Below are 52572 nucleotides of genomic sequence, written 5' to 3'. Positions count from 1 at the left end.
AAGTTTTTGACCATCCTGAATGCGATGATCCGGAATGGTCAGGAGTGGTCTTATGAATAATTATTTAGCTACGGTTGAACCACAGTCGCTTGTTAAGCCTTTCTTCAAGACGTTTTTTTGTTGTAATGTTATATAACCCAGAATCCTTCAGGGTGTAGGATTTATTCTTAGACTTGATTCGCGGCTTTGGTCTTTTAGGCTTTGGCGTCGTGGCGCGCACTAATCCACTCCATGGCTTTAATGATTTTACTAGCGCACTTCAATCTCAACCTGTCTGACTTCTTGGCAGCATCCATATTCTCTGAAAACATCATGAGGGACGATGCAGGTACAGAAAAGTATTCTGCGTACTTTTCTAATAAGTCCATAGAAACCGGTTTTTTGTTAGATTCAATTTCCGACAGGTATGATTTTGAGATACCGAGTTTATCGGCTAACTCCACCTGCTTGATCTGGTGGAAAACACGTATCTGTTTTAAGGCTTCATTCAACATTGCTAGATACCATCGTTTTTCACACTAGGGACCACTTAGTCTTCATCAGACTCACCACTAAAAAGGTCAATCAGCTTACAAACTAAGCGTAGAATCAGTAACGCCAGTTTGATGAGCCAAAAGTGCCTTGGACTGCGCGGCTTGTCCTGCTTCAGTCTAAGTGTCCGTCGATAGTTGTTTGTCTTAAATTTCATGAGAACGTTCTCCGTGTATAGGACTACCCCAATGGCAATCCATATCGCCAAACACGGAAAAGAGAGTTATCGACGGCAAACCCTGCGCAAATTAAACCTTGCTTTCGCCAGCAAGGTTTCCACATCGGTAAACACAGTATCGGTATCACAGTGATACATGGATAACAGTTGCACCCGTGGAAATGTTAGGAGCAAGCTCCCACGGAGTAATTTCATACTCCAATGCACTTAGGCGAATATCATCTCACTCAAACAACAACGCCATGATAAATCTCGGGTTCGCGGTTTGTCAAACAAAATTCGCTATTAGCGAACTTTTTATGTCCAAGCGTAGAGGAGTTGCTAACTGGTACATAGGGAACTTGAAGTAATTTTTCCGCATCTTAGCTGTTTGGAGTGTCTGCACCATAATGAGGCGCTGCCTGATTGGTGCGTCGTCGTTTGAGATGACGGAGGGGCAGCTCATGAAAGCTGGAACCTAACCTTTGTATATACTCGTTAGCTAAACTAGAAATATGTAAGCTGAATGTCTGTTCTGTATATGGCGTTGTTTTTGCGTGTTTTGCACGTTCTCAGCTTCAATGCGCGTTTGTATGATAGGACTCTGATAGTTGCATCGGGGGCTATAGAGTCACTTAGGTGAGGCTTGATAAGGGGAGGTGCCCAAAAGCCAGCTGAACGCTCATTGGTAACTGGTATGGGTCAAAACTGTTGATCTGGTTGTCTGGTACATACAAAAGTACATACAATAGTGAGACAAAACCCATAGGCACTAGGTTAAACCGGGGCTGAAAGCTGATGTATGGCTTGATGAGTAGGATGGCGATGAGTCCCTCCCTCACCGCCACTAATTCTGAAAAAACCGTGTTCTTGCAGAAGTTCGCGGTTTTTTTATGCCCAAACGTTATAGCTAGAGGCGGCGGTAGGAGGGTGAGAATCCTCGCAGGTTCGAGTCGAACGTAGTGAGACAACGTCGGAGCCTGCGACGACGGCCCGAAGGGCGCATGTAATCCCTCCTTCCACTTTCTCGGCCCGGCCACTAATTCGAAGAACCCGGTCAATTGGCCGGGTTTTTAATTGCCCTTCGATCAGGCTCAATCCGGCCAGTCATTTGAGATCACATTCGAGTTATACGACGTCATTGCTGAATTTTCAGCGTTTCTGGTAGGAAGTTTTTCGGTTAATTGTGGTCACTACGGTCAAAAAAGGCCTTATGCGCATTGCTGCCAATTCAGCGCGAGGTGTATCCTGTTTGCTCAATTTGCGCGACATAAAATAACAACAGCGCGGTGCGAGCTATGGATCTAGACACTAAGTGTATACCTTTGGGTCACATACAGACCTATTTCAATCTGAAGAAATCGATCGAGGTTGATGCTGACTGGCTGATGAAACGCACTATGCTTTCGCCAGACAATCCTGATGAACTCATGGAGTCCATCACTGGACTGGAGCCGCCTTTGATGTACGCGCGTGCGGGCATCGATCTTGGCGAAGAAGACGGTGTCGGTATGTTCGTGTCTGCTCGGCAGGTTCTGAATCTCGTTGAGCAGATAATGGACGCTTTGAAGATGCCCTATATCGGTCTGGCGATGGGTAATCTGATGACAGTGTCACACCATGGTATGGCCGGCCTGGCTGCTGTAACTCAGCCTACGCTGTGGGATTGCGGGCAAGCGGTGGTGCGGTTTTGCCGTGAATTATTTCCGCCTCTGGAAATGAGTGTCACTATTGATGGTGAGGAAGGGTGGTTTGCCATCGACGAGAACATTCCGCTGCATCCTTATTCGCACTTCTTTGTTGAGCTGAATCTGGTGAGCTTTTACAACATCTTCCGTGATCTTGTGGCTAATGATCCGGACCTGATGCCGGTCCGCGTGGAGATCGGTTACCCGGAGCCGGGGTGGGGTCACATTTACCGACGTTACTTTAAATGCCCGGTTGTTTTCGGTTGTCATCAGTCTCGTATCATCGGTAAGTCGATGTTGGCAAACCATGAGTTGCCTCTTGCGAATCGTCTGATGGCAATGACGGCTGAGAAGTCGCTATTCGAAAATATCCCGACAAAGGCAATGAAGTACCTGCCGTTACGGTTGAGGCGATTACTTATTCGTTATTACGGTGCTTTCCCATCCCTGGAAAATGCGGCCAGCGAATTGGGCATGAGTGGCCGTACTATGCGACGTAAGTTAAAAGATGACGGTACGTCTTATCAGCAAGAGCTGGATTTTGTACGACAGAAATTTGCCCGTGAGTATTTTGCTCGTGGTGGCGACTCTGTAACCGAGCTCGCCCATTTGCTTGGTTTTGCTGATTCTTCTGCTTTTGCAAAGGCCTTTCGCCGTTGGACAAACATGTCTCCCAAAGAGTACATGGCGTCAATTATGGCCAGGACCTGACGTTAAGTGGCCATCGGTTCAAGGTGGCCGAAAACACCGTCTGGCAGTGGCCATTTCAGACCGATCACTGTCCGACAATTGCGAGCACAGTCACATAGTTGGGGCGTAAGGTAGATCACAGGTTCGGAAACATCCGTCCGTTATAAAAATAACGAAACAATAAAGGTGATCTACCATGTCTGACTTCAAACTGAAGGCCGGCGCCCTTGCTCTGAGCGCAGCTCTGCTAACTCCGGTCGCCGCACATGCGGCAGTAGAAGGCCCGTCCGGAATGGACTTCTACGATATTCCATCAATCAATACCAACCAGAACGGTGACCTGATCTGGTATCGCGACGCTAGCGTAAATCTCGGTGCTGGGGCCGCGCTGGCTAAAGCATACAACGTTATGTACCGCTCTACAGACTCTCTCGGTGCCGAGAACGCAGTTACTGGTACTGTTTTAATTTCAAGCAATGAGTGGACTGGTGCGGGTGAGCGCCCAACGCTGAGTTATGCCGTGGGTACACATGGTCTGGATCAGTCTTGCGCTCCGTCCATGCAACTACAGGCCGGTAGCGATTACGAGATCCGTAACATTCGTGCCGCTCTTGAAAAGGGCTATGCGGTACTGGTAACTGACTATCAGGGCTATACCACGGGTGCTACACCTACCTATCTGGCCGGTGAGTCGCAGGCGCACGCCGCACTGGATATTTTCCGTGCCGCCTCTCAGATTCCTCGTGCAGGGATAGATGCTGAAGCGCCTGCTGCTGTCTGGGGTTTCTCTCAGGGTGGTCAGACTGCTGCGTGGGTCGGTCAGATTGCAGACGATTATGCACCCGACCTTGATCTGGTAGGTGTGGCATCAGGTGGTACTCCGGCTGACTTCCCTGTGGTTGCTGATTATCTGAATGGCAGTACAGGTGCATCCTTCCTTCTGGGGGGCATCATTGGTCTATCCGAGCAATATCCGGATGATATCCCTGTCGATCAGCTTGCCAGTGCGAACGGTAAAGCGGCCATCGCTGACTATAAAAACAAGTGTACTTTTGAGTTCCTGTTCGACTACATGAACCAATCTCTCAGCTCTTACACCGTTGGCAACAAAGATCTGGATGAACTTTTGATGGTGCCTTCAATCGGTCAGCGCATCAATGAGCAGAATCTGGGTGGTGCAGGTGCGGATGTTCCTGTTCTGCTTTATCACGGTACTGCGGATGAGTTCATTCCAATTGAGCAAAGCGTTGAACTGAAAAAAGACTACTGCCGACGCTTCGATAAAGTCACTTACGACGTCTATCCAAGTGAGCACATCGTGACGCTCTTCCAGGCGGCCCCAACCGTTCTGACCTGGCTTGACGAGCGTTTTGCTGGCCAGAATCCGCGTAACAGCTGCTACAGCTTTGCTGCTGATCCTGTATCAAATGCTAATCCGGGCGGTGGCGATTTCATCGTGACTCTTGATGAGTGGAACCTGGATGCAGAGCTGCACCTGGCGACACTGAATCAGACGGTTGAGCTTCCTGAAGATACCTCAATCACTGCAGATGCAAACATCACCGATGAAACCCTGGTCGGCGACCTGTACGTTCCAGACTTTGATACAGAGCTGAATATCCTGGTGAACCTTGATGTCGCGTTGTCGGTTGAGCCTGTTGGTCAGATCGAAGCGACTAACCGCCTGAGCCGCGACGGCATACTGGCAATCAATGGTTCGACTCAGGCCAACGTTCTGATTAATGCTGCCGGTTTCGGTTGGCTGAAGCTGCCGTTTAACTGTAAAACCATTGAGCCTGCGAACTTCGATCTCAACTGGGAAGGTCCAATTGCTGACTTCGGTGCAGGCGGTATCGTGTTTGAGGGTGAAACTGAATTTTCAGAGCTTGAGTGTGGTTGGATGACCGCGCTGTTCAACAGCCTCGTGGCTGGCCCTGGTCAGGAATACAACTTCCGCCTGGTTCCACCAGCACCAGAGCGCCTGTAAAACTCTGATGGTCTCCTTGGCCAGGAATCGAACGGACTCGATTCCTGGCATTTTTCACTGAAGTAACAGAAGTACAAGAGGTAAAGAGTATGTTGAAAATAGCTATCGCTGCTGGCGTTATCACTATTGGCGGGCTCGTTTACTACACAGGATTCGGTGGTATGCAGAGTCTGAAAGCTTCCGTTGAACCTACTCACGCTACGCAGACAATGCCAGCCCCCGAGTACACGACAGAAGAACTCGCAGCAATGTCACCAGATCAACTCATTCAGATGCAGAAAGATGCTCTGGCCTCGGCCAAGGCTTCAGCGTCGGACGTTGAAGAGCTCGAACGAATTGAACGCCGCCCTGATTTCGTATCTCCAGCAGAATGGATGATGCTTCAGGCCGTAGCTGCCAAAAAGGCGAACCCGCAAACCGAGCTTTTGCGTCTTGTTAATTTATTGCGATTTAATAAACAGCTCGAAGCGCTAGATAAAACATCAGATTCTGATGAGCGAAACGTTCTCATAGAAGCGGTACTTGCTCAGTTGCCAAAGCGCATCGAAAATCAGGAAATGTCGGTAGAAAAGGCTCAGTCAATCCAATTGAAACTGATTTCTCAGATATATTCTGACGATGACGACGTTCGCGCCCGAGCCGCAAAAGAAGCCAGACGTATAGGTGCGGAGTTCACTATTAAGGCCTCCTGATTGGCCCGAAGTGCGTATCTGCCCCACGCAAGATTGATCTGCCTACCGGCTATTGGTAATTTCAGGTTCAAAATCCTCTTCAGGAATATTTATGAACCTGGATACCCCCTGCATTCCACTCGGGCACATTCTTACGTATTTCAATATCGCTCAGAAGCCTGATCTGGGACTTGACTCGATCGAAGGTGATGAAGACTCTCGTGCTGTTCAGCTGAATAAGTTGATGCAGGTGTCGATGGGGCTGGATCACAACGACATGTTCTTACATGTTGGCGTTGATCTCAGGGAGGGCAATATCGCCGGTCGTTATATATCGACGCGTCAGGTGCTTGGTCTGGTAGAGCAGTCCATTGAACATATGCGCATGCCGTATCTGGGGCTTTTCATCGGAAATATCATGACGGTGTCCCATCATGGATACGCGGGCCTGATGAGCATTACCCAGCCGACTCTGAAAGAATGCAGTCAGACAACAGCGCGCTTATGCCGGGAGCTGTTCCCAGCCCTGGATATGTCAGTTCACGAGGCTGACGGATTGGTCTGGCTGGCAATCGATGAGAACGTCTCCCTCGCTCCCTATACCCATTACTTTATGGAGCTGAACAGTATCAGCTTTTACAACATCGTCTGTGACCTTGTCGGGCGCAATCCCGAACTTGAGCCAGTAGCTATTGAGTTCAGTTACCCGGAGCCAGCCTGGGGGCATATTTATCGTCGCTATTTTCGTTGCCCTGTGCGTTTTTCCTGCGCTCAGACCAGAATCATCCGTAAGGCGAGCAGTGCCGACTTTGAGTTGCCTCTGGCCAATCGATTGTTGGCGATGACGGCAGAAAAAACTCTCTTTCAGCGGATTCCAACGAAAGCGATGCAGTTTCTGCCCCTGCGCTTGAGGCACTTTCTTGTGCGCTCGTACGGAGCATTACCTTCGCTTGAGCGCGCCGCGGGTGAGTTGGGTATGAGTAGTCGTACCTTCAGAAGGCGTCTGGCAGAAAATGGTACTACCTATCAAAGAGAGCTGGATGTAATCCGGGAGCGCTTTGCACGAGGTTACTTTGCGCGTGGAGGTCAGTCTGTGGGCGAGTTGTCTGAGTTGCTCGGTTTCAGTACAACCCAGGCGTTCAGTCGGGCTTTTAAGCGTTGGACAGGGCAGACCCCCTCGGCCTTCATAAAAACGTTGTAACCGGTAACCACTGAGTTCATTGAACGTGTCAGGCTGGCCGATACTGTACGTTTTCTTTATTAGCGGTATGGGGCGACGTCGTCTGAAGAAATTGTTGCCAATGGTAGTAAAGAAAACTGTAGCAATTGAGGTGGCACGGTATCGTCCCGCATAAACGTAGTTGGTGAGGTGATCATAAACCTGACTGAAATTGAGAAAGCTGTAGCTCGCTGACCGCTAGTGGAGCGAGTGTAGACTGGCAATGCATTCGTCATGCAATCGACCTGGTATTTCTCTATAATCGCGGCAGTTTTGAGTTAACCGAGAATCACCATGACTGTCCGCACACGCGTTGCGCCGTCTCCTACCGGCGACCCCCATGTAGGTACCGCTTATATTGCTCTGTTTAACCTCGCATTTGCCCGCCAGCACGGCGGTCAATTTCTCCTGCGGATTGAAGATACCGATCAGGTACGCAGCACCCCTGAATCTGAGCAGGCGATTCTCGACAGTTTGCGTTGGCTTGGCATGGACTGGGATGAAGGTCCTGATGTTGGTGGCGATTACGGCCCTTACCGTCAGAGTGAGCGCCGTGCGATTTATGAAGAACACGTACAGAAGCTGCTTGATAGCGGCAAGGCCTTCAAGTGCTATCGCACCGCCGAAGAGCTGGATGCGCTGCGCCAGCTGAAACAGGAAAGCGGTAACCAGACTGCTCTGAAAGTATCTGACCTCGCTTTACCTGAAGACGAGGTTAACGAGCGTGAAGCAGCAGGGGCGCCGTACGTTGTGCGCATGAATGTCCCGGAAGAGGGCGTTTGTGTCGTTAAAGACATGCTGCGCGGTGAGATTGAACTGGACTGGGCTCAAGTTGACGCTCAGATTCTGATGAAATCCGACGGTATGCCAACCTACCACCTGGCCAACGTCGTTGATGACCATCTGATGGCCATTACTCACGTGATCCGTGGTGAAGAATGGATCAGCTCAGCGCCTAAGCATAAGCTGCTTTACGAGTACTTTGGTTGGGATATGCCAGAGCTGTGTCATATGCCGCTGCTGCGTAACCCGGATAAGAGCAAGCTCAGTAAGCGTAAGAACCCAACGTCGATCATGTTCTATGAGCGAATGGGCTTTATGCCAGAAGCCGTATTGAACTACCTCGGCCGTATGGGCTGGTCTATGCCGGACGAGAGTGAGAAATTCAGCCGTGATGAAATGTTCGGTAACTTCGACATTAATCGTGTGTCCCTGGGTGGCCCGGTATTCGATGTAGAGAAGTTACGATGGCTGAACAGCCTCTGGCTGCGTGAGCTGTCTCCTGAGCAGTTCGTTGAAAAGTTCGCACAGTGGGGTTTCCGCCCAGAGAACGTGTTGCCACTTGTTCCACATGTGCAGCCGCGCGTTGAGGTGTTCTCCGATGTTGCACCATTGGCAGGGCACTTCCTGTCAGGTATGACGCCTCTGACGCCCGAAAGCTTCGAGCACAAAGTGCTGGATGCTGAAGCAACAACCAACATCCTGCAGATGGGCTTATGGCAGCTGGAAGCTATCCGTCACTGGGAAAAGGAGAACATCGAGCAGGCGCTGTTCGGGCTGGCGAAGCAGATGGATGTCAAAATCCGCGACTTCCTGTACCCATTCTTTATCGCGATTGCCGGGACATCTTCGACCATCTCGGTGCTCGATACCATGGCCTTGCTAGGCCCGGATATGAGTCGTGCGCGTGTTCGTCATGCAGTCGATACCTTGGGTGCTCCGGGTAAGAAGAAGCTGAAAAAGCTTGAGAAAGAGTACACCTCGCTGCTTATCGCGATGGAAAATGCTCAGCAAGCTGATTGATCAGTTCAGCAGTACTGATTAACCAAATGAGCGGCTTCTATGCCGCTCTTTTTGTTTGAGCTGGCGTTGTAAGTTGTTGTTTATGTGAATTTTTTTCGCAAAAGAGTTGACAGCCCAGAGGGGCGCCATTAATATTCGCCCACGTTTTGAGACGGGGCCTTAGCTCAGCTGGGAGAGCGCAACACTGGCAGTGTTGAGGTCAGCGGTTCGATCCCGCTAGGCTCCACCAAAACCTTCTTGCTTGTCCTTGTGTCCCCATCGTCTAGAGGCCTAGGACACCGCCCTTTCACGGCGGTAACAGGGGTTCGAATCCCCTTGGGGATGCCACTTATTTTTCATATCTGCATTTACACCTCCAGTTTTTAAGAACTTATCCTTTAGTCCATTTTTTAATGCCTGTTTTTTGGTGTCATTCGTCGTGAAACGGTACAATGCCAAAAATTTTTGGTGGTTGGATATGGTTCATCTCCCTAACGCAATTAAAGAAAAAGCCCGCGCAATACGCCTTGTCGTTTTCGATGTGGACGGTGTACTAACCGATGGCACGCTCAGTTATTCCGCCTCTGGTGAAGAGGTGAAACACTTCAATGTCAAAGACGGTGTTGGTATCAAACTGCTCAATGTTTTTGATATTGATACTGCCATCATCTCCGCAAAGGACTCGGCACCGCTTGCCAAGCGAGCTGCAGATCTTGGTATCAATCGTTTTTTTCCTGGCACCAAAGAAAAGTGGCCAGTGCTGGCGAATCTGATGGATGAGCTGATGGTTGACCCGTCCGAAGTCTGTTATGTCGGTGATGATGTTATTGATCTTAAGGTAATGACCCGCGTTGGTTTAGCTATTTCCCCCGCAGACGGTTTCTGGATGGTGCGTGATCGTGCCGACCTTATTACTGAAGCATCGGGCGGGAAGGGCGTTGCCCGCGAAGTTGCCGATATTGTTCTCGGCAGTCGCATGCCCTTAGAAGAAGCCTATATTAAGGCCATGCTTCCCGAGTTTGAAAGTCTGAATGACGCGAAGGATAAGTAAGTAGTGAAAATATTAGTTACTGGCGCTGCTGGTTTTATCGGCGCTTTTACCAGCAAAAAACTGGTTGAAATGGGTCACGAAGTAATCGGTGTGGATAACCTGAACGATTACTACGATGTGGCACTTAAGCACGGCCGCCTGGGATGGCTGGAGCCGCTGAGTGGTTTTCAATTTAAACAGCTTGAACTGGCTGACCGTGATGCCGTTGCAGCGTTATTCAATGAACATAAGTTTGATCGCGTTATTCATCTGGCTGCACAGGCCGGTGTCCGTTACTCGATTACCAACCCTCATGCCTACGTTGATAGCAACCTGATTGGGTTTGTGAATGTAATGGAGGGCTGCCGTCATCATGAGGTGGAGCACTTTGTTTATGCGTCTTCCAGCTCCGTTTATGGCTTAAATACCCACTTGCCGTACAGCACTGGCGATCGCGTGGATCATCCGGTTTCACTTTACGCAGCGACGAAGAAATCCAATGAGCTGATGGCACACACCTACGCTCATCTGTACCGTTTGCCGACGACCGGTCTGCGCTTTTTTACTGTGTATGGCCCGTGGGGGCGTCCGGATATGGCGTACTTCAGCTTCACTAAGGCGATTCTTGAAGGCAAAACCATTAATGTCTTCAATCATGGCAAGATGCAGCGTGATTTCACCTACATCGATGATATCGTTGAAGGCGTGGTGCGCATTGCGATGAAAGTGCCAGAGCCGGTCGAGAACTGGACGCCGGAATCTGGTGATTGCTCACGCAGCTCAGCGCCGTACAAAATCTACAATATCGGTAATCATAATTCGGTTGAGCTCGGTACCTTCATCGAAACGATCGAAGGCGCACTGGGTGTTGAGGCTGACAAGAACTATATGGAAATGCAGCCCGGTGATGTGCTTGCCACTTATGCGAACGTGGATGATCTGGCGGCTGATGTTGATTTTGCCCCGAATACACCACTGGCAGACGGTATCAGCACCTTCGTCGACTGGTATAAAGACTTCTATAAGGTCAAATAATGTCTGGATATAAAATCGTCATTCCCGCTCGTTATGCATCAAGCCGATTACCCGGCAAGCCGCTGATTGATCTGGCCGGTAAGCCTATGATCCAGCATGTATACGAGCGTGCGCTTGAAGCAGGCGCCGAAGACGTTGTCGTTGCTACCGACGACGACCGGATCGCTGATGTTGCACGAGGTTTTGGTGCGGATGTTGTAATGACCTCTCCGGATCACGAGAACGGCACTGAACGCATTGCAGAGGTGGTCTCGGTAAAAGGCTGGCCTGCGGATACTGTCGTCGTGAACCTCCAGGGTGATGAACCACTTATCCCTAAGTCTCTGATCGAATTGACCGCGGCAGGACTGCTGCAGAACTCAGATGCTGGCATGAGCTCTGTCTGTACGCCGATTACCACCGCGCACGACGCCTTCGACCCCAATGTGGTTAAGGTTGTACTGAATGAACGCCACTTTGCGATGTATTTCAGCCGCGCACCTATTCCATGGGATCGCGACCTCTACAAAGAGAGCCAGGAGGAGGTGACAGCGCGCATGCCTGTATACCGTCACATTGGTATGTACGGGTACCGGGTTTCTTTCCTCAACGATTACCGTGAGATGGCGCCATGTCCGATTGAACTGACCGAATCGCTGGAGCAGCTGCGGGCACTCTGGTACGGCGTAAATATTCATATGTCGGTTATTGATCAGGCTCCGGGGCATGGTATTGATACACCGCATGACGTTGAGCGTGTAGCTGCTATTCTGAAAGCAGGTCATCACAACTAAGGTCTGGAGTCACTATGAACGGAATTAGCCAGAAGTTGGGTTACGCGGGGCTGATCCCGTTCGTCTTTTTTGCTTTATCTGTCCTTGCTGGCAGTACCTGGGCCCTCGATTTTTTCACCCTTTATTCCGCATTGATTCTCAGCTTCATGGCGGGTGCTTGCTGGGGTGTTATGCAGGCACACCGTGATCATGTGTCTTCGGCAGAGCTAGGATTGTCGATTGGCGTGTTCCTGTGGGGTTGGCTGATGTACTTCGTTCCTCATATTGCCGGACTGCCAGGCCTGTTACTCGGCTACTGGGTTCTGGTCTGGCTGGAGCGCCAGCCTGTCTTTCGTCAGAGCTATAAGCGGGATTATCGGACCATGAGGTGGACGCTCACGCTTGTGGTCAGTGCCTGTCATGCGGTCGCTTTCTGGGGGCTGCTGACCTGACCTCGTCTATTACAGAGATAACCGTCGCGCTTCTCGTGGACGCTGGCCTGTCTCTGTGAGGGGCTTATAGTAAGCCTCCATGCGTTTCACCCGGCTGGCGTCTCCCATAGTCGCGATCCCTTGCGTTTCGTCGGTAAGCTGCAACAGGCCCCACGGTGCAGTAATAAGCAGATCGTCCTGGACTTCAGGGGAAATTCGCAAGCTGATACGACTGCTGAGTCTCTGTTGTAATCGCAACAGCGGGTGGCGGTTCATGCCGCCCCGCTCAGAAGAAATCAGAATTTTTACCCGGCGGCGGTGTGAATCCAGAGCAAATTCCCTGACTGCGTTCAGTGCATGCTGATCCCACCATAATGGATGAGTTAAATCGGAGCAGGTGATAATAGCGTTGCGTGGACGCATGGCAAGAATCATTTCGACCCAGCCTACAAGCGAAATTAAGTCGTTCTGTGGATAGACATTTTTATCGCGACCCGGGCGAAATACGTAATTTGTTTCGGGTGCCCCGGGCGCCTTATATACATTAAGGTGGGCAATCCCTGCGTCGTCGAAAAAACCTGCTTCAATGTTGAAGCCACTCTTCTGATAAAAGGGGATGGCATGAGCCTGGGCAGCGGCACGTATGTCGCGAATCTTTAACTCATTGCGGGCATAGTCTTCAATAGCATTGATCAGTCTTGAGCCCCAGTGCTGCCCTCTGAATTCTCTCAAGACAGCCATTCTTCCGAATTTACCATTATGTAAAAGACGTGCACATCCCACTGGATTCCGCCCCTCAAGAGCCAGGAAATGGATGGCCTCAGTATCGTATTCGTCCCACTCAAGTTCAGGTGGAACGTTCTGTTCCTTAATGAACACTTCTTCGCGGATTTTTCTAATAATGTCGCGCGATGCCCGCCAGTCTGTGATGCGAATTTCCAAGTATCTTCGTCCCTGTTTTTATGTAATGAAAAGAATGGCTGCTTAATCGTAAATCATCAAGGAGTCGGGAGTTTAAATGGCAACAATCAGGTCACAAAAAATGAGGTTGTTGAGCAGTTTTTTTGTTTCTGACTCTACGAAAGAGCCGATCAACCATTCGCTGTCAAAGTAAGGGGAGTCGCAGAGCTGCTTAACAATTTGACGGGAAGATAGCGGCAACCGAATCACTTCACCCTGACAGTAGAAAGCGACAGACGAGTCATCGATGCTATATGCGAAACGAGCTTGAGGATGGCGACCCCACTGATTAGCTTCCTGCAGTGTGTTCACGGTATCTGCCCAGTCATGATCAGAGACCTCGTAAACCGGTGCCTGCTCATCATATTTGGCTTCTGTCATAAGCTGTCCCAGCGTGGCCTTGAGCAGTGCAGGGTCGTCAATTGCTTTGATCAGAAGAGACTTCAGGCGCTCAGCAGCTTGATCGTCAATTTCTCCGGGCGAGCTTTGAGCTGTGATACCAGCATCTGAGTAGCGATCATCCTGGGTCAGTGTGGGTAATACGGAATCAATCGTTCTTTCAAAAAGCTCAGCCGTCGAGGGTGCCCGGAAGCCGACCGAGTAGGTCATGCATTCGCCCTGCGAAATACCCCAGTGGGCGAGGCCGGGCGGAAGGTAGAGCATATCGCCGGGCTCCAGCACCCAACGATCTGTCTCTGCAAAGTCCGCGAGTATCTTTACGCTAGGGCCCTCAAGGATGCTGCTTTTCTCTGAGCACATCTGGCCGACTCGCCATTCTCTCTGCCCTTCGGCTTGCAGCAGGAATACGTCGTACTGATCCCAGTGCGGGCCTACGCTGCCGCCATCGGTGGCGTAACTAATCATCAGGTCGTCGATACGCCACGAGGGAATAAAGCGGAAGTGTTCCAGTAGTTCAGCAGCTTCTGGTACCCACTGATCGACCGCCTGGACTAATAAGGTCCATTTGTTTTCCGGCAGAGCGCGATAGTCGGTCTCGGTGAAGGGGCCTTTTTTCACTTCCCATGGGCCTGCCTTACCTTCTTCGATGATCAGGCGTGACTCGATGTCTTCTTCAAGGCTGAGGCCTGCAAGCTCGTCGGCCGCCAGTAAAGGTTCAAAACCTGGAATCGCCTGACGGATAAGTACCGGCTTCTTTTGCCAGTAGTTGCGCAGGAACTCTTCAATATTGAGATGGCCGAGGACGTGCATTAGGGGGGCTCCGAAAGTACAGGCGGGGTGCTGTCAGGTGAGGGTCAGAGGAGAGCGCTGAGGGATATGAGTCGCATTCAGACGCGCCGTTAACCCATCCATGGGGGCTCCCGCATGCCATCCATGGCATGCAGGGTCTTCATACGAAACATATCCCTCTATGCGAAGAGATTTTTCTATTAGACCTTCTTAGCCTGCGCCTCTGCATTACCTACGTAAGAGGCTGGCGTCATTGCATTCAGTTCGTCTTTCGCAGACTGCGGCAGTTCAAGAGACGCGATGAATTCACCCATCGCATCTTTGGTGATGGCTTTGCCGCGGGTAAATGCTTTCAGTTTTTCGTATGGCTGCTCGATACCGTAGCGACGCATAACGGTCTGAACTGGCTCTGCCAGAACTTCCCATGCGTTGTTCAGGTCTTCGGCGAGGCGGGCATCGTTTACCTGCAGTTTGCTGATGCCTTTCAGAGACGCCTGATAGGCGATCATGCTGTAGCCCATGCCTACGCCCATGTTACGCAGAACGGTGGAGTCGGTCAGGTCACGCTGCCAGCGTGAGATCGGCAGTTTCTGTGCCATGTGTGCGAGTACTGCGTTTGCCAGACCGAGGTTACCTTCGGAGTTTTCGAAGTCGATTGGGTTGACCTTGTGCGGCATCGTAGAAGAGCCTACTTCGCCGGCGATGGTCTTTTGCTTGAAGTAGCCGTTCGAGATATACGCCCAGATGTCGCGGTCGAAGTCGATCAGGATGGTGTTGAAGCGCGCGAATGCATCGAACAGTTCCGCGATGTAGTCGTGTGGTTCGATCTGAGTCGTGTATGGGTTGAAGGTCAGGCCAAGTGACGTCACGAAGGTTTCTGCGTTGGCTTCCCAATCGATATCAGGATACGCAGACAGGTGAGCGTTGTAGTTACCAACAGCACCATTGATTTTGCCCAGCAGTTCTACCGCTTTGATCTGTTTGATCTGACGCTCCAGACGAGCCACCACGTTCGCCATCTCTTTACCCAGAGTAGAAGGCGATGCAGTCTGGCCGTGTGTACGGGACAGCATTGGTAGGGCAGCCTGCTCGTGGGCCAGCTTGCGGATTTCGTCAGCGATCTGCTGCATCATTGGCAGAATGGTGTCGCGACCTTCTTTCAGCATCAGACCATGAGACAGGTTGTTAATGTCTTCTGAGGTACAAGCGAAGTGAACAAATTCGTTAACCGCTTTGAGCTCTTCGTTGTCAGCAAACTTCTCTTTGATGAAGTATTCAACGGCTTTGACATCGTGGTTGGTCGTCGCCTCGATGTCTTTTACACGTTGCGCGTCGGCTTCGCTGAAGTTGGCAACGATGGCGTCAAGTTGAGCATTGGTGTCTGCAGAGAACGCTGGAACTTCGGTGATGGCCTCGTGCTCGGCAAGACGCTGCAACCAGCGGATCTCAACTTCAACACGGGCACGGATAAGACCGAATTCAGAGAAAACAGCGCGCAGTGAAGCAGTTTTGCTGCCGTAGCGGCCGTCCAGCGGAGAAATAGCGGTAAGTGCAGACAGTTCCATGGGGTCTCTCAATCTTTGGTAATAGGTTGGGCATTCGATGCATTTTCTGGCGCGGGATTCTAACGGATTTTGAGCGAGATCTCAGTACCTGAGAGCCAATATGAAGTGAATCAGTCGTGAATTATTACCGGTAAGTCGAATATTCGGGTATTTAAAGCCAGTTACGTAGGCAATGTGGGCACTTCTGGTACAATCGCCGGTCAATTTTTACGGGTGGCTTTAGCAGGACCACGAATGCTCGACAGTTTATTTGGTTACATCGATCATCCAGCCTGGCCTGTTCTGGTCGTGGTTGTTTCTACTTTTATGCTCGAAGATTTAGCGATTATCGGTGCAGCATTGCTGGCCGCGAGTGAAAAGATGGCGCCGGGCATAGCCTTCTTTGCTGTTTGCCTCGGAATGTTTATCGGAGATACAGCGCTATATCTGTTAGGACGGGTGGCCCTTGTATGGCCAAAACTGCGACGTAAAATACGTCACCCCATCATACAGAAGCAGGTGCAACCATTAAGGGACTCACCGTGGAAACAGCTGATGCTGATTCGCTGTATGCCGGGGCTCCGTACGTTTGGGTATATTGCCTGTGGTTTGGCAAGGGTTCCTGCGACGCCTTTCTGTTTTGCTAATCTGGCGTCGATTGTTGCCTGGGCGGCGGCTCTGTTTGTTACAACTTACGTACTCGGTCGTCAGTTCGGAGAGCAGCTTCACGAATGGATGTGGTTTCTCTTGCCGTTCGCCATCATCGCGTTCATTTATACACAACGGCGCGCTCGCCAGTCGATGGAGGAGGCGGCCTGATTGATCAGGCTGCTGCGCAAGCCGCCGTATTGATCAGACTTGTACCATGGCGCCTTTGTTTACCCCCTCAAAGGCGCGAACACGAATATCTTTGCCCGGGTGGCGCTTGCTGATTTCTTTAGCGAGATGATCAGCGATCAGTTCAACTGTCGAATCGGTGCTCATCATGTAGCAATGTGCGCGGTTCAGGGTCAGTGAGAAATCACCTTGTTGTGCAGTGTAAGCGAAAGATAGTGTGTCGTTGTCGTCTGAGGCGAGATCCTCAGTGCTGCCGATGTAAATATCCCGCCAGAGGTCAGCCCAGTAGGACTCTTCCTGCTCATCACGCTGACCATCAAGCCAGATCTGGATGCGGGAACGGTGTCCGTGGGCAATTCGTTGGCAATTCCCTGCGTGCTTCTTAAGGCCGTGAGAGTAGTGGTAGAAGGCACCGTCAATCGTTTCAGTGGTGAAGTCCAGGGTTAGTTGGTCAATGGTATCCGGGAAATACATCTGGAGCTGTTTGATAGACCAGGCAGCGACGCTCGCCGCTGTAATTTCAGCCGTGTCGATCAGGGTCACTGCTTGTGCTGGAGCACTCATTTCGACGATGCCGCGCCCGGTTTGCATAGAAATATTCACGCGCTCACCGGTCTTCTTAACTTCGAGGCCAGGTGCCTCGGCAGGCACAAGAAGTCTGTGGTCGAGTTCGGTATCCAGCCACTGACGAAGTGTTTTCTTAACAATGCCGAAGTCACAGACCATGCCCTGGTCATCCAGTGCTCCTTCAAGGATGGCTGACGCCCACCAGGTCTCTCCGACGATCCCTCTGTTCGCGTCTAGGTAGCTGAAATCGACATTGGTGAGTTGTTCGACAAATAAGTGCATAAATACTCCGGTGCAGATGGGCGCGATTATAGAGCAAAGATGGCGACGACGCAGCCAGGCAGATTCGGCATGGCGAAGTGCCGGGTTTTGTCAAAAGGGCGCTGTCTCTGGTGGCATCAGAACGCGTGGCTGATATGATGGCGCACATCTACATCCCTTTTTATTTGAGGCTCGTGTGACCAGACCGCTTTTTTCTGTCAGTCGTTTAGCGTTTCCCGACAATATTTCCTTCTCCCGCTGGGTTGTTATCCCGATGGTCGCTGCGCTGGCAGCCTGCAGTGATAATGACAGCAGCTCGTCTGTAACAACCATCAATCTGGATGTGCAGGTTGGTCAGGAAGATTTCAATGAAGCCATGCTCAGGCGGGTGACTGTCGACGAGACCGGAATGCCTTCTGAGGTGCAGCCGGGCGTCCTGAACTTTGCCCGCTTCACCACGGATGACGAAGGGCAAGCGGTTGTAACTGCAGATGGTACGGAAATCGTCTATCTCGATGTCTACGGGCGCGAAAGCAATGACGGCACATCGACGACACGCCGCTGCCAGGTCGTCAGTGGCTGTGGCTCTGTTTCTTTTGGTTCTGAATACAGTATTGTCGCGGCACCGGGCTGGCGATCGGTTGCTGCTGGCATCGAGGATGGCCAGCGCATTCGAATCACGCCACTCACTGATCTGGCAGCTCAGCTCGCTTTCGATCGTGTATACAGTGAAGATTCTGGTACCCAGCAGGATGCAGGTTGGTTAGATACTGGTTTCTATTCTGTGTATTCGACACTTCAAGCCGAATCACAGGTTTCACGCTTGTTTGGTATCGATTCTATCCAGAGTCGGGAACCCGCAGACCTGACTCAAATAGAGGAGTGGCGGGGCGCTAACCAGACAGAAGCACAATATTCAATTCGCTATGGTGCTCTCTTAGCAGCGTGGCAGTCCTATGAATTGTCCTATACATCAACGACAGATCTGCCGTCTTTCGCTTCAGCGGTTGCTGCGGACCTGGTGGCAAATGACGGCCAGTTGATGCAGCGCGGTGGAGCACAGACTCTCGCTCTTTACGATCTTTATGACGCAGCCATCAGTAACCTGAATGATTTAAATGTCACGAATTCAACCGTGTCTGGTTATGTTGCCAGTGTTGTTGCTCAACTACAGACGGAGCGCGATGCGTTTGTAGATGGGGACCTGACGTCGATTACACCGGCTTCTTTGAGCTCGCTGCTGGGTGACGAGCTGGAGGATTATCAGTTAGGCCTTCAGCGCACGAAAGCCTTTGTGCAGGAACTTCGCGACTACGGCAACAGCTTTTTCGAAGACGGTTACCGGGAGCAACTGGATAGCTACGCCGATCTGTTGAGGGGTGTTGGTGAAGACAATGCTGAAAATCTCGATGAAATCACAACCGCAGTGTCGGAAATCGCTGGTTTCTACCGGGATTGCTATCTCAACAGTGGCTGCCCATCAGTCAGCCCTGAGTGGGAGTGGTATCAGAGTCATACCTACTCTGCGCCTGTACTGACGCTTAACGGCGGTGATTTTGAAGTATCACAGGCCGTTGCGGACATTAATTTGCTTGATGAAGATGATGCTCCGACCAGTTCCCGCGCAATAGATATTCTGATGGCCGGGACTTTAGTTGCCAATGGTCTGCGTCTCGAGCTGGATCACACCTACAGTGATGACGAAATCAGCAGCCCAAGTGGTTTGCGAATTTTCTATGAAAATACCGTGACGGTTCTTCAGGATGAGGTGTCTGCCCCGGCATTGGCCTACCAGATTCGTTGGACCGATTTCACCCTTTACGATGCAGGTGATGTTGGTAGCGCTAACGAAACTGAGCTTACGGGTGCATTCAGTATCCTGTACCAGGGCGTCGATGACCCTGACGGTGTCTCCGGGCGTCGTTTTAATATCTCAGAAGTGGTTCTGAATAGTCGTATCTCTGATGTTTATGAAGACGATAACGGCACGGATTCAAACATTACGACGGTATTTCTCACGGCCAATGCCAATCAGGCAGCAGATTATTACCCAGAGTCTGAGTTTGCTTCGTTCAATGCATTCTTTGAGCGGGCCCCCCTTTACCCTGAAGGGACAGTTGCTAGTGGGCTGGTTCAGTACCGTACTGGTACGCAAATCGTTAACGGGCGCGAAACTCAATACCTTGACTACTTCGTTGAGGGTGGCGATGACTATCGCTATCGCTTCTATCCTACGGTGCGACGTGAAGATGTGAGCGACGTTGATGGTGATGGCGATACAGAAGAGCTGATCGCTACACATGACTACGAGGCATGCTTACTGAGCGGTACTGCTGAGTCGCCAGTGATTGAGCGTTGCCAGCCGAAACAGCGGTTAAATGCTGAACAGGACCTTCAGAATGCGGTGAATGAGTTGTGGCAGATTGGCGTTTTCTCCCGCCCGGAAGTACCGGGGCAGGGTGTGTACTTCGTTGAATTTCCGGTTGAGGCAGCGGATTCGCAGGGGTGTCTGACACTTTCATCGCTTCCAGCATCACTGACATCTCTGGATGGTACTTTGTTCAGAAGCGCTCAACTCGGCCTGTCGAGTGCGCGCTTTACCAGTGAAGTCGTGCTCGATTACTCAACGGCGACTGAACCGAAAACGCTTGTCGATATCCAGGTAACAGCCCCATACAGTGAACAGGTTGATGTGTCGCTTTCAGTGTCACATGACTATACGAGCGTCAATACTACGGGTCTCTATCAGGGCGTGGGCGCTGACCTTGATCGTCTGATTTTCGATTTCAGCACTGAGAGCGGTACGGTTGAAGCGACGAGCCTTTCGGTATTTAAAGACGGTGTTGAACTGTCTCTCGCAGATGGCACAACCGACACGGTCGACAGCGAAATTATCCTGGGCAGCAACCTTGATTTGGTCGACGGTGCGCCGGTTTACCGTTATATCGTGGGTGATGACGGTGAGTACCGTCGCTGTGTTGTGTCGAACACGGCCGAGCCTTCGTTCAGTCGCGATCCTCAGGAAGCCGTCTACGTGCTGAATTATCGCGATAAAGTTTACGGAAAAATTGTCTATGAAAGCGGTGTCTGGATCATCCGTTATATCGATGGCACCTGGGAGTCACTGAACTGATTCTGCAAGCACCGGCAGTGCCGGTGCTATTGGGGTTCCCGTGTTGAATCAGAGTGTTCCGTAGGAGATAGGAAGCTGTATATTCACCCGTGTATTGGGATTGTATCCGTTGCGCGGGCGCTTCCAGCCGGTCTCCCCACTAATTCCTTCTTTAATGCGGTGAATCTTTCCGCCGCTCGTGAGGTAAGCCTGTACGTCAGCTTCCAGTTGTTGACGAAGCTCTTCGGGACTTGCTTTACGTCTATCTGCACCTTTCTTCGAAGCCATATCGGTTCTCCTGTGCGCCGCGTCAGATCTGGTTGTAAGTCAGACTTCTAACGGCAGAGTCAATGTCAGTTACTTCGGGTGCGGCCAAGCTCCTGAGTCATTATAAACACCTTGTATATTTGTTGTATAGGATTTGTATTGCTTTTGGCGGGCAACGGTATGGAGGTTTTTGAGGGGCTGCCCGGGAATATCTGGCACGGAGTCGGAGAGGGGGTGTCTGCGATACGTGGTCGCGATACGAAAACAGTTGCGTTATACTCCCGGCCCTGAAATTTCACCGGTCTAAGATGCAGCCGTACATTTGGCTGTGTCCCCAAAAGAGTTGAGGCTAAACAATGACAGAATACGTTCAGAAGGGTGGACTCCAGATCGCCCAGGAGCTGTACGATTTCATCAATGACAAAGCAATGCCAGGCACTGGTATTGAACAGGATGCGTTCTGGGCGAGCTTTGATGCTATTGCCAATGAACTGGCTCCAAAGAACAAGGCGCTGCTGGCTAAGCGTGATGATCTGCAGGCCAAAATCGATGCTTACCACACTGAGCGTAAAGGTCAGGCTCACAACGCTGCAGAATACAAAGCGTTCCTGCAGGAAATCGGTTATCTGCTGCCAGAAGGCGAAGACTTCGAAGCAACTACCTCAAACGTAGAGCCAGAAATTGGCCAGATGGCGGGTCCTCAGCTGGTAGTACCGGTTATGAATGCTCGTTTCGCTCTGAACGCTGCGAACGCGCGTTGGGGCTCCCTGTACGATGCTCTTTACGGCACTAACGTCATTTCTGAAGAAGACGGTGCTGAGAAAGGTCAGGGCTACAACAAAGTACGTGGTGACAAAGTTATCGCTTATGCGCGTAACTTCCTGAACGAATCAGCCCCACTGGCTGCTGGCGATCACGCTGACAGCACTAAGTACGCTATCGACGCAGGTAAACTGGTCGTTACGCTGAAAGACGGCAGCACTACCAGCCTGAAAGATGCTTCTCAGCTGGTTGGCTTTAAAGGCGAAATGGCTGCACCAGAAGCGATTCTGCTGGTTAACAACGGCCTGCACTTCGAAATTCAGATCGACGCAACCAGCCCAATCGGTTCAACCGACGCTGCTGGAGTAAAAGACGTTCTGATGGAAGCAGCACTAACCACCATTATGGACTGTGAAGACTCTGTTGCTGCTGTTGACGCCGAAGACAAAGTCGTGACCTACGGTAACTGGCTGGGCCTGATGAAAGGCGACCTGGCGGAAGAAGTAACCAAGGGCGGCAAGACTTTCACCCGTACTATGAACCCAGATCGTGAGTACACTGGCCTGAACGGTGAAACCGTTAAGCTGAAAGGTCGCTCAATGCTGTTCGTTCGTAACGTGGGTCACCTGATGACTAACCCTGCGATCCTGCTGGCTGACGGCAGTGAGATCCCAGAAGGCATCATGGACGGCATGATGACTACTCTGATCGCTATGCACGACCTGAAGGGTAACTCTCCGTTCCAGAACTCGACTACCGGTTCTGTAAACATCGTTAAGCCTAAGATGCACGGTCCAGAAGAAGTGGCATTCGCCAACGAACTGTTCGGTCGTATCGAAGACGCACTGGGTCTGCCACGCTTCACTATGAAGATGGGCATCATGGACGAAGAGCGTCGTACCACGGTTAACCTGAAAGAATGTATCCGTTCTGCGAAAGACCGTGTTGTCTTCATCAACACTGGCTTCCTGGACCGTACTGGTGACGAAATCCACACCTCTATGCTGGCAGGTCCGTTTGTACCTAAGACTGTCATGAAGCAGCAGACCTGGATCAACGCCTACGAAAACTGGAACGTTGATACTGGTCTGGAAACTGGCCTCCAGGGTCGTTCTCAGATCGGTAAAGGCATGTGGCCTATCCCTGATGAGATGGGCATGATGATGGAGCAGAAGATCGGCCATCCTAAGTCAGGTGCGAACACCGCATGGGTTCCATCTCCGACTGCCGCTGCTCTGCACGCTATGCACTATCACCAGGTAGACGTATTCGCTGTTCAGAACGAACTGAAAAGCCGTGAGCACGCGTCTGTTGATGACATCCTGAGCATCCCTCTGATGACCGCTGAAGAAGCTTCAGCTCTGACTGAAGAACAGATTCAGAAGGAAATCGACAACAACTGTCAGGGTATCCTGGGTTACGTTGTTCGCTGGGTTGATGCAGGTGTTGGTTGTTCTAAAGTGCCAGACATCAACAACGTTGGCCTGATGGAAGACCGCGCAACGCTGCGTATCTCTTCTCAGCACGTTGCTAACTGGCTGGAACACGGTATCTGTACCCGCGAACAGGTTGAAGACAGCCTGAAGCGCATGGCTGCGGTTGTTGATGGTCAGAATGAGGGTGACGCTTCTTATATCAATATGGCGCCAGGCTTCGACACTATCGCGTTTAAAGCGGCGTCTGACCTGATCTTCAAAGGTAAAGAGCAGCCAAGTGGTTATACCGAGCCGCTGCTGCACGCATACCGTCTGAAGTTCAAAGCTCAGTAAGTAGCGTCAAGCACTGTAAAAAACCCGGCAAATGCCGGGTTTTTTTGTGTAAAGGGGCAGTAAAACACCTGTCTGAGAGCTATCCTGTGCCTACTCCAAACGTAGAATGACATAGAACAGAATAAGAGTAATAAGAAGATGGTTCATAAGCTTACCTCAGTAATCCTTATCGGCGTGCTCCTTCAGGCCTGTTCAGGGAACTCCAGTTCTACCCGCACCGTCAGCGGTGAAGAGGAGACTTATGGTATTAGCGGTCGAATAGGGACGGCGACCTGGGGTAGCCGAATCAGTGCAACACCGATCAACTATGAGGGTGGCCCGACGCTCATAGAAAACGATAGCGGTAATCTTGTATACGATGGTGCAGCTTCGCAGTCTTCTCAAACGGGTACTTACGAGCTGACGGCAGAGGCCGAAGACGTATCAGGATCGTTTATCTTTATCGCGAATACGGACAACGGGGATGTGTTCTATCGCTGTGAGCGAGTACAGGGGTGCGACTCGCTCGCTTACGGAAAATACGTTCCTCTTCCAGATGATCTCGATGTCAGGGCTGGCGTCGGTGAATTGCTCGACGGCATGACGGTCAACGTCAACTGGATTACTGATATTGCAAGCAGTATGGCCAGAACGGTTTATATCGACGCAGTCACGAACGGCCTTTCTGCAGACGACCGGGCGGACATCAATCAGGCTGTGTTGGATGACATCGAGAAAGCGAAAACAGGTGTGTATAACCAATACACGATGGAGTTGGCCAATCTTCACGTCTCTGAGCTCTTCGGTCTGACGGATATTATTTCGTCGCCTGTAGTTGCCCCCAGTCAGATTACGCAAATTGAGACAGTTTCAGGTGATGCTCTGGTCGAAGGGGTCTATTACGGTGCGTTAATTGCTGCTTTGCCGTATCTCGCTGATTCGGCTAACACCGACTTCGTAACGAAACTGGGTGAAATTACCGGTGATGTAATTGATCGGCGCGGGCAGTTGTTGGAGAAAAGTGAGTCCCCAGATGCTGTAACTAAGTTCGAGATTTTCTCTACGGCCAGCACAATACTCCGGGATAACATCAATTACTTTAACGGGCTTGGTGCCAGAGTCCCTGCTGGTGCAGTCACAGCTCTCGAACGGCTCGACGGCGTCGCAGCCTCTATGAGAGAGGACGTTGAAACATCGGTAGATGTCGATGTGCCAGCCAGGTTAGCGGGTTGGCGTACTGCAATAGAAAACAGCAAATACTTTCTGATGGACCTTACTGCGGCAGTGAAGAATTTCTGGGGCTATGATGAAAATCAGCCCAGCTTCATCGATCCTGTTCATGGACGTCGCGTTGATTCATATTATCTGGCGCATGAAACAGCGCTGAACACAGTGGCAGACCTGGCATTTGGGCCTACTGGTGTTCTCAATGAAATATTGGAAGGTGCTGAGATCCTTGCTCGTTGTGAGTTCGGAGAGGGTGATTGCACCCCGCCAGTGGGGTTCGCCATCGAAACTGATGAGAGCGATTCGGCAGGGCTTCCTAGTGACCGTGTACTTATTGACGGTTCACTTCGTCTTATCATGCGTCCGATTGAGACCACTGACGCCGATGCTGGGCTCTATAATGTGTTTGATTTCGAAATAGAGTCGGCTGATAACCCTGATGAGGGGGTTGATGCTATTCCAGCCGAAATTAAGAATGCTTTGGCACTAGGTAATGGTAAAAAGCTTTACTGGTACACGGAGGCCATCTCTGACGGAAGCATCACTACTCGTCCTTATGTTCGGGTGTTTTATGAGGATAGCTACGCGTCGCCTCCTGCTGGATCATTTCTGGATGACTCAGATCCTTCACACGTTGCGCCAACGCAGATTGCGATTGTCTGGCCGTTGGTCAGGTTTGAAGGCAATATCGATGGCGCCCAGGCGGGCGATAATGGTGAACATGAATTCAACGCGCTCATTGAGGCCAACCTGGTAGGGGTCAAAGACCCGCTCGATGATGCCTCCCAGACCAGGTATAACCCAGTTACATTTGTCGTCCGTGCAAGGTCCACGCTGGAACCGGATGCAGAAAACAGGACTGATCTGAACGTTCAGCTCAGAACGACGAATTCTTCATCGTATTACCCAACCAGTAAATGGCCTGCTACCCATGAGTTTTTCCTTGGGCGTCCAGATGCTCCGACGGAAATTACAGATCTCGTTGAAAGCCTGTATCGCGACCAGACCGTCTTATCGGATGGTCGGGTTATAGAATATTTTGATGAAGAGCTTCGTGGGAGGGACTTCATTAGTCGGATCAAGTTGTACCCCTACGACTCTAGTACCAATACGACCCGTTCCGAATCCTGTAACGTATCCTGGGTGGATGTCGATATGGACGGGGATGATGAAAGAGTTGAGCAGAGTTGCGATACAGTTATTGAGCTGGCCGGAGAAGTAACCCTTGATGAGCTTCTCGAGAGAAATTTCGAAAATAATGTTTTATCCAGATACAGCGTGCCTGGCAACGGGATATATGAAATCGATTTGTCTACGTCTGCAATTGTATCTGGTACTGAGTATCAGGGTCTGACAGAAGGCGTAGAGTATGGGCCGTTCAGCGGTACCTTCTATGATGATATAGAGCTGGGGATAGATCGTCTTACTGCCGTTGCAGAAAGTTACCTCAAAGACCCAGAAGACGAAGCGCTGATTCCTGTTATCTTCGAGCTAGCGCTTGAACGACAGGTTGAGGACGAGTTCGCATTGAGTGCCTCGTACGGCTTCGGCTCCGAGGAAACTTATGAAAATATCAGCAACCAGTTAGGTGTTGTTGCTGGCGGAGATGCACAGGGCTTTTATCTCGAATTGGCCGTCTCGGAAGAGCAGATCAGTGATGGGGAAGGCGGACTGAAAACCATCGAAGTCGAACGTGGTTACTGGTTGATTTCCCGCTCAAACGTATCTATGGGTGGTACTGATCAATCGGTTCTTGCTCAAATAGCTACTCGTACGGAATACACGCAAGGCAACGATGAAACGGCCTGCGGCTTTAACGACCGCGATAAATTGTCAGCAGCAGCGCCAACAGATGCAGATTCAAATGATGGCTGTGAAGCAGTCGCCTATCTGACGGTACGTGGTGCACTCGTAGGCACAATTCGCGAAGAGCGCGAGAACGTATTTGTCGCCCGTTTCGTTGATGGCACCTGGATGATTATTGGTGATTAAGAAGGTCATACTGCTGTCTTCTGCTATCGCAATAGCGAATATTGCTGATGCGACAGCAGGGCAGCCTTCTGATTACTCTGGCGATGTCAGATTTTCCTTGTCTGCTGAGGCAAGCTCTGAGCCTGTTCCGATCGATCAGATGATTGAAGGGTGGGAGCAGGATGCCGATACTGGCGAGTACGCGTACGCGGATATGAGTCTCGCTGCATCCGCGTCTTACCGGAACTTCACGTTAAATGCGGAACGTCGCTGGTTCTATTCACTCAAGTTTTCTCCTGACACAACAGCCGTCTACCTGGACGCTGAGTTTGGTATAGAAACTCAGCAGGACAGAGACCTTAACCTGGTTGCCAAGGTATTCCAGGCTCGTGGGATTGGTGGTTCTTATCGCTTTGAGGGTGAGAATTGGTCGGTGTCACCCGCCTTTATGCTGTACAAGCTGATCCATTATCAGTTTGGTTCATTTGTTGGACGAAGCTTCGCTGACGAGGGTTCTAACTTTTCGGCAAGCCTGTCGTACTACTTTGACGAGTATCGCTTTCCTTCCTTCGATACGCTTCCTGAATATGAAGACCCGCAAGGCAGTGCATCTCAGGAGTGGTTTGGATACAGCGCGTCCCTTTCAGGAGCTTGGGCCCCGACGGATGAACTGGAACTTGCCCTGCAAGTGAGAGATCTCTGGAATCTTCTCGATATGGGTAACTCTGCACACCGCTCAATATGCGCAGAAGTCGGTGAGGTTACTAATCCTGTCTGTTCGAGTGGCGGCGCTGCCAGTGGCGATGACAATCCGAAGGCGCTGGAAACATCAATTAAGTCGACAGTTGTCGCGAATGCGGTTTATAAGCCGCTGGATGTATACGTTCAGTATTACTGGTATGACGTTTACCGGAATCTGTCCATCGAGAAACGTTACCCATTCGGTAGCGGCAAAGTGGGTGTTGTTGGAACGTCGAAGCGCCAGCTCGGTGCTGCTTTCTACTGGCAGGGGCTCTCTGCCAGCTACATCGTAGATGATCTCAATATAAAACAAGTCCGCGATGCCCGTATTGGGTTGTCGTATCAATATCGGTGGTGACTGGTCTTCGTTGATCAGTCGCTGGTGAGAGATCCCCCGTGATTTCAGGCTAAGTCACCACTGCGTCAGACGTGCAATTCCGGTATCATGCCGGCATCAATCAGACAGGATGCAGCATGTACCTTGAGTACTTTGGCTTAGACAAACTGCCATTTACCATCTCTCCGGATCCGGATTTTCTGTACCCGTCACCTGGGCATCAGGAAGCGTTGGCACACCTGAGCTATGCCCTGACGGATCAGGGCGGGCTTATCTGCCTTACTGGCGAAGTGGGTACGGGTAAAACGACACTGTGCCGGGCGCTTATGGCGTCTATCCCAGAAGGTGATCATGTTGCATATATATTTAATCCGCAGCTCTCGCCTATAGAGTTAATGCAAAGCATCTGTGATGACCTTGGCATCGCCTATGAAAGAAGCGCATCGCTCAAGGAAGTCTACGCATCCATCAATGAAGCACTGGTGAACTTCTACGGGAAACATCAGCGTGTTATTTGCGTGATTGATGAAGCCCAGTCCATGCCTGTCGCGCTATTGGAGCAGGTTCGCCTGCTGACTAATCTGGAAACAGACCGAGAAAAGCTACTAACCCTCGTTCTGGTAGGGCAGCCAGAGCTTCGCGATCTGCTTAAGCGTCATGATCTACGCCAGCTGAATCAGCGCATTACTGCTCGTTACCACCTGGATTTGCTGAGTCTGACCGAAACCTCCGAATACGTTGAGCACCGCCTGGTCTGCGCTGGCGGGAATCAGATGTTATTTGATCCTGCCGCGATCGAGACTATCTGGCGGGCCAGTGAGGGAACTCCACGGCTGATTAACAGTATTTGCGATAGAGCGCTATTGGGTGCTTATGCCACGGGCAGTCACCTGGTCAGTTCGGATATCGCAAGTCAGGCGATTATTGAAGTGCTTGGGGCAGATTATGATGCAGTTCCTCCAGTTCATGTAGGAAAAGGGGCGGCTGGCATTGCAGTGACCTCAGGCAAAACCATATTAAAAAGCGCACTCGCTTTCTGCGCGGCTGCTGTGGTTGTCTTTGCGGGTGTAATTGCGTACCAGAATATTCCTGCACTTAAGACGGTCTCATTAGACCGTAGTGATCCGTATGCAGTACTTGAGGCCTCCCGCACTGAGGGTGCTGCGAATTGTGACTCTTCAGGTTGGCGTTGTATTCCGGTCGACTGGGATATCTCTGAATTGCGCGAGCTGAATCTGATCACGGTCGTCAGAGTGGGGAGCAGGGGTGCAGAAGCAGAATGGTATGACCTTGAAGAATACGAGAGAGGCTATGCCGGTGAGGCCGTGATTTTATGGCAGGCGCCTGCTGACTACACCAGCGCTGTCAAACCGGGAGAAACCGCATCGGTCATTCGTTGGGTGCGGTCGCGTCTGGGTGCAGGCTGGGATCAGGAATGGACCAGCATTGGGCCAGGTGGTGTGCAGGTCGAGGTTAATCCAGAGTTTTATGATCCTTTGCTGGAGCGTGCGGTCGCTGAATTTCAGATCGCTGAAGGTTTAAAAGCTGACCGTATTATTGGGCCAAAAACCCTGATGTACCTGCAGGCGAGGCAGTAGCATGTCATACATCCTCGATGCATTGAAAAAATCCGAACAAGAGCGGGATGAGCGCAACCCGGCCCAAATGCCGCCTAAAAAGGGCCTGATCTCAGAATCTGCTGAGACTGGAAAAGTGGCTTCAGAGCACGAGCAGCAACGTAATACGGACAGTAATACTTCTGCTCGCATGGGAATTTCTGCCGCTCTGGCCGTTGTGCTTATCTTAGGTGCTATCGCTACAGCCTTTTATTCTTCGCCCGCTGACAAGCAGGGCGCTACACCATCGGCTGGAGAAGAGACTTCGCTTTCTGAAACGGACTCAGAACCTGCAGCGGTTATGACGACGGCAGAGCTTCCTGATACTCAAATCGTTGCAGCAGACAATGCAGGTAAGGATATTGAAGCGGAACAAAGCGACGTTGAGCCAAAAGCGCCTCTTAAAGAAGCGCGAGCACCGTTCGAAGCATTGGAGAGAATTCCGGATCTGAATATCACAGGGCATACATTCAGCTCTGTACCAGCTAAGCGAACAGTGACTATGAATGACCGTGTCTGGCGAGAAGGTGAGCAAGTGGTGGATGGTGTAGTCCTGAAGGAAATCACGCGCGACGGCATCTTGCTCGACGTTTCTGGGTGGCCCGTAGTAATTGGTCGTACGCGTGGATGGAAGGCTATTCGCTGATGCTGCAAAAAGAAACAAAAGAGCGTATTCAGTCGCTGTATCGCGAAGCGATCAAAGCACTGGAATTACGTCCACGCTATGGCCAGCGTGTGATGATTGCAGAAATCGCGAAAGCCTTGGGCTCCATTCGCGAAGGCGAAAAAGACGAGCGCGACAACGACGCGGGAATCGCAGTCGTAGAGGCGGGGACCGGCACTGGTAAGACTCTGGCTTACCTGATTGCTTCATTACCAGTGGCCATTGAGCGAGAACGTAAGTTACTGGTCTCGACGGCTACGGTAGCTTTGCAGGAGCAGATCCTTGATAAGGATTTGCCAGCGCTGAAGAAACACCTCTCTCTACCGTTTAATTTCGCGCTAGCCAAAGGGCGTGGTCGATATTTGTGTCTGGCGAAGCTGGATAAAGCCTTGCAGCAACTTTCCGGCATTCTGTCTACGGTAGACCTGTTTGAGCAGACGCCTGAAGAACAGGACCGCGAGCTCTACGAAAAGATGTTGATGAAATACGGCAGCGGCGATTGGGATGGAGATCGGGATCGCTGGGATGATGAAATTGAGCATAAACAATGGTCCCACCTGACGGCGACTCACCGGGAATGCTCGAACCGTCGTTGCCCCCATTTTCAGAACTGTGCTTTTTACAAAGCGCGGAGCGCCATGGAAGACGCTGATGTCATCGTCGCTAACCACGACCTGGTGCTTGCGGATCTCTCGCTCGGTGGTGGTGCTATTTTGCCTGCGCCTGAGAAAACCATTTATGTGTTTGATGAAGGGCATCACCTCGCCGATAAAGCACTGAACCACTTCCGGCTGGAATTTGGTGTGCGCTCAACACGCCAATGGCTGAAACAGCTGGAAAAAGTCATCGAACAATTTATTGCTGATGCCGGAATGCCCGTAGGGTTAATGCATTCGCTGCAAGAGATGCCAGCGAATCTTCAGGCGTTGTCCCAGAGTGCGAGCCTTGTCTGGCCACTCGTGATGGACCTGATGCAGGACAGAGATCGTCAGCGTTTTGAATTTGGTGTGTTACCCGAATCGCTCCGCGAGCTTCTACAGACAATGAAGGCCCCCTTGCAGCCTGTTGTCCATTGCCTCGATAAAATGTCGGATATGCTGCAGAAGTCTCTCGATCCGAATGAGACTGGAGACTTTCAGCGAGAGGTCGCTGAGGCCTGGCAGGCACCCGTTGGGATTATGTTGGCGCGGGCTGAAGAGCTGTCAGAGGCTCTGTCATGGATAGCGGCGGAAGAGGCGGAAGGCGAATTACCTGTGGCCCGGTGGCTTAGTAAGCGTCCGTACGGTGATGATTGGGATATTTCCCTGTCGGCGTCGCCAATTTCAGTGGCAGCGCAGCTGCGCAGGAACCTATGGAGTCGTTGCTATGGTGCTGTTGTTACCTCGGCAACACTCACGGCACTGAATAGTTTCAACTCGCTGAAATGGGAAGCCGGTCTGCCAGACTGGGCGGTCTACGAACGTGTAGCCAGCCCATTTAACTACCCGGAACTCGGGCAGCTCGAAGTGGTTCAACTGGCATCAGATCCAAAGAGCGAAGCGTTCGAGAGTGACGTTCAGAATTGGCTCAAAGAGGCCGTGAACCCAGATGAGGCCACTCTTGTGCTCTTTAGTTCGCGTGCACAGCTAGAAGCGACGAGAGACTATTTTATTCGCGACTGGTACGAACACCTCCTGTGTCAGGGTTACCTGCCCAAAAGTGAAATCGTACGTCGTCACAAGGAACGCATTGATAACGGGAAAGGAAATGTGATCTTCGGACTGGCATCCTTTGCCGAGGGGATCGACTTACCCGGTGAGTACGTAACTCATGTTGTGATCGTTAAGATTCCATTTGCTGTTCCAGATGATCCTATCCAGTCTGCCATATCGGAGTGGATGGAGAGCCGGGGGCGCAATCCTTTTATGGAGTTAACGCTACCAGCGGCGTCTATACGGCTTATCCAGGCATGCGGCCGACTGATCCGTAAGGAATCCGATCACGGCAAAGTCAGTATTCTCGATAAGAGATTGGTGTCTTCCCGATACGGGCAGTTATTACTTGATTCTCTGCCTCCGTTCCGGCGAGTGTGACTCACGCTTCAGTTCCTGCAGTTCGGATTTCAGGCAATAAAAAACCCGCCGAAGCGGGCTGTGTATCTGGCAGTCCTGCCGTGCACTCAGTCTCAGGCCAGCTGGCCTGCTACTTCCTCAACTGTTGGTTGATCTTCACGGACCATAAGCAGGTGGTCCTGGAGGTAGTTCAAAAGGGCTTCTGCACCTTTCATTTCGCGTTGCATTAACAAGCAACGCAAGGATTTTTTGTCTTTATCCAGAACACGAACATGGTAAGTGTGACCCGTTTCTGGAATTTCCAGCCAGAGCTGATCAGACGACTCGTTCAGCGTCATATCCATGTTGATCTGCTCAATTTCGCAACCGCTGAAGTTAATGTTGCTGATGCGTACGGTGTGTTCTTTGCCAGTGGCCTTGTCGTGAAGGCTATACGGCTGCTCCATTGGGCGCAGGCGAGCTTGCAGGCGCTGGTTGGCGAAGTCGTACGCTTGTGGGTCATACAGGTCGACGCCCTGGATACCTTCGAGTGACTGGCCGCTCATGAAGCGACATACGACTTCCATTGAAGCAGATTTCTGTTCGAACTGTGCCAGGTGATCAGCGTTACGGATAACGGCAAACTTACCGTTAACGCACTGACGTGCTACCGCAGCGTTTTCCTGCGGCAGGGTGAAATTATCGAACTCGCCAGTCGCAATCAGGGTTTCGCAGGTCGGGAACGACTTAAAGCCCTGGAAACGCAGCAGTCGGCGTGTGTTCTGAGCGTAACGCTGACGCTCATTATCATTCAGACGAGCAATCTGACGGAACAGAAGGCGACGATAGGTTGCGCCGATCTGAGTGTCTTCCATACGGTTGTGATTGATCAGGTTGCAGACGGCTGTGGTTGCAAAGGCATCCATGTCGCCGTTGTCGAGTAGCTTGAGAGAATCTTCGAGCAGTGTGATCAGGCTTTCGCGACGGAAGCAGGTGATACCGGAAATAAGAAGACGGTCGATCATCTGCGGGTAAGCAGATGCGAAAAGAGTCGCCATTGCAGAGCCGTAGCTCACACCCATCAGCTGTACTTTGCTTACGCCCTGTGACGTCAGGAAACCCGCGATCAGGTCTGCGAAGTCTTCCATATCTAGTTCAGGTGCAAGCTGGTCGTTGCCACCCTGAGAAGGGAAGTCTGCGAGGATGACAGGGCAGTGCTCAAGCATTTGCTCTACTTCGTTGCGGAACGAAGAAAAGCTCTGGAAAGCACCACCAAGAAACATGACTGGCGACTTATCCATGTTGCCCTCACTTTCGTAGGCAACAAACTCAACCTTATAGTCACCAATCATCTGGATGTTTGGTGCTTGCTTTAACGCTGCTGGGGAGTAGTTGGCAAACTGCATGATGGTGTCGACTCTTTATTCTTATAGTGTGATCACTCTATCGCACTTATAGACAGAATGCCACACTTGTATGTTTTCTTTACGTTACATTGAACTCTTTGTAACTCATTGATTTACAAAGATATTTTTAAAAATGTAACGCGAGTCGAGAAGACTGATGAAAAAAAATTGTTGCTCTCGTCACATTTCTTAACGAGGCGAATTAAGTTGAAACCGGATCTCGTCAGGCGTCACGTTGATGTCAAAGTCACCGTTAGGAGTAGAGTGTGATTCTGGCGACAGGTTCCCTGCGTTTGGAATAACGATTTCGAATGAGTACGGGCTGATAGCAAGCTCAGAGGACGGGACTACGCCGTCTGGGTAGACCGCGTTTGAAAGACTCAGGTTTTCATAGTCGATCGGAGTGCCTTCTTCGAGCCCAAGAGCGGCGCGGAGAGTTGCTTCATTGACGAACTTATCGTGATCGTATGTCGGAGTTTCAGGAATGGTCTGTGAGATGCGCGCGAACTCATATTCTGTCTGAGCCGTCATGTCATAGGGCATCGCTTCATACTGCTCACGCATATCAATCGTAGACTGTGACGTTGATTCGCCCTCAGAAAAGTCGTCTTCAAGTGGCGATACACGAATAATGCTGCGACGCTCATTCTGTTGAGTAGGAGCCTTCTTACGAACAATTACGGTGGTATCGCGGATGTATGACTCGGTCATCTCTTCAGCCGGAATTTCGGTGATCTCAGCGAAAGAGAGAGGAGAGGCAGCGATAGAGAGGCTCAGCACGGCGCCGGCGAGGACTGAGAAGTTATTGATATCTTTCATGATGAGACTCCCAATGATGTTTTACTAATCCTAGAGGAACGCCGCAGAGTTACAAGAGAACATTAGCGTCACCAGTGCCGCATTTCAGGCCTTTCAGTTAACAATTGAATCTGAACAGTAAGCTCTCTGTAAGCTGGAACACGGGTACAACTTAGGGCACACTTGCGCGCACGCTTTATTATCACTGGTTGTAGTCCCTATGAGAGCCAATATCCCCCTCTGGATTGGCCTGCGTTATCTGGCCGCGAAACGCAGAAATCACTTTATTTCTTTTATATCAATGTCATCAATGATCGGCATGACGCTCGGTGTGGCGGTTCTGATCCTCGTTCTCTCCGTGATGAATGGCTTCGACCGTGAGCTGAGGGAACGCATCCTCGGCATGGTTCCTCATGCTGTGCTCTACAAATATGGAGGCATTGACGACTGGGAGGTTCTGGCTACGCGTGTTGAGGGCCTGCCAGGCGTAGCGGCGGCAGCACCATTAACCCGGCTACAGGGGATGCTTGGTTACGGTGGTCGGGTGCAGGGGGTGATGATCACTGGTATTGAGCCCGGCGTCGAAGAGCGTGTATCTATCCTTCCTCAGCATATGACAGAAGGTGAGCTTGAGTCGCTGCAGCCAGGCGAGTTCGGCGTAGTGATCGGTGAGCTTCTCGCGAGGCACCTGAAAGTAGGCATGGGCGATAAAATCACCATGATGCTGCCCGAGGCGACCTTGTCTCCAGCGGGTGTTCTCCCGCGCATTAAACGCGTTACTGTCACAGGGATATTTTCAGTCGGAGCCGAGCTGGATTCGAACCTTGCTGTTATCAATATTGATGATGCCCGCAAACTGGGCCGAATTGACGCAGAAGTTCAGTCTCTGCGCATACGCTTTGATGATCTGTTTGATGCACCTGCAGGTATCTGGGAAATCGTCGGGCAGCTGGATGGCCGCTACAGTGGTACCGACTGGACCCGTACACACGGCAATCTCTTTCAGGCTATTCGCATGGAGAAGACCATGATTGGACTGCTACTGCTGATGATTGTTGCGGTTGCAGCCTTCAATATCATCTCCACACTGATCATGGTGGTTACCGACAAACAGGCGGATATCGCGATCCTGCGCACGATGGGCGCCACCCCTCGTACCATAATGGGTATTTTTATGGTGCAGGGCCTGTCTATTGGCGTGGTCGGGGTTCTTCTTGGCACAACGCTCGGGATTATTGGTGCATTGACCATCTCAGATCTGATTGCGGCACTTGAAAGGCTGTTTCAGTTCCAGATTCTTAATGCGGATGTTTACTTTATTTCATACTTGCCGAGCCAGTTGAAACTGTCTGATGTTCTGATCGTTGTGTCTGCATCGCTGACCATCAGCTTCCTCGCTACCCTGTACCCATCTTACCGGGCGTCGCGCGTCCAGCCAGCGGAGGCCCTGCGTTATGAGTAATCCAATCCTTGTCGCTGAAGGCCTGAAAAAGACCTACACCAGTGGCCCACAGGCGGTCACTGTCTGGGAGGATGTCGACCTGACGGTGGATGCCGGAGATTCGGTTGCTATCGTGGGGGCGTCGGGCTCAGGCAAGACGTCTCTTCTGAACGTTCTTGGTGGTCTGGATGATATGGATGCGGGTGACGTTCAGATCTGCGGGCGTAAATTAAGTCAGCTCACCGAACAGGAAAAGACGACACTGCGTAATCAGGATGTAGGTTTTGTATATCAGTTTCATCATCTGTTGCCTGAGTTTTCAGCGCTCGAGAATGTGATGATGCCACTACTGCTTGGTGGGGTATCGCGCTCTGAAGCTAAGCGCCGGGCAACGGAGAGCCTTGAGAGACTGCGCCTTGGAAGTCGTGTTGTTCACAAACCTTCGGAATTGTCTGGTGGTGAACGACAGCGGACAGCCATTGCCCGAGCGCTTGTGACGCGTCCGAAACTCGTCCTGATGGACGAGCCAACAGGAAACCTGGATCAGGGAACGGCGTCAGAGGTTGAGCAATTGATGGCAGAGCTACGGACGGATGCCGAAACCGCGTTTATCACGGTGACGCATGATCAGGCTCTGGCTCGCAGAATGAATCGGGTGTACCACCTGATAGAGGGGCGCCTTCAGTCTGACTGAAGTGCTCTTTGCTGACGCAGGCGTTTGCGTTTTTCCCATGCCTTACTGACATGGCGTCTCCATACCAGATGGATCGCAAAGTAGGCGATAACGCTCAGAAAAATGCCTGCGACCAGTGAGCCGACAAAGAGCGGCGCCCAGAAATCGGCCAGATTATTCAGAACCCAGTCGATTGATAATTCGATGTTAAAGTCCAGCGGGTCTGCGTTCAGAATCTGAGCGCCAAGCAAGTAAGTGGCGTAAAAGATCGGTGGAATAGTGACCGGATTGCTGATCCAGACAAGGCCGATAGAGATCGGCACATTCGCATTGATGTAGAAAGCAAGGAACGCCGCGATCCCCATCTGAAAGGGTAATGGCAGAAACGCTGTGAACACACCGATCAGGAAAGCGCGGGCCACAGCTCGGCGGTTAACGTGCCATAGATTGGGCTTGCTGAAGAGTGGTGACAGGAAACGCAGGGAGCGTTTTCGCTGGACCTGTTCCGGCGACGGGAAAAATCGTTTTAAAAGCTTTTTGGGCATGCTGGTCGCCGTTCATTGATCGCGGCTGAATTATGCACATTACGCCATGGAGTGGCAATGAATCTGACCCTTCTGGGATGCCTTGCGGCTTTGCTTGCAGGGACACTCATACCAATGTCATCGGCAGCCTTGATATCTGCTGCCATTGTGAGTTGCTCTCTGGCAATGGTTGTCATTGCCAGGGCTCGCAATTCTGGCCTGGAAATTATTTTTACGTCCGGCGCTCTCGCTTTGTCACTGCTATGGGGGAGTGGATTTACCGATGCCCAGCTTGGGCACCGCTTGCCTGATGTTTTATACGGTCAGGATGTCTCTGTCACAGGCTGCATTGTCGGCGAGGTTGATCGACAGAACCTCTCAGCTTCAAGATCCCGGGCCAGGTTTCTTCTCGAACTACACGCCAATTCGCTCTCAATAAATGGCCTCCGTTCTGTGCGGGTAAGTTGGTTTGATGCGCCGGATTGGCTTATGACAGGAGCCTGCCTGAAGGGCATCGCCCGACTTAAGCCGCCACGCAGCTATGCCAATGGTCTCAGCTACGACTATGTCGCCAGTATGATGTTCCAGGAGATCGATGCGACTGGCTACCTGACTCGCGGCGAGCAGGTAGAGAGTGTAGCGCCCGGCGTCCTGCTCGGCTCTGGTCTGGCGGATAAGATAAAGCAGGTTGCGTTGGCTGGCTTGACGCCAGAATCATCTGCCTGGGTTAAGGGGTTGGTGTTCGGAGATAAGGCTGCTTTTTCAGCTGAACAATGGCGGAGGGTGAGGGACAGCGGCACGCTGCATCTGCTGGTCGTCAGTGGTCTGCACGTCAGCATGATCGGAGTGATGGCGTTGGTTCTTGGGGCCTTAGTCGCTCGGTTGTTGGCACTACTCTTTGAACTACTCCCGGTGAATCGATCGGTTGTAGGGCTTCGTGCTTTGCCTGTCGCCTGCGCACTTGTGGTGACAGCCGCGTACGTGCTGCTGGCGGGCTCGGGGATTTCCTTAATCAGAGCGTGGTTTATGTTTGCCGTTGCCCTGGCCATCTGGAAGCTACCAATGCGAGTACGACGCGCGTCTTTGTTGCTTATGGCGGCGCTGGTTATCATGATCATTAACCCCCTCAGCTGGACCCAGGCGGGATTCTGGTATTCATTTTGTGCGGTTGCAGCGTTGGTATTCTTCTTTGAAGGGCGACGTTCGACGCGTGTTTCTGCACTGCTAACTCCTCAGCTTCTGATTCTGTTCGCTATGTTGCCGGTTATGCTCTATTTCGGTCAGGAGGTGACGCTGGGCCACCTAATTGCGAACTTTTTCGCTATACCGCTGGTGACTTTGATAATCCTCCCGCTATCACTATTGAGTGCCTCGCAATTGAGTTCATGGGCTGATCCGGCTCTGTCTTTTTTTGTTAGCTTCTTCTGGGGCTTGCTCGATGGTCTGCCTGAATTGCCGTCAGTGAACTTGCATGGCAATTCAACACTGGGGGTACTTGCAGTCGCTGTCTTAGCGTGGATCTGGGCGGGTCGATCGTGGGCGCTTCCTGCCTGTGTATCTGCAATATACGGACTGATGTTCCTTACCTCCGGTGGCATCGGTTCTCAGGCTTCTGGCGTATGGCTTGTAGATAGCGGGCAGGGGCAGGCTATACTCGCCAGCGATGGTAAAACGTCGGTACTGATCGATACAGGCCCTGCGTATTCTGATTCCTTTTCGGTAGCGAGCGCCGCTGTTCTTCCTTTGATGCGTCAGAAAGGAATCGATCACCTGGACGTACTTATTGTTTCTCATTCGGATAATGACCACTCCGGTGGCACTCGGGATATTCTGGAAGCTGTTTCAGTTGGGCGATTCTATGTCGGGCAGCAGCTTCAAGGTTTAAAGCATCAGCTCAACTGCCATGCGTTGAGCTCAATGAATAACGAAGCACAAGTCGCCCTTGACGCAAAAATGCGCATCGAGTTTGTTCCGGTTCCTGAGCGCGTGAGGGATGGCGATAATAATCAGAGTTGCGTGGTCCGTTTGCACTGGTCAGGGTATCGCATCCTGATCCCTGGCGATGCTGACTCGAAGGTTGAGCGGGCTTTAATTGCGGACGATGCTGAGCGGCTTAAGTCCGATATCCTTATCGCGGGTCATCACGGAAGTAACAGCAGCACCAGCTCGATGTGGCTGAAAGCCGTTGAGCCTCAGGTGGTTGTTTTTAGTGCAGGTTATCGCAATCGCTTCAACCATCCTCATCCTGATGTGACGGGTCGAATAGACTCGGAAGGGCTGCCTTACGTGAATACCGCAACGTCTGGGTTGATCGAAATAACACCAGAAGGACAGATAAAACTCATGCGCGCCCAGTGGATGCCTCGTTGGCACGTATCACCCGACGCGGAAAGGGATTTTTCACTTCACGGCCATGTGCTAGAGTAGCGCGCAAACAAAAACTGGCAGGAGACGCTGGACATGCTTGAGATCATCCAGAGTGGTGGTTGGATGATGGTGCCAATTATCATCGCCTCTGTATTGGCACTTGCGATTACCGTAGAACGTTTCTGGACGCTGCGTCCGGGTAAAATTGCGCCGCCTGATCTGCTGTCGCAGGTTTGGGGTTGGATGAAAAACAAACAGTTAGACTCGGCGAAAATCCGGTCTCTCAAAGATTCCAGTCCGTTAGGTAACGTCTTAGCAGCCGGTTTGATCAACTCCCGACATGGTCGCCAGATCATGAAAGAGAGCATTGAAGAGGTGGCTTCGCACGAGATCCATGAAATGGAGCGCTATCTTAACGCTCTTGGTACTGTCGCAGCCGTTGCACCGCTGATGGGCCTGCTCGGTACAGTGATCGGTATGATTAAGGTCTTCGCTGAAATTATGGCTCAGGGTACTGGTCAGGCTAATTTGCTGGCAGGTGGTATTTCGGAAGCTCTGATCACCACGGCAGCAGGTCTGGTTGTTGCGATTCCGGCGCTTATTTGTCATCGCATACTGCAACGCCGTGTCGACGAAATTGTCGTTTACATGGAGCAGGAAGCGCTGAAACTCGTTGATGTACTTCACGGTGAGCGTGAAGTAGCAGACGCTCCGGAGAACGCTGGGTGAATTTTCGTCGTCAGTCGAAAGAAGAGGTAACAGTTAATCTGACGCCTCTGATTGATATCGTATTCCTGTTGCTGATTTTCTTTATGGTGTCGACGACATTCACGAAAGAAAATCATCTCAGCATCAGCTTGCCGGAGTCCAGCTCGGAAGAGACAGGCCAACCGCCGAAAGCGATTGAGATCCTGATTTCAGAGAGCGGAGAGTACAGTATTGATGGCCAACCTCTGGTGAATACCAAGGTAGAAACTCTTAAGCGTGCCATTGAAAAAATCTTAGACGGACGTGAAATCGCTCCCGTGGTTATTTCAGCGGATGCCAGAACGTCCCATGAATCTGTTGTGCGCGCCATGGATGCGGCAGGTCAGCTGGGGTTAATTAACCTCAGCATTACGACACGCAAATCTGCCGGTGGTGACTGAAACTATGGCTACTGAAGCAACTGCAGGCGCTATTTATAAGCGCCTGCTGACCTACCTGGGGCCGCAGAAATGGTACTTTTTGCTGAGTATCATCGGTTTTGCGATGTTTGCGGCTTCTGCTCCGGCGCTTGCTCATTTAATGGGTGTTGTTGAAGAAACCCTGAATGAACCAACGCAGGAGAATATTTTCCTTCTGGTATCTGCGCTCTTTGCTGTTTACCTCTTTCGTGGTATCGGTACCTTTCTTGGTAAGTATTTTACGGCCTTGGTTGGGCGTGAAATTGTGCATGCACTGCGTACCCAGCTGTTCAATCGTATGCTGCGTCTGCCCAGCCAATATTATGATAATGAATCCAGTGGGCGCGTAATATCACGGGTTATTTTTGATGTTGAACAGGTCAACGGCGCCAGCACCAAAGCGTTGACGACGGTGGTTCAGGAAGGTCTTACCGTGACTCTTCTGATGGGGTATCTGATCTGGCTGGACTACACTCTGACGGCGATCTTTCTTGTCGTTATTCCAGTGATTGGTGGTCTCGTTTCTTTAGCGAGTAAATTTTTCCGTCGTTATAGTCGTCGCATCCAGAAATCCATGGGCCAGGTAACTCAGGTTACCAACGAATCGATCAGCGGTTACCGTGAGGTTCGCACCTATAATGCCACCTCGGTTGAGGAACAGCGGTTTCTGAAAGCTAGCAATGAAAACCGTAAGCAGGTGATGAAATTCGCGTTAACGAATGCGATCAACGTCCCTTTGTCTCAGCAGGTTATTGCTACCGGTCTGGGGGTGATGATTTACCTGATGTTTCAGCGTGTGGCCAGTGGCACCATGGACGCAGGTGAATTTCTCCAGTTTATTACTGCTGCGTCTCTGATCGCTAAACCTCTTCGTGCGCTAACCGATGTCAATTCAGTTATTCAGAAAGGCGTTACCGCTGCTGAGTCTGTATTTAGCGTGCTGGATACTGAGACTGAGAAGGATACCGGCACAAAAGAGTTAGGAAAAAGCACCGGCACGGTCGAGTTTAAAGAGGCTCGTTTCCGTTATGCTCAAGCAGAAACGGATGCTATTAAAGGCATCAATCTGAATATCAAAGCCGGTACTTCGGTCGCGTTTGTTGGTCGCTCTGGCAGTGGTAAAACCACCCTGGTGAATCTGCTACCTCGCTTTTACGAATTAACGTCGGGCAGCATCAGCATTGATGGCCACCCAATCAATGAGCTGACGCTTAACTCATTGAGGGAACAGATCGCTATCGTGTCACAGAGTGTGACACTGTTTAATTGCAGCATTCGCGAAAATATTGCTTACGGCAGTCTTGCCGATGCGAGCGACGAAGCCGTTATTGAAGCAGCGAAAGCCGCACATGCGCACGAATTTATTGAGAAACTCCCTGAAGGGTATGACACTCAGGTGGGCGAAAATGGCGTCATGCTCTCGGGCGGTCAGCGTCAGCGTTTGGCAATCGCACGGGCCATTCTTAAAAATGCCCCAATTCTTATTCTGGATGAAGCCACCTCGGCCCTGGATACAGAGTCTGAGCGACACATCCAAGCGGCGATGGAAGAAGTTATGAAGGGCCGTACCACATTGGTTATCGCTCATCGTCTGAGCACCATTGAAAACGTCGACACGATCGTTGTGATTGATGATGGACAGGTTGTTGAATCTGGCCCGCATCAGAAACTTCTTAATCAGCAGGGCGCATACGCTCAGCTTCATCAGCTGCAATTTGCAGAGGAAGAGTGATCGTGGGGTTGGCGGCCCGTATAGAGAAAAACTGGTACGGCCGCGCGCTGGGAAATCTTTGGTTGCTGCCGCTCTGGTGTCTGTTTGTTCTGGTCAGTGCGCTCCGGCGTGCTAAATATCAGATTTTTCCTGCAACGGCGGCAGACACGCCGGTACTCGTTATTGGCAATATTGCCATCGGCGGAACCGGAAAAACGCCCCTGATCACCTTGCTTGCCGAGCTCGCCGCAAAGGAGGGTATTCGCGTCGGTGTCGTGTCTCGCGGGTACGGCGGTCGCGCAGAGCAATACCCTTTGATTGTTGATACAGATACACCTGTCGCGCAGTCGGGTGATGAGCCTGCTCTGCTCGCAGGGCTGGGTCTCCCGGTGGTTGTCGACCCACAGCGAGCCCGTGCGGTAAACGCGTTAAAAGATAAAGTAGATCTGATTCTGTCAGACGATGGCCTGCAGCATTATGCGATGGCCAGAGACGCCGAAATTGTTGTCAGTGATGCGACGCGCGGATTTGGTAATGGCTGGCAGTTGCCGGTTGGGCCTCTGCGTGAGCCCATATCCCGTATCGATGCGTGTGATCTGCACCTGGTAAATGGCGTTGATTTCACGGTGCAGCCGACAGGTTATTTCGTTGATTCGGTTGAGCTGTCGCCTGAGAGTCTGAAGGGCAGGCGTGTTCACGCTGTTGCTGGCATCGGAAATCCAGCGCGCTTTTTTACCACGCTCCGGCAGTTAGGCGCTGATGTTGTAGAGCATGCATTTTCGGATCATCACGCGTTTGTAAAAGAAGATCTTGTGTTTAATGATGATTTACCCGTCGTCATGACAGAGAAAGACTGGGTAAAATGTCGTAACTTTGAACTACCAAATTCTGGATTTCTTCGGGTAAGCGCCGTACCGTCGGAAGCCGCCGAAGAAAACATTTCGCAGTTATTGAAAAGATTGGGAGCAATCCGTCATGGATAAAAAATTACTGAGCATGCTGGTATGCCCTGAGTGTAAAGGCAAATTGAAGTACGACCGTGAAGCTCAGGAGCTTCTGTGTACGTTCGATGGTTTAGCGTATCCGATTCAGGATGGCGTGCCGGTAATGCTGGAAGGCGAAGCTCGTAAGATGAGCGAAGAAGAAAAGCTTGAGAAAGCCAAAGCGGTGAAATCAGCGGAATGATCCGGGTACTGTTTGTTTGCCTCGGCAATATCTGTCGCTCTCCAACGGCGCACGGCGTCATGCTGGGGCTGCTGGAGAGTGAGGGTCTGAATGATCAGGTCTTTGTCGACTCTGCGGGAACAGCAGGGTGGCATATCGGTAAAACGCCGGACCCGCGCTCTCAGCAGGCGGCCCTCGCGCGGGGCGTTGATATTTCTGATCAGCGCGCACGCCAGGTTTCTGCAGAAGATTTTGAAACTTTCGATTATGTTCTGGCAATGGATCGATCAAACCTCGACGATCTGAAAGCGCTCTATGCCAGTAATGGAAGTCAGGGCACTGAGCCCAAGTTGTTTTTGCGTGCATTTGGACGCAGCTTTGACGAACATGAAGTGCCTGATCCCTATTACGGTGGTGAGGCAGGATTTCGTCATGTTCTTGATCTGGTTGAAGACGCCTGTGACGGCTTGCTGGCCGACATCCGGCAGAAGATGGATGCCTGATGCCCCAGATGCCGGTCATTTCTGAACACTATTCGCTCCACGATAAAAATACGCTCAGACTGGCTTCGTGTGCGGAGTACTTCGCAACATTTACCTCAAGTGATGAACTTGCGGAGCTTGTTCGCTGGGCAGAGCAGAAGAGTCTTGCGATTCGCGTCCTCGGAGGGGGAAGCAATGTTCTTATGCCTGAGTTCGTTCAGGGGCTCGTTATTCAGTCAAAAGATGAAACGGTATCAGTCGTTTCTGAAGATGAAAACTCAGTCGTTATAGATGTGGCGGCCGGGAAGTGCTGGCACGACTGGGTGGTTGAAAGTATTCAGTATGGCCACGGTCTTGAGAATCTTGCACTGATTCCAGGTTCTGTCGGCGCCTCGCCTGTACAGAATATCGGTGCCTATGGTGTTGAGGTGTCAGACCTTCTTGTCTCTGTGACTGGGTTCAGTATTGCAGAACAGCGCATGCTGACAATTGAAAAAGCAGATTGCGATTTTTCCTATCGTGATTCTGTTTTTAAAAATCGCCTGAAAAATAATTTTGTTATTTGTAGTGTCAGGTTTCGATTGAATAAGCTCTTTTCGCCAAATCTTGAATATGCGCCGCTTAATTCGCTCGAACCAAATACGTTCTCTGCTCAGGATTTGATCGATTTTGTGGTCGGTGTCCGGTCGGCAAAACTGCCAGATCCTAGACTGATTCCTAATGCTGGCTCCTTTTTTAAAAACCCGATTGTCAGTACTGAGACCGCCGAAGACCTCAAAAACCTGCACCCAACACTGCCTGTTTATCCGGTTCATAGTTCTCCCCAGAGTGCTAAGTTGGCGGCAGGCTGGTTAATTGAGCAGTGTGGCTTTAAAGGCAAAGCGTACGGGCCCGTCGCCATGTATGAAAAACAAGCGCTCGTGCTGACCGCTCCGGGAGAGGCTGACCTACAGGATGTCGCCCGCTTGCAAAGCCTGGTGCAGACAGAAGTCGAATCACGCTTTGGTGTCCGCCTCGACCCTGAGCCACAACTCTTTACTGACTGAGGTTTCTGCTCAGTTTATTCAGAGTATCAAGGCACTGAGTCAGGTCGGCAGCGTTTACGCCAGTGGCCATTCGTTCAGTTATGTTTGCCTCAGGTCGTTTGCTTTCTTTAATTAGCTGGCTCCCATAATCCGTCACTTCTATAAGCTGACTTCGCTTGTCCTCTGGGTTCTGCTTTCGCTCTATAAGTTGTTTCTTCTCCAGTGTCGCCAGCATCCTCGTTATCTGTGCTTTGTCGCGATTCAACACCCGCGTAAGGCGCAGGGGAGTGCAGGAGTCCTGACGTTCAATCACTCTGAGAACCTTCACCTCAGTCGGTGTCAGTGACACACCTGCATTGCTTAACTCATCCTGCAATGCGCTCTTGAATGCATGCAGAAGGTCTGAAGCTGCGCTGACCACTTGGATATCTGACATAACTTTTCTGAACCTGTCTGTTCTTTAGTTGATGGTGTCAACTATATTTGGAATTATGTTGATATTATCAACTATATTGAAAATAAGGCCAAGCGCCGGGAATCCTGAATGTCAGTAGAAGAGCACAAATACGAAGACAACAGATACGAACCTTACCTTGAGCGTGTGAAGTTTGATCTGATCAAGCGGAAGGTAACGGTCGCACGCAAAGAATGTATTGGCGACAGTCTGGTAAGGCTGTATTTACAGGGGCCAGAGTTAAGAGGTTTCAGGTCTGAGTCACCAGATGATCATATTAAAATTTTCCTTCCAGACGCATCGGGAGATCTGTCGGTTAAGCGTGACTACACACCTCGTCGTTATGATGCTGAGCGCAATGAATTGTTGCTTGAGTTTGTCGCACACCCTGGTGGTCCCGCAGCGGAATGGGCCATGGCAGCGGACATCGGAGACACGCTTGAATTCGGTGGCCCGAGAGGTTCCCAGAAAATCCACAATCCAGAAGGGCGTTGGCTGCTGATTGGAGATGAATCAGCCATTCCCGCAATCGCTCGCCGGATCGAGGAAAGCGCGGCTGGTGAAGCCGTTACAGCTGTCTTGCTCGTGCAGTCGCCAGCGGATGCGGAGGCAATCTACTCATGGGCTGAGAGTGTTAGCGGTGCTGCACAGAGCATTGACCTGAGCATTCATTGTATTCAGAGGCCGCTGTCGCAGGCTGACGATGCCACCGGGATTCTTTCGTACCTGAAAGAGTCGAACGTCGAAGCTGGTACCTTCTCCTGGATAGCGGGCGAGAGCAGCATGGTAAAGTCCGTACGCCGTTACCTGATGGACGATCTGAAGTGGTCAAAGAACTACATCAAAGCCTCTGGTTACTGGAAACAGGGCGCATCAGAAGGAAAGGAAAATTTCTAAACCGCCGCGAGCTTCAAACTCAGCTTATTGGCGGGCAGGCTTCTTGGAAAGCGTGACGATGGCAATACCGCCGAGCACCAGCAGAGAGGCAATAACGAATCGACTGGTGATGGGCTCTGCCGCGAATAGCAATCCACCAACGGCGGCAATGACCGGCACTGAGAGCTGGACGACCGCCGCTTGAGATACCCGAAGGTGGTTGATGACGGCATACCACACTGCATAGCCTGCACCCGATGCAAGTGCGCCTGATGCGATGGCGAGCAGGAGGCCTCTTTCCGTTAGGTAAACGTCGCCCAAAAAGTAAAAAAGCAGAATCAGCGCAGGTATGCACGAGCGTAAAAAGTTTCCACTGGTGTCTGCCAGAGGCGTCGCTGAGCCTCGCCCGATCAGGGTATATACGCCCCAGGCTGCCCCCGATATGGCCATAAGAACGAAGCCAGCAAGCTCAGGTGCTTCTGATCCTGGCAGCAGCATATAACTTAAGCCGCCAAAGGCCAGAAGAATGCCGGCCCATTCTGTGAGCGCAGGTCGATGCCCACGAAAAGCGCCAATCAGAATCATGGATAGCTGCACAAAACCAAACAGAATAAGTGCGCCTGCGCCGGTATCAATGCTGATGTAACCGAATGACAGGGTCGCTGCGTAAATAAACAGAGCCGTTGCGGCGGGCCAGTTGCCGTAATTCAGGATTTGGTTCGGTCGACTGGGCTTCAACAGGATTAACGAGAGTAGGGCTAGAAAAACGGCGCCAGCAATAAGCCGCATCAGGGTGTATCCGGCCGGGTCGATAGTTTCGTCTTTGAGTGCCAGTCGGCAGAGGACAGAATTACCGGCAAAGGCAAGCATTGCAAAGGCGGTGAGCCCTAGTGTGCGAAGCCAGTGAGGCGGGCGGGAGTGATCTTGATCGCTGGGGCTAATGTTGGAACTCATAAAAGTCCGGGTTAAAACCCGAACTTTTCTAAGACAGGGCTTGAGCCCTCATCCCAGCGGATAAGCCAGCCGTGAGCGTCGCCCCAGTCACCGAGTACGATGCGCTGACGCTTCTGGCCGTTACATTCCCAGTCATGAGTTGCAGGGCGGTGAGTGTGACCGTGAATCAGCAGGCTTACTTTCGCATCATCCATCACCTTGTCGACCTCTTCGGGGGTGACGTCCATGATGTCGTCCGCTTTCATCTGCTGGCCAGCTTTGCTCTCTGACCTGACCTGTTGACCAATGGCCAGTCGTTCTTCGATCGACTTGTTCAACAGATCGGCCTGCCACTCAGGGTTGCGGAACAGCTGTCGCATGTTCATGTAAGCAACGTCACGGGTACACAAGCTATCACCGTGCATCAGCAGCGCTTGCTGATCGCCAACGGTAATAACCGTACCTTCAGCGAGCATGTCCGCGCCGCAGGCATTGGCAAACACATCGCCCATCAGAAAGTCGCGATTACCGTGCATAAAGAAAATCTTTACGCCTTGATCCGCGAGAGCTTTCAGTGAGGTTTGAATGCGTTCAACCAGAGCGTCGGTGTAATCGTCACCGATCCAGACTTCGAAGAAGTCGCCGAGAATATACAGTGTCTCTGCGCCTTTGAGCCGGTCCAGCAGTCCGAAGAAGCCTTCGGACATGGCTGGTCGGTTGCCCTGCAGGTGCAGGTCAGAAATAAAGTAATGCGTCATAGAAACCGGATCAGTCAGCGATGACTTCAGCTTTCTCGATGATTACGTCTTCCGCAGGTACGTCCTGGTGGCCCATGGCCATCGTGGTACGCACGCCTTTGATGCGGTTTACCACATCCATGCCTTCAGTTACTTTGCCGAATACTGCGTAGCCCCAACCCTGCATGTCTTTGCTGGTGTGGTTAAGGAAGGCGTTATCAGCAACGTTGATAAAGAACTGCGCGCTGGCAGAGTGTGGGTCCATGGTGCGGGCCATCGCCAGGGTGCCAACTTCGTTCTTGAGGCCGTTGTCAGCTTCGTTTTCGATAGGCTCGCGAGTCGCCTTCTCTTTCATGCCTGGCTCCATGCCGCCGCCCTGAATCATGAAACCGTCGATGACGCGGTGGAAGATAACGCCGTCGTAGAAGCCATCTTTAACGTACTGCTCGAAGTTCGCGGCAGTTTTAGGAGCTTTCTCGTGGTTCAGTTCGACTTTGATGTCACCAAGGTTGGTTTTCAGCAGGATCATGATTTCTCTCAGCTCAAATAGTGTGTTCGGGTATCCCTTGCGGGCTTTCGGCGCGTATAATACCGCCTTTTTCCACGGCCCGACATGGGGCGGCTATCGTTTCTGTACAGATACGGACCAATATGACTGATACGACATCGAACACCAGTAATAATTTCATCGCCAAAATCATTCAGGAAGACCTTGATGCCGGGCGCGTGCAATCGGTGCAGACCCGATTCCCGCCAGAGCCAAATGGTTACCTCCATGTCGGCCATGCGAAATCCATCTGTCTTAACTTCGGTGTTGCCGAACAGTTTGATGGCGCATGTAACCTGCGTTTCGATGACACCAACCCAGAGAAAGAAAGCCAGGAATTCATTGATGCGATTAAAGACGACATCACCTGGCTTGGTTATCAGTGGAAGGGCGACATTCACTACGCGTCTGATTATTTTGATCAGCTGCACGACTGGGCGGTTGAACTGATCAAGGCCGACAAAGCCTATGTCTGTGACCTGAACGCCGAAGAGGCGCGCGAATATCGCGGCACCCTGACCGAGCCGGGTAAGAACAGCCCATATCGCGAGCGCACTGTCGAAGAGAATCTCGACCTGTTTGCTCGTATGAAAGAGGGAGAGTTCGATACGGGTGCGAAAGTTCTGCGCGCTAAGATCGACATGGCCTCGCCGAACATGAATATGCGTGATCCGATCATCTACCGCATTCGTAAGATCACCCATCACCAGACCGGTGATAAGTGGTGCATCTACCCGACCTATGACTTCACTCATGGGCAGTCGGATGCGATTGAGGGCATCACTCACTCTGTGTGTACGCTTGAATTCGAAGATCACCGCCCATTGTACGAGTGGTTCATCGAAAACCTGCCGGTGCCTGCGCAGCCAAAGCAGTACGAGTTCGGTCGCCTGAACCTCGACTACACAGTAACGTCTAAACGTAAGCTCAAGTTCCTGGTTGATGAAGGCGTGGTCGCTGGCTGGGATGACCCGCGTATGCCGACTATTTCCGGTATGCGCCGTCGTGGTTTTACCCCAAACTCAATTCGTACCTTCTGCGACATGATTGGCGTAACCCGCAGTGATGGCATGGTAGATGTAGCCATGCTGGAGCACGCGTTGCGTAGCGACCTGAACCAGAATGCACCTCGCGCCATGGCCGTACTCAAACCATTGAAAGTGGTGATTGAAAATCTGCCTGAAGATCACAAAGAAATGCTCAAAGCGCCGTTCCACCCAGAGCTGGACCTGGGCGAGCGTGAGATGCCATTTACGCGTGAAATCTTTATTGATCAGGACGACTTCAAAGAAGAGTACAGCAAAAAGTTCAAGAAGAAGTTCTGTCCGGGCAAACGCATCCGTCTACGTTTCTCTTATGTCATTGAAGCAACCGATTACGAGAAAGACGCCGATGGCAATGTCACGCTCGTGAAGGCGAAGCTGATTGAAAATACCCTAGGTGAAAATCCGGAAGACGGCGTAAATCCGAAGGGTGTTGTTCATTGGGTGTCGGCCACCGATCACAAAGAAGCCGAACTGCGTCTGTACGAGCGACTCTTCACCAGCGCGACGCCAGACAAAGGCGAGGGCGACTTTATGGATCACGTGAATAAAGATTCATTGAGTGTTGTTACCGCACTGATCGAACCGGCACTTGCAGAAGTGGATGCTGAAGCAAACTTCCAGTTTGAGCGCGAAGGCTACTACGTTGCTGATCGTTTTGAGCACACGGCAGAAAAACCGATTTTCAATTTAACGATTGGGCTTCGCGAAGACAAATCCCTGTCAAGCTAACTGCCTCGCAATTGCTTTGTTGGAAGCAGATTCAGAAATGCTCATTTACACCAGTAAACTCCGCTTTCTGAATCTACTTCCGCCTCGCACTTCCTGCGTCGTTCGAGCTTGATAAAAGATATACTTGGAAAAAACATGACACTGAAGATTTTTAACACCCTGACCCGACAGAAAGAAGAATTCAAACCCCTCGTACCCGGTAAGGTTGGCATGTACGTGTGTGGCATGACGGTCTACGATTTCTGTCACCTGGGGCATGCCCGTGTCATGGTCGCGTTCGATGTTATTGCGCGTTATCTGCGCCATCGCGGTTACGATGTGAATTACATCCGTAATATCACCGACATCGACGACAAAATCATTCAGCGTGCTAACGAAAATGGCGAAGCCTTTGATGCACTCACTGAGCGCTTTATCGCAGAAATGCACAAAGACTCAGAGTTGCTCGGTATCGAAAAGCCAGACGCAGAGCCAAAAGCCACCGCCCACATCGGTGACATCATCAAGTTGGTTGAAACTTTGATCGAAAAGGGTTTTGCTTACGCGGCTGATAATGGTGACGTGTATTACCGTGTTCGTAAGTTTGAAGGTTACGGCAAGCTGTCGGGCAAGGTTCTTGATGAACTCGAAGCTGGCGCCCGTGTAGAGGTGGGCGACGTCAAAGAAGACCCGCTCGACTTCGTACTTTGGAAATCCGCTAAGCCAGAAGAGCCACACTGGGATTCTCCTTGGGGTATTGGTCGCCCAGGCTGGCACATCGAATGTTCTGCGATGTCGACCTGCTGCTTAGGCGATACCTTCGACATTCACGGCGGTGGCCCGGATCTTAAATTCCCGCACCACGAGAATGAGATCGCTCAGTCAGAAGCAGCAACCGGCAAAAAATACGTCAATACCTGGATGCATGCTGGGGCAGTACGTGTCGATGGCGAGAAGATGTCTAAATCACTGGGCAACTTCTTCACTATTCGTGAAATTCTCGATAAGTACCCGGCAGAAGTCGTTCGCTTCCTGCTGCTGTCGAGCCAGTACCGCAGCCCAATTAATTACTCAGAAGACAGCCTGAAAGAAGCGCAGACTAAGCTCGAACGTTTCTATAATGCACTGCTGAGTGTTGAAGTGGGTTCTGTCAGCGATATTGATAACGACTACAGCGCACGTTTCCACGCAGCGATGGACGACGACTTCAATACGCCGGTTGCTATCGCTGTGCTGTTTGATCTGGTGCGCGACCTGAACAAAGCATCAGGCGAAGAGCAGGCCGCACTGGCGGGCCAGCTTCGTCATCTGGGCGGCGTGCTGGGCTGCTTGCAGTCTGACCCGCAAAGCTTCCTTCAGTCGGGTGCTGGTGATGAAGCGGAATGGATCGAAGAAATGATCCAGAAGCGTGCAGAAGCCAAAAAAGCCAAAGACTTTGCGACAGCAGACGCTGTACGTGACGAGCTGGTTGCTAAAGGTATTGTGCTGAAAGACGGACCAGAAGGGACGACCTGGTCGAAATCGTAATCTAATAAAAAAGTACTAGATTAACAAATAAAACGCCGGGCAATGCCCGGCGTTTTTGTATCCAGAATTAGTCACACAGGACACAGCTATGCTCACGAAAATTGTATGGATGGATAAACAGTATATTTGGAGTGTCGCGTAAAAACTTGCGCGTTTGCATGGTTAGTCGGAAATTCACACCTTGCAATCTATCAATAGTAAATAAGCCATATAAATCAGTAGGTTGTAGTGTTTAGTGGTGTGATAGTGTGCCAAATGTAAAGACAGCGGAGGTGTGCAAACGTGCACGCACGCTTTCACACTGGCAAAAGGCGTCGCCTCAGGCACTTTTCATAGTGGTGTCCGGGGGTTATGCTCGAAATATTGAAAGGGACAGGGGTGTGTAAAGGAGCACGCTTACGAATAAACTGTTATAGCTAACATCTAAGCTAACGAGGTAGTAAGTTTGAGATTGAAATTACTAGTACATGTTCTTGTAATATTCTCCCTTGGAGGATGTACTGTGGCAGGGTCTTTAAATCACTTTAATCACAGTGCATTGAACCGGGCAGCGTTCGATTTAGATTGTGAAACTGAAAATCTAAAGGTTACACGGTTAGGTAGCGGTACCTATGGCGTATCAGGCTGTGGCAAGAAGGCTGTGTATGTTCTCGTGGGTAGTAAGTATTTTAGAAATTCAGAGATCACTGGCGAATAATGTATCGCTATAACAAGCAAAGGCAGGCTGGGACGGCTTCGCCGCCCCTGCTTTGAACGTTATGATTATTATGGATCTTTGATATGACAGATGAGCATTGGGATGATCAACTTCCGAGAGAGGAAGGCATCTATAAAATGAAAACGCCGGATGGCAATGTTGAGCTAGTTCAGATAGAGAATTTCGTTATCGACAATAACCCAGCTAGGCCCAAGAATCTTCACGTTGTACACATAAATGGTGATGACCCAGACGATCCTGAGTACTACTCATTGAATAGTATACAAAATGAGTATGAGTACTCTTGGCAGCGTCAATTACAGTGATAAGTCATAACAAGCGGCCGTTGAGGCCACTTAAAAGCGTGGCGGGACGCGCAAAAGCGCGCGCTGATCTGTAACCACTTTCATGGACAGTTTTTTCTGTTCATTAAAGAGGTGCAGTGTGGGACAAACAAAAAAGAGAAACTATGATCGCTATACGTT

Annotated in this window: 44 protein-coding genes, 2 tRNA genes and 1 other RNA gene; 34 read left to right on the top strand and 13 right to left on the bottom strand. The window is 51.1% G+C overall.

Features of this window, described 5'->3' with window-relative positions; genetic code table 11:
• Positions 1–194: 194 nt before the first annotated feature.
• Positions 195–494 carry a helix-turn-helix domain-containing protein gene (locus tag BW941_RS16695; protein ID WP_076517989.1) on the bottom strand — a complete coding sequence of 100 codons (300 nt, stop codon included), beginning with the start codon at positions 492–494 and terminating at the stop codon, positions 195–197.
• Positions 495–1598: 1104 nt separating this feature from the next.
• Here BW941_RS16695 and BW941_RS16685 point away from each other — a divergent pair.
• The 12 genes from BW941_RS16685 (at position 1599) to BW941_RS16630 (ending at position 11994) form a co-directional block, all read left to right on the top strand.
• A non-coding RNA gene (locus tag BW941_RS16685) (RtT sRNA) lies at positions 1599–1715 on the top strand.
• 271 nt (positions 1716–1986) lie between these two features.
• Positions 1987–3087 carry an AraC family transcriptional regulator gene (locus tag BW941_RS16680; protein WP_076517985.1) on the top strand — a complete coding sequence of 367 codons (1101 nt, stop codon included), beginning with the start codon at positions 1987–1989 and terminating at the stop codon, positions 3085–3087.
• Positions 3088–3262: 175 nt separating this feature from the next.
• Positions 3263–5053 (top strand): lipase family protein, encoded by a 1791-nt coding sequence (locus tag BW941_RS16675; protein WP_076517983.1) that lies wholly within the window; start codon positions 3263–3265, stop codon positions 5051–5053.
• Between the two features lie 89 nt (positions 5054–5142).
• Positions 5143–5745: a hypothetical protein gene (locus tag BW941_RS16670; RefSeq protein WP_076517981.1), complete on the top strand. Its 603-nt coding sequence runs from the start codon at positions 5143–5145 to the stop codon at positions 5743–5745.
• 91 nt (positions 5746–5836) lie between these two features.
• Entirely contained in the window at positions 5837–6925 is a 1089-nt protein-coding gene (locus tag BW941_RS16665) for an AraC family transcriptional regulator (protein WP_076517979.1), read from the top strand.
• Between the two features lie 312 nt (positions 6926–7237).
• On the top strand, positions 7238–8746 hold the full coding sequence (gene gltX / locus BW941_RS16660) for a glutamate--tRNA ligase (protein ID WP_076517978.1): 1509 nt from the start codon (positions 7238–7240) through the stop codon (positions 8744–8746).
• A 153-nt stretch (positions 8747–8899) separates the two neighbouring features.
• A tRNA-Ala gene (locus tag BW941_RS16655) sits at positions 8900–8975 on the top strand.
• Positions 8976–8997: 22 nt separating this feature from the next.
• Positions 8998–9073 (top strand) — tRNA-Glu (locus BW941_RS16650).
• A gap of 130 nt (positions 9074–9203) precedes the next feature.
• Positions 9204–9776 (top strand): KdsC family phosphatase, encoded by a 573-nt coding sequence (locus BW941_RS16645; RefSeq protein ID WP_076517976.1) that lies wholly within the window; start codon positions 9204–9206, stop codon positions 9774–9776.
• A gap of 3 nt (positions 9777–9779) precedes the next feature.
• Positions 9780–10790 carry an NAD-dependent epimerase gene (locus tag BW941_RS16640; protein WP_076517974.1) on the top strand — a complete coding sequence of 337 codons (1011 nt, stop codon included), beginning with the start codon at positions 9780–9782 and terminating at the stop codon, positions 10788–10790.
• The gene (gene kdsB, locus BW941_RS16635) at positions 10790–11563 is read left to right on the top strand and encodes a 3-deoxy-manno-octulosonate cytidylyltransferase (RefSeq protein ID WP_076517973.1); all 774 of its coding nucleotides are present in this window, start codon (positions 10790–10792) and stop codon (positions 11561–11563) included. The genes BW941_RS16640 and kdsB overlap by 1 nt, the downstream gene beginning before the upstream one ends.
• Positions 11564–11577: 14 nt before the next feature.
• On the top strand, positions 11578–11994 hold the full coding sequence (locus BW941_RS16630) for a DUF3429 domain-containing protein (protein ID WP_076517971.1): 417 nt from the start codon (positions 11578–11580) through the stop codon (positions 11992–11994).
• A 9-nt stretch (positions 11995–12003) separates the two neighbouring features.
• On the opposite strand, the gene BW941_RS16625 is transcribed toward BW941_RS16630, so the two are convergent.
• The 3 genes from BW941_RS16625 to purB form a co-directional block, all read right to left on the bottom strand.
• A complete protein-coding gene (locus tag BW941_RS16625) occupies positions 12004–12915 on the bottom strand; it encodes a GNAT family N-acetyltransferase (RefSeq protein WP_076517969.1) in 912 nt (303 codons plus the stop codon).
• A gap of 72 nt (positions 12916–12987) precedes the next feature.
• Positions 12988–14142: a cupin domain-containing protein gene (locus BW941_RS16620; protein WP_076517968.1), complete on the bottom strand. Its 1155-nt coding sequence runs from the start codon at positions 14140–14142 to the stop codon at positions 12988–12990.
• 179 nt (positions 14143–14321) lie between these two features.
• Positions 14322–15686: an adenylosuccinate lyase gene (purB, locus tag BW941_RS16615; RefSeq protein WP_076517965.1), complete on the bottom strand. Its 1365-nt coding sequence runs from the start codon at positions 15684–15686 to the stop codon at positions 14322–14324.
• 234 nt (positions 15687–15920) lie between these two features.
• On the opposite strand from purB, the gene BW941_RS16610 reads away from it, so the two are divergent.
• On the top strand, positions 15921–16484 hold the full coding sequence (locus BW941_RS16610; protein ID WP_076517964.1) for a DedA family protein: 564 nt from the start codon (positions 15921–15923) through the stop codon (positions 16482–16484).
• Positions 16485–16517: 33 nt separating this feature from the next.
• Here the strand turns inward: BW941_RS16610 and BW941_RS16605 are convergent, their stop codons facing one another.
• Positions 16518–17351 carry a 6-pyruvoyl trahydropterin synthase family protein gene (locus BW941_RS16605; protein WP_076517962.1) on the bottom strand — a complete coding sequence of 278 codons (834 nt, stop codon included), beginning with the start codon at positions 17349–17351 and terminating at the stop codon, positions 16518–16520.
• Positions 17352–17526: 175 nt separating this feature from the next.
• Here BW941_RS16605 and BW941_RS16600 point away from each other — a divergent pair, with 175 nt between their 5' ends.
• Complete coding sequence (locus BW941_RS16600; RefSeq protein ID WP_139325881.1) at positions 17527–20463, top strand: hypothetical protein; 2937 nt, start codon at positions 17527–17529, stop codon at positions 20461–20463.
• Between the two features lie 48 nt (positions 20464–20511).
• On the opposite strand, the gene BW941_RS16595 is transcribed toward BW941_RS16600, so the two are convergent.
• Positions 20512–20730, bottom strand: coding sequence for a hypothetical protein (locus BW941_RS16595; protein WP_068444259.1), 219 nt, complete (start codon positions 20728–20730; stop codon positions 20512–20514).
• 335 nt (positions 20731–21065) lie between these two features.
• Between BW941_RS16595 and BW941_RS16590 the strand changes: the two genes are divergently transcribed.
• From BW941_RS16590 to dinG, 6 genes are all read left to right on the top strand, one after another.
• Positions 21066–23240, top strand: coding sequence for a malate synthase G (locus tag BW941_RS16590; RefSeq protein ID WP_076517959.1), 2175 nt, complete (start codon positions 21066–21068; stop codon positions 23238–23240).
• Between the two features lie 138 nt (positions 23241–23378).
• On the top strand, positions 23379–26438 hold the full coding sequence (locus BW941_RS16585) for a hypothetical protein (protein WP_076517958.1): 3060 nt from the start codon (positions 23379–23381) through the stop codon (positions 26436–26438).
• Positions 26431–27516 (top strand): hypothetical protein, encoded by a 1086-nt coding sequence (locus BW941_RS16580; RefSeq protein ID WP_076517956.1) that lies wholly within the window; start codon positions 26431–26433, stop codon positions 27514–27516. The genes BW941_RS16585 and BW941_RS16580 overlap by 8 nt, the downstream gene beginning before the upstream one ends.
• A gap of 116 nt (positions 27517–27632) precedes the next feature.
• Entirely contained in the window at positions 27633–29093 is a 1461-nt protein-coding gene (locus BW941_RS16575) for an ExeA family protein (RefSeq protein ID WP_076517954.1), read from the top strand.
• Between the two features lies 1 nt (position 29094).
• Positions 29095–29757 carry a general secretion pathway protein GspB gene (locus tag BW941_RS16570; RefSeq protein ID WP_076517952.1) on the top strand — a complete coding sequence of 221 codons (663 nt, stop codon included), beginning with the start codon at positions 29095–29097 and terminating at the stop codon, positions 29755–29757.
• On the top strand, positions 29739–31847 hold the full coding sequence (gene dinG / locus BW941_RS16565; protein ID WP_084189097.1) for an ATP-dependent DNA helicase DinG: 2109 nt from the start codon (positions 29739–29741) through the stop codon (positions 31845–31847). The genes BW941_RS16570 and dinG overlap by 19 nt, the downstream gene beginning before the upstream one ends.
• 92 nt (positions 31848–31939) lie before the next feature.
• Here dinG and BW941_RS16560 read toward each other — a convergent pair whose 3' ends face one another.
• Together BW941_RS16560 and BW941_RS16555 are read right to left on the bottom strand one after the other, a co-directional pair.
• A complete protein-coding gene (locus tag BW941_RS16560; RefSeq protein WP_076517950.1) occupies positions 31940–33211 on the bottom strand; it encodes an alpha/beta fold hydrolase in 1272 nt (423 codons plus the stop codon).
• Between the two features lie 189 nt (positions 33212–33400).
• Entirely contained in the window at positions 33401–34030 is a 630-nt protein-coding gene (locus BW941_RS16555; RefSeq protein ID WP_076517948.1) for a hypothetical protein, read from the bottom strand.
• A 199-nt stretch (positions 34031–34229) separates the two neighbouring features.
• Between BW941_RS16555 and BW941_RS16550 the strand changes: the two genes are divergently transcribed.
• Together BW941_RS16550 and BW941_RS16545 are read left to right on the top strand one after the other, a co-directional pair.
• Complete coding sequence (locus BW941_RS16550; protein WP_076517946.1) at positions 34230–35471, top strand: lipoprotein-releasing ABC transporter permease subunit; 1242 nt, start codon at positions 34230–34232, stop codon at positions 35469–35471.
• The gene (locus BW941_RS16545) at positions 35464–36144 is read left to right on the top strand and encodes an ABC transporter ATP-binding protein (protein WP_076517944.1); all 681 of its coding nucleotides are present in this window, start codon (positions 35464–35466) and stop codon (positions 36142–36144) included. Before BW941_RS16550 ends, BW941_RS16545 begins: the two co-directional genes overlap by 8 nt.
• On the opposite strand, the gene BW941_RS16540 is transcribed toward BW941_RS16545, so the two are convergent.
• Complete coding sequence (locus tag BW941_RS16540; RefSeq protein WP_068444287.1) at positions 36132–36668, bottom strand: DUF2062 domain-containing protein; 537 nt, start codon at positions 36666–36668, stop codon at positions 36132–36134. The genes BW941_RS16545 and BW941_RS16540 overlap by 13 nt on opposite strands.
• Positions 36669–36725: 57 nt before the next feature.
• Here BW941_RS16540 and BW941_RS16535 point away from each other — a divergent pair, with 57 nt between their 5' ends.
• Genes BW941_RS16535 through murB form a run of 8 tightly spaced genes read left to right on the top strand, consistent with a single transcriptional unit; the run spans position 36726 to position 44583 of the window.
• The gene (locus BW941_RS16535) at positions 36726–39074 is read left to right on the top strand and encodes a DNA internalization-related competence protein ComEC/Rec2 (RefSeq protein WP_076517943.1); all 2349 of its coding nucleotides are present in this window, start codon (positions 36726–36728) and stop codon (positions 39072–39074) included.
• A 33-nt stretch (positions 39075–39107) separates the two neighbouring features.
• Complete coding sequence (locus tag BW941_RS16530) at positions 39108–39743, top strand: MotA/TolQ/ExbB proton channel family protein (protein ID WP_076517941.1); 636 nt, start codon at positions 39108–39110, stop codon at positions 39741–39743.
• Complete coding sequence (locus tag BW941_RS16525; RefSeq protein ID WP_076517940.1) at positions 39740–40162, top strand: ExbD/TolR family protein; 423 nt, start codon at positions 39740–39742, stop codon at positions 40160–40162. Before BW941_RS16530 ends, BW941_RS16525 begins: the two co-directional genes overlap by 4 nt.
• A 4-nt stretch (positions 40163–40166) precedes the next feature.
• Positions 40167–41912 carry a lipid A export permease/ATP-binding protein MsbA gene (gene msbA / locus BW941_RS16520; protein WP_076517938.1) on the top strand — a complete coding sequence of 582 codons (1746 nt, stop codon included), beginning with the start codon at positions 40167–40169 and terminating at the stop codon, positions 41910–41912.
• A 2-nt stretch (positions 41913–41914) separates the two neighbouring features.
• Positions 41915–42874 (top strand): tetraacyldisaccharide 4'-kinase, encoded by a 960-nt coding sequence (gene lpxK, locus BW941_RS16515; protein WP_076517937.1) that lies wholly within the window; start codon positions 41915–41917, stop codon positions 42872–42874.
• Entirely contained in the window at positions 42867–43076 is a 210-nt protein-coding gene (locus BW941_RS16510; RefSeq protein ID WP_076517935.1) for a Trm112 family protein, read from the top strand. The genes lpxK and BW941_RS16510 overlap by 8 nt, the downstream gene beginning before the upstream one ends.
• On the top strand, positions 43073–43558 hold the full coding sequence (locus BW941_RS16505; RefSeq protein ID WP_068434726.1) for a low molecular weight protein-tyrosine-phosphatase: 486 nt from the start codon (positions 43073–43075) through the stop codon (positions 43556–43558). The genes BW941_RS16510 and BW941_RS16505 overlap by 4 nt, the downstream gene beginning before the upstream one ends.
• Positions 43558–44583, top strand: a complete 1026-nt coding sequence (gene murB / locus BW941_RS16500; RefSeq protein ID WP_084189095.1) for a UDP-N-acetylmuramate dehydrogenase — start codon at positions 43558–43560, stop codon at positions 44581–44583. Before BW941_RS16505 ends, murB begins: the two co-directional genes overlap by 1 nt.
• Here murB and BW941_RS16495 read toward each other — a convergent pair.
• Positions 44573–44998 carry a MarR family winged helix-turn-helix transcriptional regulator gene (locus BW941_RS16495; RefSeq protein WP_076517932.1) on the bottom strand — a complete coding sequence of 142 codons (426 nt, stop codon included), beginning with the start codon at positions 44996–44998 and terminating at the stop codon, positions 44573–44575. The two genes, murB and BW941_RS16495, sit on opposite strands and share 11 nt — an antisense overlap.
• 108 nt (positions 44999–45106) lie before the next feature.
• Here BW941_RS16495 and BW941_RS16490 point away from each other — a divergent pair, with 108 nt between their 5' ends.
• Complete coding sequence (locus BW941_RS16490) at positions 45107–45913, top strand: siderophore-interacting protein (RefSeq protein ID WP_076517930.1); 807 nt, start codon at positions 45107–45109, stop codon at positions 45911–45913.
• Between the two features lie 24 nt (positions 45914–45937).
• Here BW941_RS16490 and BW941_RS16485 read toward each other — a convergent pair whose 3' ends face one another.
• The 3 genes from BW941_RS16485 to BW941_RS16475 are packed head-to-tail and all read right to left on the bottom strand — an operon-like array spanning position 45938 to position 48091.
• Positions 45938–46846 (bottom strand): DMT family transporter, encoded by a 909-nt coding sequence (locus tag BW941_RS16485; protein WP_076517929.1) that lies wholly within the window; start codon positions 46844–46846, stop codon positions 45938–45940.
• Positions 46847–46857: 11 nt separating this feature from the next.
• Positions 46858–47583, bottom strand: coding sequence for a UDP-2,3-diacylglucosamine diphosphatase (locus tag BW941_RS16480; protein ID WP_076517927.1), 726 nt, complete (start codon positions 47581–47583; stop codon positions 46858–46860).
• A gap of 10 nt (positions 47584–47593) precedes the next feature.
• Entirely contained in the window at positions 47594–48091 is a 498-nt protein-coding gene (locus BW941_RS16475) for a peptidylprolyl isomerase (RefSeq protein ID WP_076517926.1), read from the bottom strand.
• 122 nt (positions 48092–48213) lie between these two features.
• Between BW941_RS16475 and BW941_RS16470 the strand changes: the two genes are divergently transcribed.
• The 3 genes from BW941_RS16470 to BW941_RS16460 all read left to right on the top strand — a co-directional run bounded on the left by BW941_RS16470 (position 48214) and on the right by BW941_RS16460 (position 52413).
• A complete protein-coding gene (locus BW941_RS16470) occupies positions 48214–49884 on the top strand; it encodes a glutamine--tRNA ligase/YqeY domain fusion protein (protein ID WP_076517924.1) in 1671 nt (556 codons plus the stop codon).
• A gap of 141 nt (positions 49885–50025) precedes the next feature.
• Positions 50026–51390: a cysteine--tRNA ligase gene (gene cysS, locus BW941_RS16465; RefSeq protein WP_076517991.1), complete on the top strand. Its 1365-nt coding sequence runs from the start codon at positions 50026–50028 to the stop codon at positions 51388–51390.
• A gap of 780 nt (positions 51391–52170) precedes the next feature.
• Positions 52171–52413: a hypothetical protein gene (locus BW941_RS16460; RefSeq protein WP_076517923.1), complete on the top strand. Its 243-nt coding sequence runs from the start codon at positions 52171–52173 to the stop codon at positions 52411–52413.
• Positions 52414–52572: the final 159 nt, after the last annotated feature.

Origin of the sequence: Thalassolituus maritimus, from assembly GCF_900156675.1 — a bacterium.
GTDB lineage: Bacteria > Pseudomonadota > Gammaproteobacteria > Pseudomonadales > Oceanobacteraceae > Thalassolituus > Thalassolituus maritimus.
This window is presented reverse-complemented; position numbering and strand designations above follow the sequence as displayed.

Bases quoted from the DNA above. Each gene is read 5' to 3' on its own strand.
- BW941_RS16485 (WP_076517929.1), bottom strand. From the start codon at position 46,846: ATGAGTTCCAACATTAGCCCCAGCGATCAAGATCACTCCCGCCCGCCT.
- purB (WP_076517965.1), bottom strand. From the start codon at position 15,686: ATGGAACTGTCTGCACTTACCGCTATTTCTCCGCTGGACGGCCGCTAC.
- BW941_RS16555 (WP_076517948.1), bottom strand. From the start codon at position 34,030: ATGAAAGATATCAATAACTTCTCAGTCCTCGCCGGCGCCGTGCTGAGC.
- BW941_RS16645 (WP_076517976.1), top strand. From the start codon at position 9,204: ATGGTTCATCTCCCTAACGCAATTAAAGAAAAAGCCCGCGCAATACGC.
- BW941_RS16470 (WP_076517924.1), top strand. From the start codon at position 48,214: ATGACTGATACGACATCGAACACCAGTAATAATTTCATCGCCAAAATC.
- BW941_RS16605 (WP_076517962.1), bottom strand. From the start codon at position 17,351: ATGCACTTATTTGTCGAACAACTCACCAATGTCGATTTCAGCTACCTA.
- BW941_RS16460 (WP_076517923.1), top strand. From the start codon at position 52,171: ATGACAGATGAGCATTGGGATGATCAACTTCCGAGAGAGGAAGGCATC.
- BW941_RS16535 (WP_076517943.1), top strand. From the start codon at position 36,726: ATGAATCTGACCCTTCTGGGATGCCTTGCGGCTTTGCTTGCAGGGACA.
- BW941_RS16510 (WP_076517935.1), top strand. From the start codon at position 42,867: ATGGATAAAAAATTACTGAGCATGCTGGTATGCCCTGAGTGTAAAGGC.
- BW941_RS16570 (WP_076517952.1), top strand. From the start codon at position 29,095: ATGTCATACATCCTCGATGCATTGAAAAAATCCGAACAAGAGCGGGAT.
- BW941_RS16545 (WP_076517944.1), top strand. From the start codon at position 35,464: ATGAGTAATCCAATCCTTGTCGCTGAAGGCCTGAAAAAGACCTACACC.
- BW941_RS16695 (WP_076517989.1), bottom strand. From the start codon at position 494: ATGTTGAATGAAGCCTTAAAACAGATACGTGTTTTCCACCAGATCAAG.
- BW941_RS16670 (WP_076517981.1), top strand. From the start codon at position 5,143: ATGTTGAAAATAGCTATCGCTGCTGGCGTTATCACTATTGGCGGGCTC.
- BW941_RS16675 (WP_076517983.1), top strand. From the start codon at position 3,263: ATGTCTGACTTCAAACTGAAGGCCGGCGCCCTTGCTCTGAGCGCAGCT.
- BW941_RS16475 (WP_076517926.1), bottom strand. From the start codon at position 48,091: ATGATCCTGCTGAAAACCAACCTTGGTGACATCAAAGTCGAACTGAAC.
- BW941_RS16680 (WP_076517985.1), top strand. From the start codon at position 1,987: ATGGATCTAGACACTAAGTGTATACCTTTGGGTCACATACAGACCTAT.
- BW941_RS16610 (WP_076517964.1), top strand. From the start codon at position 15,921: ATGCTCGACAGTTTATTTGGTTACATCGATCATCCAGCCTGGCCTGTT.
- BW941_RS16575 (WP_076517954.1), top strand. From the start codon at position 27,633: ATGTACCTTGAGTACTTTGGCTTAGACAAACTGCCATTTACCATCTCT.
- murB (WP_084189095.1), top strand. From the start codon at position 43,558: ATGCCCCAGATGCCGGTCATTTCTGAACACTATTCGCTCCACGATAAA.
- BW941_RS16550 (WP_076517946.1), top strand. From the start codon at position 34,230: ATGAGAGCCAATATCCCCCTCTGGATTGGCCTGCGTTATCTGGCCGCG.
- BW941_RS16495 (WP_076517932.1), bottom strand. From the start codon at position 44,998: ATGTCAGATATCCAAGTGGTCAGCGCAGCTTCAGACCTTCTGCATGCA.
- BW941_RS16665 (WP_076517979.1), top strand. From the start codon at position 5,837: ATGAACCTGGATACCCCCTGCATTCCACTCGGGCACATTCTTACGTAT.
- BW941_RS16540 (WP_068444287.1), bottom strand. From the start codon at position 36,668: ATGCCCAAAAAGCTTTTAAAACGATTTTTCCCGTCGCCGGAACAGGTC.
- BW941_RS16560 (WP_076517950.1), bottom strand. From the start codon at position 33,211: ATGCAGTTTGCCAACTACTCCCCAGCAGCGTTAAAGCAAGCACCAAAC.
- msbA (WP_076517938.1), top strand. From the start codon at position 40,167: ATGGCTACTGAAGCAACTGCAGGCGCTATTTATAAGCGCCTGCTGACC.
- BW941_RS16595 (WP_068444259.1), bottom strand. From the start codon at position 20,730: ATGGCTTCGAAGAAAGGTGCAGATAGACGTAAAGCAAGTCCCGAAGAG.
- BW941_RS16630 (WP_076517971.1), top strand. From the start codon at position 11,578: ATGAACGGAATTAGCCAGAAGTTGGGTTACGCGGGGCTGATCCCGTTC.
- BW941_RS16530 (WP_076517941.1), top strand. From the start codon at position 39,108: ATGCTTGAGATCATCCAGAGTGGTGGTTGGATGATGGTGCCAATTATC.
- BW941_RS16585 (WP_076517958.1), top strand. From the start codon at position 23,379: ATGGTTCATAAGCTTACCTCAGTAATCCTTATCGGCGTGCTCCTTCAG.
- BW941_RS16590 (WP_076517959.1), top strand. From the start codon at position 21,066: ATGACAGAATACGTTCAGAAGGGTGGACTCCAGATCGCCCAGGAGCTG.
- BW941_RS16490 (WP_076517930.1), top strand. From the start codon at position 45,107: ATGTCAGTAGAAGAGCACAAATACGAAGACAACAGATACGAACCTTAC.
- BW941_RS16480 (WP_076517927.1), bottom strand. From the start codon at position 47,583: ATGACGCATTACTTTATTTCTGACCTGCACCTGCAGGGCAACCGACCA.
- BW941_RS16620 (WP_076517968.1), bottom strand. From the start codon at position 14,142: ATGCACGTCCTCGGCCATCTCAATATTGAAGAGTTCCTGCGCAACTAC.
- dinG (WP_084189097.1), top strand. From the start codon at position 29,739: ATGGAAGGCTATTCGCTGATGCTGCAAAAAGAAACAAAAGAGCGTATT.
- gltX (WP_076517978.1), top strand. From the start codon at position 7,238: ATGACTGTCCGCACACGCGTTGCGCCGTCTCCTACCGGCGACCCCCAT.
- BW941_RS16505 (WP_068434726.1), top strand. From the start codon at position 43,073: ATGATCCGGGTACTGTTTGTTTGCCTCGGCAATATCTGTCGCTCTCCA.
- kdsB (WP_076517973.1), top strand. From the start codon at position 10,790: ATGTCTGGATATAAAATCGTCATTCCCGCTCGTTATGCATCAAGCCGA.